Genomic DNA, 55,865 nt, shown 5'->3' with positions numbered 1-55,865 from the left:
GCCGATGCCCGCGGCGTATCGCTGGCGCCGCATGGTAAAACGACAATGACGCCATGGATATTTCAGGCGCAGCAGCGAGCGGGAGCGTGGGGGATCGGCGTGGGCAGCGCCTGGCAGGCCAGCGCGGCGATGGCCAGCGGCATCCAGCGCGTCCTGATGGTCAATCAGCTGGTCGGTAAGGCCAATATGCAGGTGGTCGCGCAGCTAAAAGCCCACTACCGGGCAGTGGATTTTATCTGCTGTGTCGATAGCGAGGCCAACGTGCGCGCCCTCTCCGCGTTCTTCGCCGCCCAGGGGCAAACGCTGGATGTGCTGATTGAACTTGGCGTGCCGGGCGGGCGCTGCGGCTGTCGTAGCGTGGATGACGCGCTGGCATTGGCGCAGCGGGTCAGCGACCTGCCGGGGCTACGGCTACGCGGTCTGGAATTGTATGAAGGGGTCCTGCACGGCGACGATCCGCAACCGCAGGTGGAAGCGCTATTACAACAGGCTGCAGCGCTAGCCTGCCGCATGGAGCCGCTGGTTGACGGCGAATTTATTCTCACCGGCGCGGGCACCGTCTGGTATGACGTGGTGTGCAACATCTGGCTGGCGGCGGCAAAACCGCGCCGCTGCCGTATCGTCATTCGCCCTGGCTGTTATATCACCCACGATCGCGGGATCTACGATCTCGCCCAACAAGCGCTGATCGCCCGCGATCCGATTGCCTGCGATCTCGCCGGCGATCTCACTTCAGCGCTGGAGCTGATGGCAATGGTGCAATCGGTGCCGGAGGCAGATCGTGCGGTGGTGAATTTCGGCAAGCGCGACTGCGCTTTCGACGCCGGGCTGCCGCAGCCGATCGCCCATTATCGTCACGGCAGGGAGTTAGCGCTGCGCGCTGAGTCGATCGTCAGCATCGGCATCATGGATCAGCACTGTATGCTGCGCCTGGCGCCGGGCAGCGATGTGCAGGTCGGCGATATTCTGCTGTTCGGCACCTCGCATCCGTGTCTGACCTTTGATAAGTGGAAGACGTTGCTGCTGGTCGATGACGACTACAACGTGCTGGACGAGCTCGAGACGCTGTTTTGACAGGCATCCCGGGTGACGGCGCTCCGCGCCTTACCCGGGCTACACAACCCGCGACGTTCGGTAGCCCGGCTAAGCGTAGCGCAAGCCGGGGGATGCCCCGGTGACGGCGCTCCGCGCCTTACCCGGGCTACACAACCCGCGACGTTCGGTAGCCCGGCTAAGCGTAGCGCAAGCCGGGGGATGTCCCGGGGGACGGCGATTCGCGCCTTACCCGCCCTGGCGCAAGGCGCAAATCTCATCATGCAATGAATGGCTGATGGCGACCCCCTGCCGCTCACTCTGCTGGCGGCAGGCGAAACGCCGCTCGCCCGGCAGCCGCGCGCCCTGATCCTGCATCGCATTGAACAGGGTTTCGGCGCGCGCCAGCTGCTCCTGTGCCTGCGCGCCGAGAAAACGCTGCGGATCCAGCGCCAGAATCAGTTCTCCGCCGTAGGGTAAACCGCCCGCGCCGTTATCCCACGCCAGCGATTCGGCGCTGGTCATATCGCCGATAAGCGGCCCGGCCAGCAGCTCAACCATTGCCGCCAGCGCCGAGCCCTTATGGCCGCCGAAGGTTAACATCGCGCCGTTCAGTACCTCTGTGGCATCGGTAGTCGGCTGCCCCTGGCTGTCGATTCCCCATCCTTCCGGTAGCGCTTTGCCAGCGCGCTGATGCAGCTGGATCTCGCCGCGCGCCGCGGCGCTGGTCGCCATATCCACAATAAACGGCGGTTCCTCCCGCCGCGGCCAGCCAAAGGCGATAGGGTTGGTGCCGAACAGCGGACGGGTGCCGCCCGCCGGGGCGACCCAGGCATGGCTTGGCGTACAGGCCAGCCCCACCAGCCCTGCCTCAGTCAACGGTTCAATATCGGCAAACAACGCGGAAAAATGGACGCAGCGGTTAATCGCCAGCGCCGCAATACCGCTATGCCGCGCTTTCTCCAGCAGCAGCGGCAGCGCGCGTTCGTAGGCCAGCAGCGAAAAGGCGCCCCCGGCATCCGCCCGCACAATCGCCGGCGCCTGGTCGTGGATCTGCGGCTCGGCATCAGGCGAAACCTTACCTTTACGCAAGGTATCGACAATGCCCAACAGCCGCCACAGGCCGTGGGAAGCGCAGCCGTCGCGCTCCCCGGCAGCCACGTTACGGGCGATGGCCGCCGCGTGGTCGGCGCTGAATCCATTGGCGCTGAGCACCGCCAGCGCCAGGTCATAAGCTTCTGGTAACGATAGAGTTACCGACCCCATACTGTTCTCCTTTACTCTTCTTCGTCTCCGCTAAAATTAGCCTGCGGCAGACAGCTGCGCGCGCCCCAGTAATAAATCCCCAGCGACATCGCCGCCACCAGCACCGTATCCCAGGGGTGACCAATAACATTAAGCCCGCCGAAGCTGCCCAGCCAGGAAAAGAGGATAATCAACGCATAAAAAGCGATCAGCCACAGCGAAGACTTCACCTGCTGCGCCAGGCTCACGGTATGTTCCGGCACCTTGCCTTTGCACATCACATACACCACAAACATCACGATCTGCAGCCCCAGCAGCCACGAGAGCGTATTCCAGCCGGACCAGTAGACGATCAGCGCCGAGACCATAAACGACACCGGGCCGATGATGCCGAAGGCGCGCACGCGGAACGGCCGCGGCAGATCCGGGGCGTTGCGGCGCAGCCCGGCGGCGGTCACCGGGGCGATGGCGTAGCTCAGCACCAGGGCCGCCGACACCACGCTTATCAGCTGTTCCCAGGAGGGGAACGGCAGCGTCCAGAAAATCGACAGCCCAAAGGTCAGCCACAGCGCCGGGCGCGGAATACCGGACGCTTTATCAATATGGGTAAAGGCTTTAAAGAAAGTACCCGCCTTCGCCCAGCCGTAGATCACCCGCGGCGTCGCGTTCATATAGATATTGCCGGTGCCGCTCGGGGAGATGATCGCATCGCTTATCACCATAAAGGCCAGCCAGCCCATGCCGAGGGTAATGGCGATATCGCGATACGGCAGCGAGAACTGTTTGCTCACTTCGGCCCAACCGCCGTTCAGCATCTCGGTGGGAATACTGCCAAGGAACGCCAACTGCAGCAGCACGTAGATAATCGTCGACAGCACCACTGATAAAATCAACGCGATAGGGATAGTCCGCTGTGGCTTTTGTACTTCGCTGGCCACCGAGATAATCGGCGTCAGTCCCAGATAGGCGAAGATAATTCCCCCGGCGCTGATCGCCGCTTCCACCCCGGACATACCAAACGGCGCAATGCCCTGAGCATGCAGGTTCTCAGGTTTAAAGAAGGCGAACAGCGTGACCACCACCAGCAGCGGCACCAGAAACTTGAGCACGCTGATGAAGTTGTTCGAGCGGGCGAAGGTCTTGACGCTGTAGTAGTTCAGCGCGAAGAAGAAACAGAGCAGCAGGAACTGCACCCCCCACCCCAGCAGCGTCGGCGAGCTGGAGCCCGGCTGGGTCAGCGCCGGAAACCAGGCCGCGGCATATTGCCGGGCGGCGACAATTTCTATCGAGATCAGGCTGGAGAAGGCGATCAGGGTGATGAACCCCAGCAGATAACCCATCAGCTCACCGTGGGAAAAGACCGGGTAACGAATAATGCCGCCGGCGCGCGGCAGCGCCGCCCCCAGCTCGCAGTAGACAATCCCCAGCAGCAGCACTGCAAAGCCGCCGATCACCCACGACGCGATACCGGCCGGACCGGCAATGGATGCCACATGGCTGGCGGCGAATAACCATCCGGAGCCGAAGATCGCCCCCAGGCCGATAAAGGTGAGGTCGGTCAGAGTCAGCTGTTTTTTAAACTTACCCGACTCCGCAACGCGTGTTTGACTGTTATGCGTAGTGTGAATGGTCATGGTGATGCCCTTGCGTCAATGAGAGGAGGAAATCGCTTCCCGGGTCCACTGGCCGTTGACCAGGCGCAGCAGGTTTAAAGGGTTCGCATCCTGCAGCGCCGGCGGTAACAGGGCGGCCGGCGCATTCTGCAGGCAGACCGGGCGCAGAAAACGCTCAATCGCCCGGCTGCCGACCGACGTCCCGCGCGCATCGGTCGTCGCCGGCCATGGGCCGCCGTGGACCATCGCATCGCACACTTCCACGCCGGTGGGATAACCGTTAAACAGCACCCGTCCGGCCTTCTCACACAGCAGCGGTAGCAGACTCGCCGCCAGCGGGCCGTCGTCCGCTTCCGCGTGCAGCGTCGCGGTGAGCTGTCCTTGCAGCGCTTTCACCACCGCCTGCAGCTGGGCCGCGTCGTCCACTTCCACCAGCAACGATAGCGGGCCGAAAACTTCGGTCTGCAGCAGCGTATCCTGCGCCAGCAGATCCTCGACCTGAGCCTGCCACAGCTGGGTTTGCGCCTCCCCGGCGCCGGCGGCGAGGCCGCTCGCCAGCCTCTCGATACGCGGATGCGCCGCCAGCGCCGCCACGCCCTGGCGGTAGTGCTGAAGGGTCGGCGCATTGAGCAACACCTGCGGCGCGCAGCCCGCTACCGCCGCGCACAGCGCCGACTTAAAGCGTTCCAGTCCGGCGCCGCACAGCGCCAGAATCAGCCCCGGACGGGTACAGAACTGGCCGCCGCCGAGGGTAAATGACGCCACCAGCGCGTTCGCCAGCGCCTCGGCCCGCGTCTGCAGCGCCTGCGGCAGAATAATCAGCGGGTTAATCGCCGACATTTCAGCAAACAGCGGGATTGGCTGCGGGCGCTGCTGCGCCAGCTGATATAGCGCCTTACCGCCAGCCAGCGAGCCGGTAAAGCCAACGGCCTGAATCGCTGGATGGCGGACTAATTCGGCGCCGATATCCGTCCCGAAAATCATATTGAATACGCCGCCGGGTAACCCACACCGCGCGACCGCCCGGACGATCGCGTCAGCGGTCAGCTCGGCGGTGGCCATATGGCCCGCATGGGCCTTCACCACCACCGGGCAGCCAGCCGCCAGCGCCGAGGCGGTATCGCCGCCAGCGGTGGAAAAGGCCAACGGAAAGTTGCTGGCGCCAAACACCGCCACCGGCCCTAACGCCTGCTGATATTGACGCAGGTCCGGGCGCGGCAGCGGCTGACGGTCGGCTAAGGCGGTATCAATACGGGCGGCGAAGGTATCCCCGCGCAGGATCACGCCAGCAAACATCCGCAACTGGCCGCTGGTTCGCGCCCGCTCGCCCTGCAGCCGCGCCAGCGGCAGCGCGGTCTCCTGTTCGGCGATAGCAAAAAACGCCTCCCCCAGCGCGTCCAGCTCATCGGCAATGGCGCAGAGAAAGTGCGCCCGCTGCTGCGGCGCGGTCTGTGAATAAATGGCAAACGCCTGCTGCGCCGCCTCCGCGGCCTGGGCGGCCTCCGCGTGGGAAGCCGGATAAAAGCGATGGCCGGTGGCCTCGCCATCCACCGCCCGCAGGCTCAATAGCGTCGCTTCGCCGCTGGCAACGCGGCGTCCGGCGATAAACTGCCGTCCCGCCGTGGTTTGAGATGCATTCATACTGACTCCTGTGCTCAGAGGCCAACGTCCGGCAGGGCAGGACGAGTCGCCAGCGCCTGTTCCACGATCGCCACCACCTGCTGGCGCGTTTCGCCTTCCAGCGCCAGACGCGGCGGACGGGTCACAGCGCTGCCGCGCCCGAGTAGCTCTTCGCACAGCTTGATGCACTGCACCAGATCCGGACGCGCATCGAGATGCAGCAGCGGCATGAACCAGCGGTACAGCGCCATCGCTTCTTCGTAACGCTGTTGGCGGGCGAGACGGAATAACGTTTCCCCTTCGCGCGGGAAGGCGTTGGACATTCCGGAGATCCACCCTTCCGCGCCGACGGCGATGCTTTCCACCACCACGTCATCCAGCCCGGCAAACAGCACGAAGCGGTCGCCAACGGTGTTACGCAGGTCGATAAAGCGGCGGGTATCGCCGGAGGAGTCTTTAAAGCAGACGATGTTGTCGCAATCGGTCAGGGTGGCGAGAATGTCCGGCGTCACGTCGTTTTTGTAAATCGGCGGGTTGTTGTAGACCATGATCGGCAGGTCGGTGGCGGTGGCCACACTGCGGAAGTGAGCGGCGGTTTCATGCGGTTTTGAGGAGTAGACCAGCGCCGGCATCACCATGATCCCGTCGACGCCGACGCGCTCCGCCTCTTTCGCCATCTTCTGGGCAAAGGCGGTGGTGAACTCGGCCACCCCGGCGATCACCGGAATTTTGCCGCCGGCGGCATCTTTCGCCACTTCGATAATCTGCAATTTTTCATCAGTGCTCAGGGAGGTGTTCTCCCCTACGCTGCCGCACACCACCAGCCCGGAAACGCCATCTTTGACCAGGTTTTTCATCACCGCGTGGGTGGCGTCTAAATCGAGGGAGTAATCGCTACGAAACTGCGTGCTAACCGCCGGGAATACGCCGCTCCAGTGAATCGCTTTATTGCTCATGCTCGGTTCCTTGTCGTCATTTTGTTAAGTCGAGGTGAATGATTGGTGAATATTCACTGACAGATTGACGCGTCGCGGAACCGGCGGCTTGTCGGTTTTCCCTTAATCCGATGACGAAATTAGCACAGTCGACAAAAGTGTGAGCCAGCCGTTATCCCTGCAGCGTCAGGCGAAAATCGCGCGGCGTCGAGCCGGTCATCGCTTTGAACTGGCGGCTGAAGGCGCTGTGATCGGTATAGCCGCACTGCAAAGCGATATCGGTAATCGGCGTGTCGCCGGCCAGCAATTCGGTGGCTTTTTCCAGACGCACTTTGTGGATCATCTGCCGCGGCGTGAGATGAAAGATCCGTTTGCAGTAGCGCTCGATCTGCGCAATCGACATCCCGCTCAAGGCGGTCAGCTCTTCCATGGCGATCGGCCGGTGATAGTGGCGGCGGATATGATCGTCGACGATCGCCAGCCGCTGCCACGCCGGATGGCGGGCGTGGGCCTCCTGCAGATCGTGAGAGATCCCGGCCATGCCGATCACCTGTCCGCGGACATCGCGCAGCGCCAGCTTCTGCGTCAGGCACCAGCCGCGTTCCCGGCCATTGTAGAGATGCATTTCCAGCTGGTCGCGCAGGGTCACGCCCTCCCGCAATACCCGAAGATCCTGTTCGGTGTAACCCTGACCCAGCGCGGAAGGAAAGACGTCGGCGGAGGTTTTCCCCAGCAGCGAGGAGACGGTTTTGAAACCGCAGCGGCGGGCCAGCGTCAGATTCGCCAGCAGATAACGCGCTTCGCTGTCTTTGATAAAAAAGACCACGTTGGGGATGGCATTGAGCAAGGGGGCGATCAGCGCCAGGGCATTGAGCAGCGCCGCCATATTCTCCGGCCGCTGGCGCGCCAGCCCTTCGCAGATCTGGCTCAGCTCATCGACCGCCAGCTCCGGTTGATTAACAGCGCGCGGCGGCGCCGCTTCAGACACACCGATCATAGGGCTTCCTCATGGTAAGTGACCGAAGGATATTTATTCACTTCCTGTTAACACCTCAAGCGGCAACCGCCGGTTTTGCGATCCTGGATCCGCTTTACGCCTTCCCCTGGTTTATCCACTGGCGCAATCGCCACTTTCGGTTTACCACGCCATTAACAGAATGATTAATAAGAAATAATTATGCACCATATGAACATCCCCCCAGCGCTATTATGCCGATTTCGTCATTATCTCTGCCGAAAGCGTTCAAGCCGCCCGTCACGGGTTGCGCCAGCATGATGAAACATGTTGTTAACTTTCGGAGAGCAGAATGACCGCGCCACGCCCCCCTATTGCGCTGAGAGCCATTGATTCACACACCGGCGGCGAACCCACCCGCCTGATCGTTGACGGCTTCCCCGACCTCGGCGGCGGCAGCATGGCGGAGCGTCGCGACCGTTTCGCCCGTGACTTCGATCGCTGGCGTCAGGCGGTGATTCTCGAACCGCGCGGCAGCGATGTGCTGGTCGGCGCGCTGCTTTGCAAACCGATCTCGGCGGCGGCCACCGCTGGCGTCATTTTCTTCAACAACGCCGGTTTTCTGAATATGTGCGGCCACGGCACCATCGGGCTTATCGCCTCGCTGGCGTGGCTTGGCCGTATCCAGCCAGGCGTCCATCTGATTGAAACCCCGGTCGGCGACGTAAGCGCCACGTTGCACGACGATGGCAGCGTATCGGTGCAAAACGTTCCGGCCCGCCGCTGGAAAAAGCAGGTCCGCGTGGAGACCGCGCGGGGTCCCGTCATCGGCGATATTGCCTGGGGCGGCAACTGGTTTTTCCTGATTAACGATCACCCGTTCGCCATTACCCCGGCGCACATTCCACAGCTCACCGACTACGCCTGGGCGGTGCGCGAGGGGCTGGAGGCTGCGGGGATCCGCGGCGACGACGGCGGCGTTATCGACCATATCGAGCTGTTCGCCGATGACGATGCCGCCGACAGCCGCAGCTTCGTACTCTGTCCGGGAAAGGCCTGGGATCGTTCGCCGTGCGGCACCGGCACCAGCGCCAAGCTGGCCTGCCTGGCGCAGGATGGCAAACTCCAGCCGGGAGCGATCTGGCGCCAGGCCAGCATCATCGGCAGCCAGTTTACCGCCAGCTACCAGCGCGCCGCCGCAGGCATCATTCCAACGATCCGCGGCGAAGCCTGGGTGTGCGGCGATAACCAGTTGATCCTCAACCCGGACGATCCCTTCTGCTGGGGGATCGCGCCGTGAAGCCGTGCGATGTCATCGTGATCGGCGCCGGGATCATCGGCGCCGCCTGCGCGTGGCAGCTGGCGAAGCGGGGGCAGAAAGTGACGCTTATCGATGACGGTCAACCCGGCGCCACGGCGGCGGGTATGGGCCATCTGGTGTGCATGGATGACGACCCCGCCGAACTGGCGCTGTCGGCGTGGTCGCTGGCGCGCTGGCGCGCCATCACCCCGCGGATGCCCGCCACTTGCGCCTGGCGCGGCTGCGGCACGCTGTGGCTGGCGGAAAGCGAAGAAGAGATGGCCGTCGCGGGTGAAAAACAGCGGCGGCTGGCTGGCTATCAGATCCACAGCGAACTGCAGACCCCACAGCAGATCGCCGGGCGCGAGCCGCTACTGCGCAGCGGGCTGGCCGGCGGGCTATGGGTACCCGGCGACAGCATCGTCTACGCGCCAAACGTCGCCCGCTGGCTGATGGCCGATGCCGGAGACCATCTCACCTGCCTGCACGACAGCGCGCAGGCGATTACCGAACCGGAGGTGCTGCTCGCCAGCGGCAAACGGCTACAGGCGCGGGCCATCGTGGTGGCCTGCGGCCTGGAGGCCAATACGCTGTTGGCGGAAAACTGGCTGCGGCCCAGGAAGGGTCAGCTGGCAATTACCGATCGCTACGGGCCGCGGGTGCATCACCAGCTGGTTGAGCTGGGCTACGGCGCCAGCGCCCACGGCGGCGGTACCTCGGTAGCGTTTAACCTGCAGCCGCGGCCCACTGGCCAGTTGCTGATTGGCTCTTCGCGCCAGTTCGATAATCGCGAGCGCCAGCTGGATCTCCCCTTGCTGGGGCAGATGCTCGACCGCGCCCGCCATTTTGTGCCGGCGTTGGCGACGCTGAATATCATCCGCTGCTGGAGCGGCCTGCGCGCCGCCTCGCAGGATGGCAATCCGCTGATCGGCCCGCACCCCACGCGCCGCGGTGTATGGCTGGCGCTGGGCCATGAAGGACTGGGGGTCACCACCGCCCCGGCGACGGCTGAGCTGCTGGCGGCGCAGATCCTCGGCGAACGCTGCCCGCTGGCGCCTGAGGCCTGGCTCCCGGCCCGTCTGTACCATCAGGAGGCGATCGCATGAATAGCACGCTCAATATCACTGTCGATGGCGAAGCGCTGACGGTGCCGGAAGGTATCAGCGTGGCGGCAGCGCTGGCGTTGACCGGCGATCCCACCACCCGCCAGGCGGTTAACGGCGACCCCCGCGCGCCGTTTTGCGGCATGGGGGTCTGCCAGGAGTGCCGGATCACCGTTGACGGCCGGCGGGTGCTGGCCTGCCAGACCCTGTGCCGGGCCGGTATGCAAATAGAAAGGAGCCGCTATGTACACGCTGCGCTGTGACATTTTAATCCTCGGCGCCGGCCCCGCCGGCATGGCGGCAGCCCTCGCTGCCACCGCCTGCGATAAACAGGTCATTATTCTCGACGATAACCCCGCCCCCGGAGGGCAAATCTGGCGCGCCGGCCCGCAGGCGACGCTGCCCGCCCTGGCCCGGCGCTACCGCGACGCCATCGCCGCGTCTGCCGCCATCCGGGTGGTGAACGGCGCGCGGCTGATTGCCCGCCCCTCCGCGCGCAGCGTGCTGTTTGAAACCGCCGACGGCGGTGGCGTGGTTTACTGGCAGAAACTGATCCTCTGCTGCGGCGCGCGCGAGCTGTCGCTGCCCTTTCCCGGCTGGACCTTACCCGGCGTGACCAGCGCGGGCGGCCTGCAGGCGCAGATCAAACATGGCCTGTCGCTGAAAGGCGAAAAAGTGGTGATTGCCGGCAGCGGCCCGCTGCTGCTGGCGGTGGCGGATACGGTGAACAAGGCCGGAGGCCAGGTAACGAATATCGTTGAGCAAGCGCCGCTCCCGGCGCTGCTGCGCTTCGCCAGCGGGCTGTGGCGCTGGCCGCAGAAGCTGCGCCAGTTAGCGACGCTGGCTCCGAAAGGCTATCTTAGCGGCGCCCAGGCGATCCGCGCCCACGGCGCAACGCGGCTGGAAGCCGTGACGCTGCGCCAGCGCGGCGTCGAGCGGACTGTCGCCTGCGATCGGCTGGCTATCGGCTACGGGCTGGTTCCCAATATCGAGACGGGGCTGCTGTTCGGTTGCGCCACGGCGCAGGAGGCGATCCAGGTTAACCGCTGGCAGCAGACCAGCCTCGCGGATATTTACGCCGCCGGGGAGTGCACCGGTTTCGGCGGGAGCGAGCTGGCGCTGGCGGAGGGCGAAATCGCCGGGTATGCCGCCGCCGGGGCCAGCCAGCAGGCCCAGGCGTTATTTGCCCGTCGCGCCCGCTGGCAGCGCTTCGCCACGGCCATCAACCGCACCTTCCGGCTGGCGGAGTCGTTGAAAAACGCGGCGACGCCGGAGAGCCTGCTGTGCCGTTGCGAAGATGTGCGCTGCGGCGATGTGGCAGCCGCCGACGACTGGCTACAGGCCAAGCTTACCCAGCGCTGCGGAATGGGCGCCTGTCAGGGGCGCACCTGCGCCGCCAGCGCCCGCTGGCTGTATGGCTGGCCGCTGCCGCAGCCGAGAGAGCCGCTGTCTCCCGCCCGTGCGGAAACGCTTATTGCCCTCGCCAGGCTGAGCGCCGAGCCGTAACCGCTACTCTTCTTCATCACCGCGCCCGGCAGGGACGCCAAGCGCAATAAACTCCTCCAGCAGCGAGGTCAGTTGCTGCAGCTTTTCCGTAGTGAACTGAGCCTCCAGCAGGCGATAGGTTTCTTCCACCTCCGCCTGGGCGCTTTCGTACAGCGCGGTTCCGGCAGGCGTCAGCGAGACGTACAGCTTGCGCTGATCGTTAACCGGCTTCAGCCGCAGCACCAGTCCATCCCGCTCCATGCGCGTCAAAATCCCGGTCAGACTGGGGCGCAGAATACAGGCGCGAAAAGCCAGATCGTGAAAGTCCATTGACGGACGTTCGGCGAGGATACGCACGATCCGCCACTGCTGTTCGGTGAGATTGTGTCGTTTGACGATCGGTCGAAAGTAGGCCATCGCCGCTTCACGCGCCTGCAACAAGGCAATGGTTAATGAATCATGCATAGTATCCCCTCAACGGCCTCATCTAAAACTTATTAACAACTTAATAATTAGCTTTAATCCTGCCATGTACAACCGGTTTCTGCACCTGAAAAGTACCAGCCTTTCCCAGAAAAATATTCAACTATTTGATTAATAACGAATAAGTTATTGATATGTAAATATTGTGTTAATCCGATCACAAAACATTCACTTCCAGTTGCTAAACCTCATCGCAAAGCATAAAAGATGATCATTAATATATTAACGAAATCCCTTTGAACCGAAATCAGTCCCAGAGGAGTGGTGAATGAAAGGTACCATCTTCGCCGTTGCGCTCAATCATCGCAGCCAGCTCGACGCCTGGCGCGAGGCGTTTCAACAGGCCCCCTACAAAACGCCGCCGAAAACCGCGGTCTGGTTTATCAAGCCGCGCAATACCGTGATTGGCGATGGCGAGGCGATCCCCTATCCGCAGGGCGAAACCGTGCAAAGCGGCGCCACCGTGGCGCTGATTGTCGGCAAAACCGCGCGCAAGGTGGCGGCGGAAGAGGCAGCGAACTATATCGCCGGCTACGCGCTGGCGAACGACGTCAGCCTGCCGGAAGAGAGTTTTTATCGCCCGGCGATCAAGGCCAAGTGCCGCGATGGTTTCTGCCCCGTCGGCGCGCTGTCGCCGGTGCGCAACGTTGATAACCTGACCATCATCACCGAAATCAACGGCCGCGAAGCGGACAGCTGGCATACCGGCGATCTGCAGCGTAACGCCGCGCAGCTGCTGAGCGCCTTGAGCGAGTTCGCCACCCTCAATCCCGGCGACGCGATCCTCATCGGTACGCCCCACTCCCGCGTTACGCTGCGTCCCGGCGATCGCGTACGCATTCTCGCCGAGGGCTTCCCGGCGCTGGAAAACCCGGTTGTCGCAGAAGGAGAGCTGGCATGAAACAGGCACGTATTGAATGGCAGGGACAGGTACGCGATGCGGTGGTCGATGAACGCGACCAGGTGCGCCTGGACGATGGCACGGTATTGAAAGAAGGTGAATTCCGCTGGCTGCCGCCCGCCGACGGCACGCTGTTCGCGCTGGGGCTGAACTACGCCGACCACGCCAGCGAGCTGGCGTTTAAGCCGCCAACCGAGCCGCTGGTGTTTATCAAAGCGCCAAACACCTTTACTGGCCACCAGCAGCAGTCGGTACGCCCGGATAACGTGGAATACATGCACTACGAAGCTGAGCTGGTGGTGGTGATCGGTAAAACCGCCCGCCGCGTCAGCGAAGCCGAGGCCATGGACTATGTCGCCGGCTATACCGTCTGCAACGACTACGCGATCCGCGACTATCTGGAAAACTACTACCGGCCAAACCTGCGGGTGAAAAGCCGCGATACCCTGACGCCGATCGGCCCGTGGATCGTCGGCAAAGAGGCGATCCCGGATCCGCATAATCTGGCCCTGCGCACTTGGGTCAATGGCGAGCTGCGCCAGCAGGGCACCACCGCCGATCTGATCTTCAGCATCCCGTTTCTCATCGCTTACTTAAGCGAATTTATGACCCTGCAACCGGGCGACATGATCGCCACCGGCACGCCGAAAGGGCTGTCCGACGTGGTGCCAGGCGACGAGGTGATCGTTGAAGTCGAGGGCGTGGGCCGCCTGGTCAACCATATCATCAGCCAGCAAGCGTATGAGGAGACACTGTCATGAAAAAGATTAACCATTGGATCAACGGTAAAAACGTTGCCGGCGCAGACTATTTTCATACCACCAACCCGGCCACCGGCGAAGTGCTGGCGGAAGTCGCCGCCGGCGGTGAAGCCGAAGTCCATCAGGCGGTAGCGGCGGCGAAAGAGGCCTTCCCGAAGTGGGCTAACCTGCCGATGAAAGAGCGCGCGCGCCTGATGCGCCGCCTCGGGGATCTGATCGATCAGAACGTCCCGGAGATCGCGGCGATGGAAACCGCCGATACCGGTCTGCCTATCCACCAGACCAAAAACGTGCTGATCCCGCGCGCCTCCCACAATTTCGAGTTTTTCGCCGAAGTGTGCCAGCAGATGAACGGTAAGACCTATCCGGTCGACGACAAGATGCTGAACTACACCCTGGTGCAGCCGGTGGGCGTCTGCGCGCTGGTGTCGCCGTGGAACGTGCCGTTTATGACCGCCACCTGGAAGGTGGCGCCGTGCCTGGCGTTGGGGAATACCGCGGTGCTGAAGATGTCCGAGCTGTCGCCGCTGACCGCCGACCGTCTGGGCGAACTGGCGCTGGAAGCGGGTATTCCGGCGGGGGTACTGAACGTGGTGCAGGGCTACGGCGCGACGGCGGGCGATGCGCTGGTACGCCACCATGACGTGCGCGCGGTATCGTTTACCGGCGGTACCGCCACCGGGCGCAACATCATGAAAAATGCCGGGCTGAAAAAGTACTCCATGGAGCTGGGCGGCAAATCGCCGGTGCTGATTTTCGAAGACGCCGATATTGAGCGCGCCCTCGACGCCGCGCTGTTCACCATCTTCTCGATCAACGGCGAACGCTGCACCGCCGGCTCGCGCATTTTCATTCAGCAGAGCATCTACCCCGAGTTCGTTAAGCGCTTCGCCGAGCGCGCTAACCGCCTGCGCGTCGGCGATCCAACCGACCCGAACACCCAGGTTGGCGCGCTGATTAGCCAGCAACATTGGGAGAAAGTCTCCGGCTATATCCGCCTCGGCATTGAAGAAGGGGCGACCCTGCTGGCCGGCGGCGCGGATAAACCGTCCGACCTGCCGGCGCATCTGAAAGCCGGCAATTTCCTGCGCCCGACAGTGCTGGCGGATGTCGACAACCGTATGCGCGTCGCGCAGGAAGAGATTTTTGGCCCGGTCGCCTGCCTGCTGCCGTTCAAAGACGAGGCGGAAGGGCTGCGCCTGGCGAACGATGTGGAATACGGCCTGGCGTCGTATATCTGGACCCAGGACGTCAGCAAAGTGCTGCGTCTGGCGCGCGGTATTGAAGCCGGGATGGTGTTCGTCAACACCCAGAACGTCCGCGACCTGCGTCAGCCGTTCGGCGGCGTGAAGGCCTCTGGCACCGGCCGCGAAGGCGGCGAGTACAGCTTTGAAGTGTTCGCCGAAATGAAAAACGTCTGCATCTCGATGGGCGACCATCCGATCCCGAAATGGGGAGTCTGATATGGGTAAGTTAGCGTTAGCAGCAAAAATCACTCACGTGCCGTCGATGTACCTGTCTGAGCTGCCGGGGAAAAACCACGGCTGCCGCCAGGGCGCTATCGACGGGCATAAAGAAATTGGCAAGCGCTGCCGGGAAATGGGCGTCGATACCATCATCGTGTTCGATACCCACTGGCTGGTCAACAGCGCCTACCACATCAACTGCGCCGACCATTTCCAGGGCGTCTACACCAGTAACGAACTGCCGCACTTTATTCGCGACATGACCTACGACTATGACGGCAACCCGGAGCTGGGTCAGCTCATCGCCGACGAGGCGGTGAAGCTTGGGGTGCGCGCCAAAGCGCACAATATTCCGAGCCTGAAGCTGGAGTACGGCACCCTGGTGCCGATGCGCTACATGAACAGCGATAAGCACTTCAAGGTGGTGTCCATTTCCGCCTTCTGTACCGTTCACGACTTTGCCGACAGCCGCAGGCTGGGCGAAGCGATCCTCAAAGCCATTGAGAAATATGACGGCACCGTGGCGGTGCTGGCCAGCGGCTCGCTGTCGCACCGCTTTATCGACGATCAGCGCGCCGAAGAGGGGATGAATAGCTACACCCGCGAGTTCGATCATCAGATGGATGAGCGGGTGGTGAAGCTGTGGCGCGAGGGCAAATTTAAAGAGTTCTGCACCATGCTGCCGGAGTACGCCGACTACTGCTACGGCGAAGGCAACATGCACGACACGGTGATGCTGCTTGGCCTGCTGGGCTGGGATAAATACGACGGCAAGGTGGAGTTTATCACCGAGCTGTTCGCCAGCTCCGGCACCGGCCAGGTTAACGCCGTGTTCCCGCTGCCGGCGCAGGCGTAAGGAGGCCCCATGCCGCATTTTATCGCCGAATGTACCGACAACATCCGCGAGCAGGCCGATCTGCCAGGTCTGTTCGCCAAAGTCAACGAGGCGCTGGCCGCTACCGGCATCTTTCCGATCGGCGGGATCCGCAGCCGTGCCCACTGGCTGGATACCTGGCAGATGGCCGACGGCAGGCAGGATTACGCCTTTGTCCATATGACGCTGAAGATCGGCTCCGGGCGCAGCCTGGAGAGCCGTCAGGACGTGGGAGATATGCTGTTCGCGCTGATCAAATCCCACTTCGCGGCGCTGATGGAGAGCCGCTACCTGGCGCTGTCGTTCGCCATGGAAGAGCTCGATCCGACGCTGAACTACAAACAGAACAACGTGCACGCCTTATTTAAATAACGTGCAAATTGCCCGGTGGCGCTGCGCTTACCGGGCCTACAGCGGCCATGAATTTGTAGGCCGGATAAGCGAAGCGCCATCCGGCAATACAATGCCACAGGAATCACTATGCTCGATAAACAGACCCGAACCCTGATTGCCCAGCGGCTGAATCAGGCCGAAAAACAGCGTGAACAGATCCGCGCGATCTCGCTGGATTATCCGTCGATCACCATTGAGGACGCCTACGCCGTCCAGCGCGAGTGGGTCGAGATGAAGATCGCCGAAGGCCGCGTACTCAAAGGCCACAAGATCGGCCTGACCTCAAAAGCCATGCAGGCCAGCTCGCAGATCAGCGAGCCGGACTACGGCGCACTGCTTGACGATATGTTCTTCCACGACGGCAGCGATATCCCCACCGACCGCTTTATCGTTCCGCGTATCGAAGTCGAGCTGGCGTTCGTGCTGGCCAAACCGCTGCGCGGCCCGAACTGCACCCTGTTTGATGTCTACAACGCCACTGACTACGTGATCCCGGCGCTGGAGCTGATTGACGCCCGCTGCCACAACATCGACCCGGAAACCCAGCGCCCGCGTAAAGTGTTCGACACCATTTCCGATAACGCCGCCAACGCCGGGGTGATCCTCGGCGGCCGCCCGATCAAGCCCGACGAGCTGGATCTGCGCTGGATCTCCGCCCTGCTGTATCGCAACGGCGTGATTGAGGAGACCGGCGTCGCCGCGGGGGTGCTCAATCACCCGGCCAACGGCGTGGCCTGGCTGGCCAACAAACTGGCGCCGTACGATGTCCAGCTCGAAGCCGGCCAAATTATCCTCGGCGGCTCCTTCACCCGTCCGGTCCCGGCGCGCAAGGGCGATACCTTCCACGTCGACTACGGCAACATGGGCGCCATCAGCTGCCGCTTTGTTTGAGGAGAGCAACATGAACAACGCTTTTAAAGCGGCGCTCAAGTCCGGGCGTCCGCAAATCGGCCTGTGGCTGGGGCTGTGCAGTAGCTACAGCGCCGAACTGCTGGCCGGCGCCGGCTTCGACTGGCTGCTGATCGACGGCGAACACGCGCCCAACAATGTGCAAACGGTGCTGACCCAGCTTCAGGCCATCGCCCCCTACCCCAGCCAGCCGGTGGTCCGCCCGTCGTGGAACGACCCGGTGCAGATCAAACAGCTGCTGGATATCGGCGCGCAAACCCTGCTGGTGCCCATGGTGCAGAACGCCGACGAAGCGAGGCTGGCGGTCAGAGCCACCCGCTACCCGCCCGCCGGCATTCGCGGCGTCGGCAGCGCGCTGGCCCGCGCCTCGCGCTGGAATCGGGTGCCGGATTATCTTCACCAGGCCAACGACGCGATGTGCGTCCTGGTACAGATTGAAACCCGCGAAGCGCTGAAAAATCTGCCGCAGATCCTCGATGTCGACGGGGTGGACGGCGTGTTTATCGGCCCGGCGGACCTCAGCGCCGATATGGGCCATGGCGGCAATCCGCAGCACCCGGAAGTGCAGGCCGCCATTGAACAGGCCATCCAGCAAATCCGTCAGGCCGGTAAGGCGCCGGGGATCCTGATGGCCAATGAAGCGCTGGCGAAGCGCTATCTCGAACTGGGCGCGCTGTTCGTCGCCGTCGGCGTCGATACCACCCTGCTGGCGCGCGGCGCAGAAGCGCTGGCGGCCCGTTTTACCCACACCGCAACGACCACAACCGATAACAATAAATCCGTCTATTGAACGGATAATGTGGAGCGCAACATGACTACCTCTACCCTGCAACACAATGATAATAAAGCCGTTGAAGTAGAAAACCGGGTGATCAAAAAGCTGTTCCGCCGCCTGATTACCTTCCTGTTTGTTCTCTTTGTTTTCTCATTTTTGGACCGCATTAATATCGGCTTCGCCGGCCTGACGATGGGCAAAGACCTCGGTCTGACCTCCACCATGTTCGGCCTGGCGGCGACGCTGTTCTACGTCACCTACGTGCTGTGCGGGATCCCCAGCAATATCATGCTGGCGAAAGTCGGCGCGCGCCGTTGGATCGCCGGAATTATGGTGGTCTGGGGGATCGCCTCGACCTGCACCATGTTCGCCACCAGCCCGCATACGCTGTACATCCTGCGCATGCTGGTCGGCATCGCCGAGGCTGGTTTTCTACCGGGGATCCTCGTCTATCTGACCTGGTGGTTCCCGGCCTACCATCGCGCCCGCGCCAACGCCCTGTTTATGATCGCCATGCCGGTGACCATGATGCTCGGCTCGATACTTTCCGGCTATATTCTGGCGCTCGACGGCCTGTGGAACCTGAAGGGCTGGCAGTGGCTGTTTCTGCTGGAAGGCCTGCCGTCGGTGGTGCTCGGCGTCGTCACCTGGTTCTTCCTCAACGACACGCCGGATAAAGCCAACTGGCTCGATAGCGAAGAAAAACAGGCGCTGAAGGCGATGATCGATCGTGAACGGGAAAATGCGGCGGTCGTTCCGGCTTCGCCGCGTTCCACGCTGCGCGAAGTCCTGACGCCAGCGGTGCTGATGTATACCCTGGCCTACTTCTGCCTGACCAATACCCTGAGCGCCATTAATATCTGGACGCCGCAGATCCTGCAGAGCTTCAACACCGGCAGTAGCAACATCATGATTGGCCTGCTGGCGGCGATCCCGCAGTTCTGCACTATTTTCGGCATGATCTGGTGGAGCCGCCGCTCCGACCGGCGCAAAGAGCGCAAGATGCATACCATCCTGCCCTACCTGTTCGCCGCGGCGGGTTGGCTGCTGGCTTCGGCCACTCACCACAGCCTGATCCAGCTGATCGGCATTATTATGGCTTCGGTGGGATCCTTTACCGCGATGGCCATTTTCTGGACCACCCCGGATCGGGTGATCAGCCTGCAGTCGCGCGCGGTGGCGCTGGCGGTGATCAACGCCATCGGCAACGTCGGCTCTGCCGTCAGCCCGCTGTTGATCGGCATTTTGCGCGATACCACCGGCAGCTTTAGCTCCGGGCTATGGTTTGTCGCCGGGCTGCTGATTGTCGGCGCGCTGGTGCTCACCCGCATTCCAATGAGCCAGCGTGAGGACGCCGCCGCCGCGCCGGGCTTAGCGGCGCAGAAAGGCCACTAAGGAGCGAGTATGTGCCAGCATTCCATCGCCAATATCGATATCAATAAAGATTACGACGAGAGCCTGGGCACCGAGGAGGTGCACTATCAGTCGTTTTCCCGCATGGCGGCCTTTTTTGGCCGCGACATGCAGGCGCATCGCCACGACCGCTATTTCCAGATGCACTATCTTGATACCGGGCAGATTGAGCTGCAGCTTGATGACCATCGCTATTCGGTGCAGGCGCCATTGTTTGTGTTAACGCCGCCCTCGGTGCCGCACGCCTTTATTACCGAGTCCGATAGCGATGGCCATGTGCTGACGGTGCACGAAGAACTCATCTGGCCGCTGCTGGAGGTGCTCTATCCCGGCACGCGGGAGACCTTCGGCCTGCCGGGGATCTGCCTGTCGCTGGCGGATAAACCCGACGAGCTGGCGGCGCTGGCCCACTACTGGCAGCTGATCCGCCGGGAATCCACCGCCCAGTTGCCGGGGCGCGAGCACACCCTGGCGCTGCTGGCGCAGGCGGTCTTTACCCTGCTATTGCGTAACGCAAAGCTCGACGATCACGCCGCCAGCGGCATGCGCGGCGAGCTGAAGCTATTCCAGCGCTTTAACCAGATGATCGACAGCCACTACCATCAGCACTGGACGGTACCGGATTACGCCAGGGAGCTGCACCTGACCGAATCGCGGCTGACCGATATCTGTCGCCGCTTTGCCAACCGTTCGCCCAAACGGCTGATATTCGACCGCCAGCTGCGCGAGGCGAAGCGCCTGCTGCTGTTCTCCGATAGCGCCGTCAATGAGATAGCCTGGCAGCTGGGGTTTAAAGACCCCGCTTATTTTGCGCGCTTTTTTAGCCGCCAGGTCGGCTGCTCGCCCAGCAGCTACCGGGCGCAAAAAGTACCGGTATCGTAATTCCCCGCTGGCGCTGCGCCTGCCGGGCGATGGTCCACAGGTCGGTTCAGCGCCGCGCCAGCCGACAAACGCTGCAGAGATCACAAAATTCACTCCCGCCTGAAAAGTACCCGTCGTTGTCGCAAACGTCCCTTCACGACAAGCGCAATAACCGCTTCAATTGAACAACAAAAACAAAACATATATTTAACATCATTTTCCGATAAATACTGAAGAGGCCCCTATGAAACCTGAAGATTTCCGCGCCGACGCGAAACGCCCGTTAACTGGCGAAGAGTATTTAAAAAGCCTGCAGGATGGCCGCGAAATTTATATCTATGGCGAGCGCGTGAAGGATGTCACTACCCACCCGGCCTTCCGTAACGCCGCGGCCTCCGTCGCTCAACTGTACGATGCGCTGCACAAACCGGAGATGCAGGATTCCCTGTGCTGGGGCACCGATACCGGCAGCGGCGGCTACACCCATAAATTCTTCCGCGTGGCGAAAAGCGCCGACGATCTGCGCCAGCAGCGCGACGCCATCGCCGAGTGGTCGCGCTTAAGCTACGGCTGGATGGGCCGCACCCCGGACTACAAAGCCGCCTTCGGCTGCGCGCTGGGCGCCAACCCGGCGTTTTACGGCCAGTTCGAGCAGAACGCCCGCAACTGGTACACCCGCATTCAGGAAACCGGCCTGTACTTTAACCATGCGATCGTCAACCCGCCGATCGACCGCCACAAGCCGGCCGATGAAGTGAAGGATGTCTACATCAAGCTGGAAAAAGAGACCGATGCCGGGATCATCGTCAGCGGCGCGAAAGTGGTCGCCACCAACTCGGCGCTGACCCACTACAACATGATCGGCTTCGGCTCCGCGCAGGTGATGGGCGAAAACCCGGACTTCGCGCTGATGTTCGTCGCGCCGATGGACGCCGAAGGCGTCAAGCTGATCTCCCGCGCCTCCTATGAGATGGTCGCCGGCGCGACCGGCTCCCCGTACGACTATCCGCTCTCCAGCCGTTTCGACGAGAACGACGCGATTCTGGTAATGGATAAGGTGCTGATCCCATGGGAGAACGTGCTGATTTATCGCGACTTCGACCGCTGCCGCCGCTGGACCATGGAAGGGGGTTTCGCCCGCATGTACCCGCTGCAGGCCTGCGTACGTCTGGCGGTAAAACTGGACTTTATCACCGCCCTGCTGAAGCGCTCGCTGGAATGTACCGGCACCCTCGAGTTCCGCGGCGTGCAGGCCGACCTCGGCGAAGTGGTGGCATGGCGCAACATGTTCTGGGCGCTGAGCGATTCCATGTGCTCGGAAGCGACGCCGTGGGTCAACGGCGCATGGCTGCCGGATCACGCCGCGCTGCAGACCTATCGCGTGATGGCCCCGATGGCCTACGCCAAGATCAAGAACATCATCGAGCGCAACGTCACCAGCGGCCTGATTTATCTGCCGTCCAGCGCCCGCGATCTGAACAACCCGCAGATTGACCAGTATCTGGCGAAGTATGTGCGCGGCTCCAACGGTATGGATCACGTTGAACGTATCAAGATCCTCAAACTGATGTGGGACGCCATCGGCAGCGAGTTCGGCGGCCGCCACGAGCTGTATGAAATCAACTACTCCGGTAGCCAGGATGAGATTCGCCTGCAGTGTCTGCGCCAGGCGCAGAGCTCCGGCAATATGGACAAGATGATGGCGATGGTCGACCGCTGCCTGTCCGAGTACGACCAGAACGGCTGGACGGTGCCGCATCTGCACAATAACGCTGATATCAACATGTTGGATAAGCTGCTGAAGTAATTCGCAGCGGGAGGTCATAATGCAATTAGATGAACAACGCCTGCGTTTTCGCGATGCCATGGCCAGCCTGTCGGCGGCGGTTAACGTGGTCACCACCGCAGGCGAAGCCGGCCGCTGCGGGATTACCGCCACGGCGGTGTGCTCGGTGACGGATACGCCGCCCTCGGTGATGGTGTGTATCAACGCCAACAGCGCGATGAACCCGGTGTTTCAGGGCAACGGCAAGTTGTGCATCAACGTGCTGAACCATGAACAGGAAATCATGGCCCGTCATTTCGCCGGGATGACCGGGGTGACGATGGAAGAGCGTTTTGCCCTCAGCGGCTGGCAGCAGGGCGCACTCGGGCAGCCGGTGCTGAAGGGGTCGCTGGCCAGTCTCGAGGGGGAGATTAGCCAGGTACAAACCATCGGCACCCACCTGGTCTATCTGGTAGAAATCAGGAATATAACCCTGAGCCAGCAGGGCCACGGGCTGATCTACTTTAAGCGCCGCTTCCACCCGGTAATGATGGAAATGGAAGTCGCAGTGTAATCGCCTTGTCTGCTCCTCCCCGGTTGGGGAGGAGCGTTAACCCACAGCGTCGCAGGCCACAATCTCCTGTGATCACAATCACATAATCCCGCCCTGTTCACTTCGTAGCCAACCGCTTACCCCTTCCAGTAACCGCTTAACCTCCTATACAACCACTCACCCATTTACTCATCTTTACGCGCGCGCCGGTCTGGCAAGATCGGAGGCAGCCTAGCTAATCAATACCTCCATCAACTCTTACTTAAAACCAGACGGCTTCGGCCAATTATTCATCTCATTAACGCCAGGTTTTACTATGGATACCAAAAAACTATTCAAGCACATACCCTGGGTGATTCTCGGGATCATCGGGGCATTTTGCCTCTCAGTCGTCGCCCTGCGCCGCGGTGAGCACGTCAGTGCCCTGTGGATCGTGGTGGCGTCGGTTTCCGTGTACCTCGTCGCCTACCGGTATTACAGCCTGTATATCGCGCAGAAGGTGATGAAGCTTGACCCGACGCGCTCCACGCCAGCAGTCATTAATAACGATGGCCTGAACTATGTGCCGACCAACCGCTACGTGCTGTTTGGCCACCACTTTGCCGCGATTGCGGGTGCCGGTCCGCTGGTGGGCCCGGTGCTCGCCGCGCAGATGGGCTACCTGCCGGGCACCCTGTGGCTGCTGGCGGGCGTCGTGCTGGCAGGCGCGGTACAGGACTTTATGGTGCTGTTTATCTCCTCACGGCGTAACGGCGCCTCGCTGGGCGAGATGATCAAACAGGAGATGGGTCCCGTACCGGGCTCCATCGCGCTGTTCGGCTGCTTCCTGATAATGATCATCATCCTCGCGGTGCTGGCGCTGATCGTGGTGAAAGCGCTGGCGGAAAGCCCGTGGGGCGTCTTCACCGTCTGCTCGACGGTGCCAATTGCCCTGTTCATGGGGATCTACATGCGCTTCCTGCGCCCGGGCCGCGTAGGCGAAGTATCGGTCATCGGTATCGTCCTGCTGGTGGCGTCTATTTACTTCGGCGGCGTGATTGCCCACGACCCGTACTGGGGCCCGGCGCTGACCTTTAAAGACACCACCATCACCTTTACCCTGATTGGCTACGCGTTTATCTCGGCTCTGCTGCCGGTATGGCTGATTCTGGCGCCGCGCGACTACCTGGCGACCTTCCTGAAAATCGGCGTCATCGTTGGCCTGGCGCTGGGTATCGTGATCCTTAACCCGGACCTGAAAATGCCGGCGGTGACCCAGTACATTGACGGTACCGGTCCGCTGTGGAAAGGCGCCCTGTTCCCGTTCCTGTTTATCACTATTGCCTGCGGCGCGGTCTCCGGCTTCCACGCCCTGATCGCCTCCGGCACCACGCCGAAGCTGCTGGCCAACGAAACCGACGCCCGCTTTATCGGCTACGGCGCAATGCTGATGGAGTCCTTCGTGGCGGTGATGGCGCTGGTGGCGGCATCGATTATCGAACCGGGCCTCTACTTCGCGATGAACACCCCGCCGGCGGGTCTGGGTATCACCATGCCGAACCTGCACGAAATGGGCGGTGAAAACGCGGCGCTGATTGCCGCCCAGCTGAGGGATGTCACCGCTCACGCGGCAGCGACCGTCAGCTCCTGGGGCTTCGTGATCTCACCTGAGCAAATCCTGCAAACCGCGAAAGATATCGGCGAACCTTCCGTACTGAACCGCGCAGGCGGCGCGCCGACGCTGGCCGTGGGTATCGCTCATGTGTTCCACAAAATCATCCCGATGGCGGATATGGGCTTCTGGTACCACTTCGGTATCCTGTTTGAAGCGCTGTTTATCCTCACCGCGCTGGATGCGGGGACCCGCGCAGGCCGCTTTATGCTGCAGGATCTGCTGGGTAACTTCGTGCCGTTCCTGAAAAAAACCGACTCGCTGGTCGCCGGGATTATCGGTACCGCCGGCTGCGTCGGGCTGTGGGGCTACCTGCTGTATCAGGGCGTGGTCGACCCGCTGGGCGGCGTGAAGAGCCTGTGGCCGCTGTTCGGTATCTCTAACCAGATGCTGGCCGCGGTGGCGCTGGTGCTTGGCACCGTGGTGCTGGTCAAAATGCAGCGCACCAAATATATCTGGGTCACCGTGATCCCGGCTGCGTGGCTGCTGCTGTGCACCACCTGGGCGCTGGGCCTGAAGCTGTTCAGCACCAACCCGCAGATGGAAGGCTTCTTCTTTATGGCTCAGCAGTATAAAGAGAAGATCGCTTCCGGCGGCGAACTGACCGCACAGCAGATTGCCAACATGAACCATATCGTGGTCAACAACTACACCAACGCCGGCCTGAGCATCCTGTTCCTGGTGGTGGTGTACAGCATCATCTTCTACGGCATCAAAACCTGGCTCACTGTCCGCAACAATAAAGTGCGTACCGACAAAGAGACCCCGTACGTGCCGGTACCGGAAGGCGGCGTGAAGACCTCGTCACATCATTAACCCCGATGCCGGATGGCGCTACGCTTATCCGGCCTACAAAAAAGCGCATCAATGTAGGCCGGAGAAGGCGCTAGCCGCCATCCGGCTTTATTCGTTATCTGGAACTTACAATGTTTGGTAACTTAGGTCAGGCAAAAAAATATCTCGGTCAGGCGGCGAAAATGCTGATTGGCATTCCGGATTACGACAACTACGTCACCCATATGCAAACCAACCATCCGGATCAGCCGTACATGACTTATGAAGAATTCTTCCGCGAACGCCAGCAGGCCCGCTACGGCGGCGACGGCAAAGGCGGCGTCCGCTGCTGTTAATGGAGGCAATAATGGCACCGATTGCAGTCACCCTACTCACCGGTTTTCTCGGCGCAGGTAAAACCACCCTGTTGCGCCATATTCTCAACGAACAGCACGGCTTTAAAATCGCCGTGATTGAAAATGAATTTGGCGAAGTCGCCGTTGACGATCAGCTGATCGGCGACCGCGCCACGCAGATTAAAACCCTGACCAACGGCTGCATCTGCTGTACGCGCTCCAACGAACTGGAAGACGCCCTGCTCGATCTGCTCGACAGCCGCGACCGCGGTGAAATCGAGTTCGACCGGCTGGTGATTGAATGCACCGGCATGGCCGACCCGGGGCCGATTATCCAGACCTTTTTCTCCCACGAGGTGCTTTGCGAGCGCTATCTGCTGGATGGCGTGATCGCCCTGGTGGATGCGGTCCATGCCGACCAGCAGATGGATCAGTTCACCATCGCCCAGTCGCAGGTAGGCTATGCAGACCGCATTTTGCTGACCAAAACTGATGTTGCCGGCGACACCGAAAAATTGCGCGAACGGCTGGCGCGCATTAATGCCCGGGCGCCGATTTATACCGTCATTCACGGCGATATCGATCTTAGCCAGTTGTTTAACACCAGCGGCTTTATGCTGGAAGAGAACGTCGTAAACAGCAAACCGCGTTTCCACTTTATGGCAGAGAAGCAAAACGACGTGTCATCAATCGTGGTTGAGATGGATTACCCGGTGGATATCAGCGAAGTGTCGCGTGTAATGGAAAATCTGCTGCTCTCCTTCGCCGAGCAATTGATGCGCTATAAAGGGATGCTGTGGATCGACGGCGAGCCAAATCGCCTGCTGTTCCAGGGCGTGCAGCGCCTCTACAGCGCCGACTGGGATCGCCCGTGGGGCGATGAAACGCCGCACAGCACGCTGGTGTTTATCGGCATTCAGTTGCCGGAAGAGGAGATTCGCGCGGCATTTGCCGGGCTACGACGCTAATTTGCCCGCCTGCGCGCTAAGGCGCAGGCCCCCTTCTCTCCCCGTACATCGTCAAAGACAGGGATAAAACGTCGTCATCGCGTCGAAAAATGTAAATCAACGTTTTTATAAGTAACAGCAGAAACACTTTTGCAAATAATAAGAAATTCAATGAATAGGATGCTTAATAATTAATGCCCGCCCTGTTCAGTTTCTGTTTAGCCCACCCATTAAACTGTGGCTAAACAGACCAAATTTGATGATTGACCTCGCCGTAACCCAACGTCATTACAACATTTTCAAAACACCTTCCTGACAAATACAGCATAAAAAATCGACGTAAGTCACATTTGCAGAGGTAAACATCGATTGTTAAGGTGCCCTCAGACAAATTTAATGACGAGGAGCAAACCATGAAAAAGCTTAACATCCTGATTGTTGCTGCCCTGACCGCGGTCTCTGGTTCCGCCATGGCAATGGGGTTTACCGTTGAACAAGGTAAGAATTTTACCAACCTGAATATGGAAATGGGTAAATCCTCTTCCGGCCTGTATGCCGAAAGCCACTGGCTGAAGAATACCGATGATGGTAGCCAGACCGGCGGCGTTGGCGCGGGTTACAATCTGGAAGTTGGCCCGGTGATGCTCAACGCTGGCGCGAAAGCTATCTACCTCGGGCCGAAAAAAGGCGATAACGGCGTCGCGTTTCCGGTCGGCGGCGGGGTGAACGTGGCCCTGACCGACAGCATCCACGTGTTTGGCGAAGGGTATGTCGCGCCCGACGGCCTGAACAACAGCGTGAAAAACTATGTTGAGGCGAACGGCGGCGTGAGCTGGTCCCCGGTTGGTCCACTGACCCTGAAGGTCGGTTACCGTCACGTGAGCGTTGACGGCAAAGAGGGCCGCCCAAACCACACCCTGATTGATGGCGCCTACGTGGGCGGCGGGATTACCTTCTGATGAAATCACGTCTCGCCGCGCTCTCTGCGCTGAGCCTGGCGTTGCTGCTCACCGGCTGCACTCAGTATACCTGGGTGAAGCCGGGTTTAAGCGATGCCGACATGCATAAAAAGCTCACCGAATGTGAAGCGCAGGCCCTGGTCGATCTCCCTCCAGATAACGTGGTGACCGGGTCCAGTTCAGAAAAAAGCGACAAAAAGCATAAGAAACAGGATGTTGAAACAAGTTATACGGTAGAAGACGCGAATGAATATCAGCGGGAGACCTTAGTCGACAGCTGTATGTTCAAAAGCGGCTGGGATAAAGTCGAAGTGCAATAAATCTATTATAAAAAAAACCTGCCGGATGGCAGGTTTTTTTATGGTCGGGCTTAGCGGCGAACCACCACCAGCTTTTGGTTCACAAACTCTTTGATGCCGAGATCGGAGAGCTCCCGGCCATAACCGGAACGCTTCACGCCGCCAAACGGCAGTTCAGGCGCGGTATCGGTCAGCCAGTTGATATAGACCATCCCGGTTTCAATGGCGGATGCCATCCGTTTAGCGCGTTCGATATCCTGACTGAACACCGCGCCGCCCAGGCCATAGTGAGAATCGTTGGCAAGCGCAATCGCCTCCTCATCGTTTTTCACCACGTAGATCTGCGCCACCGGGCCAAAGAACTCTTCGAAGTACGCCGGATTGTCGCGGGTAATACCGGTCAGGATAGTGGGTTCAAAGAAGTTGCCGTCTCGCGCCACGGGCTTGCCGCCCAGATGCAGCGTGGCGCCGTGTTTGACCGCCTCGTCAACCTGCTTGCTTAAGGTTTCCAGCGCATCTTTAGAGGAGAGCGGCCCCAGCGTGGTGCTTTCATCCAGCGGATCGCCTATTTTTACCTGGCGAAACGCCTCGCTAAATTTCGTCAGAAACGACTCAGCGATGTTCTCATGCAGGATAAACCGCTTGGCGGCAGTACACACCTGGCCGGCGTTGTTCAGCCGTGCCTGGACGCCGATTTTCACCGCGCGATCGAGGTCGGCATCGTCGAGCACCACAAACACATCGTTGCCGCCGAGTTCCAGGGTCGATTTTTTAATATGCTTCGCCGCCTGCGCCGCCACCACGCTGCCAGCTTTTTCCGACCCGGTCAGCGCCGCGCCCTGCACACGATCGTCGGCGATAATCTTCGCCACCTGATCCTGGGAGATAAACAGATTGGTCCACACCCCATCTGGTGCGCCGGCCTCGCGCACCAGATGAGCAAAGGTCTCCGCGCAGTGCGGCACAATGCTGGCGTGTTTGGCGATAACCGGGTTCCCGGCCGCCAGGTTTGGCGCCAGGACGCGCATCAGCTGGTAATAGGGGAAGTTCCACGGTTCCACCGCCACTAATACGCCGATGGGATGGTGTTCAACCCAGGCGTCGCCGAGTTCGGTGGGATATTTCACCGGCGCCAGCATCGATTTGGCGTTATCGGCGTAATAGCGGGCGATTTGCGCGCACAGTTTTACTTCGCCGCGGCTCTGCTTAATGAGTTTCCCCATCTCCTCGCTGGCGATTTTCGCCAGATCTTCCGCCCGGCTGTCGATCAGATCCGCCAGCTTATGCAGCACCGCCAGACGCGGTTCAATATCGCCTTTCGCCCAGGCAGAATGATAGAGCGCATCCGCCTGCCGCAGCGCCGCCTCCACGTCCGCATCGCTGTGCGCCGGGTACGTTTTAATAAGCTGATTGTTCGCAGGATTCACCGTCTGATAGGCCATATCGCATGTCTCCTTGTTATCGCTATTAAGGCAGTCAAAAATGCCGTTAAGGATATTAAGGGTAGTCGAGATGGCTGGCGATGCGGGTAAAGTTAGGTATATCCGGAATATTCCATAACGGTGGCTAACCGGGGCGACCGTGAGGCCGTCCCGGCGTTATCAATGCGCCAGCGCGGCGATCTCGTCGGCGGTCAGGCCGGTGATTTTCACCACCGTCTCGCGGGCAATGCCGTCGGCCAGCATCCTCTGGGCAATGCGCAGCGCCTCGGCATGCTGTCCTTCACGCTTGCCTTTTCTGCGCCACACTTCCTGTAATCGTTCGGCGATGGTCATCAATCTCTCCCTGTGCTGAGGAACCCGTTGCGCCACTTCCTGGATAAACCGGCCAAAGCGACGCGCGTTGCCAGTCTGCAGTAGATAATTAAACAGCGTTTTTATCTGCCTGTCATTAGCGTCACCGCTAAGTAAAATCGTCGTCAGCTGCTCAACAATCGCCATTAAATCGCGCTGGCGAATATGCTTCTGTATCAGCTCGAGTAATGCCACCCGCCGGTGACGAACGATCTCATCGTCGGGGATCACCGTGATATCCACCAGCGGAAAGGGCGAGGCATAAAGCTCCCTCGCCAGCTGTGGATCGGCAAAGCAGTCCAGCCAGCTGAGCGACCACGGGTATGGCGTGGTCGCTCCGTGATAGAACAGCATCGGCACCACCAGCGGCAGTCTGGTATGACCGCTATCCAGATGGCGCTGCATCGCGGCGATGGCGTAGCGCATCAGGCGGAAGGCCATTTGCACGTCCGGTGAGCTCTGATGTTCGATAACCACATAAATGTATCCCTTGCCAGACGCGGTTTTGAGTGACCACAGCACATCGGAGTACCAGGCCCGCAGGCTCTCCTCGATAAAGCTTGCCGACTCCAGCTGTAAGGTATCGAGGTCGCAGCGCTGACGTAGCGCAGGCGGTAGATGGATCGCCAGGAAATCACGCGCGATGTCGGCCTGAGTGAGAAACTGTTTAAACACCGCATCATGCGGCGTCGAGGTGGTGCCCTTTGCCATCGACTCATCCCTGCCTGCTTATCCTGCAGGGACTCTACCTCCCATGAATGTCGCTGACACCCCGGAAACCGGGATTTTACATTCCGCGACGAAAACATATTTCCCCGGACTGCAAGCGTGACATCCTTTTTCGACGCGGTACGCAAATCCCGGCGGGCGACAGCCTCGGCGCAGCATGCTATAAACGATTTATCCCCTCAGCAAAGGTCGATGCGGTGAACCATACCCGAGATATTCCCCAAACCTTCTGGCGAGACGATCGCCTGCCGTGGCTGGAGCTGCGCAGCACCTGGGGCAGCCGTCAGGCCTATAAGCGCCACCGCCACCCGCAGCTCTCGGTGGGGGCGATTATCGACGGTGAAACGCGCTGCCTGTGCAATGGTCAGGAATATCTCCTGCAGCCCGGGGATCTGATCGTGATCCCGCCGCACGCGCCGCATAGCTGTAATCCGCTGCGTGACCGGCCGCGCAGCTATCATATGCTGTACCTGGAGGCGGCATGGTGCCATGCGCAGCGTCCAGATATTCCCCCTGGCGCCAGTATCACCTCGCCGCAGCCGCTGCTGCGCGACAGCCCTCTCTTTGCCTGCTTTCAGCAGATTGTCGCCCTGATGAGCCGCGGCCGCATTGAGCAACTGCCCGCCCGGCTGGCGCAGCTCCTGCACGCGCTGCCGCTGTGCGCCGCCGCGCCGCAGGCGCCACATCACGCCAGCGCCCTGCTGTTTCAGCGCCTGGCGACAGATCTGCCGGCGCCGCCATCGCTGGATAAGCTGGCCCACGACAGCGCGCTACGTAAAGAGACCGTTATCCGCGCCGTGAAACAGGATACCGGCCTGACGCCCGCCAGTTTGATCAATATGGCGCGCATTGAATATGCGAAAACGCGCTTACGTGCCGGGGACCCTATTGCCGACGTCGGCTATCAGGCCGGCTTTGCCGATCAGAGCCATTTCCATAAAACCTTCGTCAGTTATACCGCCGCCACGCCGCGGCAGTATGCGCAAAGCCGATCAATTTCCGACAATAAGTAATTTTCCACCTGGCGTAGGGTGGCCTCAGCACCATTATCGAGGCCACTATGAATACCTTATCGACTCTCTTCCCCGCCGCCTTTCCGGCGTTAGCCCTGTCCCACTTTGTCGCTCTGCTCAGCCCGGGCCCCGATTTTTTTCTGCTGGTCGGTTACGCTGTACGCTACCGGATCCGCGGCAGCCTCGGACTGTGTCTCGGCATCGCCGCCGGGAATGCGCTGTATATTGTCCTGGCCATCGTTGGCTGGGGGCTTCTGCGCCAGGCGCCGCTGCTGTTTTTGCTCATCGAGCTGCTGGGCGCAGGCTATTTACTGTGGATTGGCAGCCTGCTGATTCGCAGCCGTCCCGCGGCGCTGGCGGTGGAGAGCGTTCGCGCATCGTGTCCGGGGTTCGGCAAGCAGCTGCTGCTGGGGCTGGGGTCATCGCTGCTCAACCCGAAGAACGCGCTGTTTTATCTGGCGCTGATGACCTCCCTGCTGGGGCCGGCGGTTACCTTGCTGCAGCAAACGGTAAGTGGCCTGTGGATGGTCAGCGTGGTGTTCTTCTGGGATTTACTGCTGGTGAGCGCGATTGCGCTGCCGCAGGTGCAGCACCGCCTGAGCGCCATCGTCTGGCGGGTCGAGCGGGCGGCGGGGGCGATCCTGATGATGTTCGGTCTGTGGATTATCTGGCGATTTTTGCACGACCTCGCCGTCAGGTTATATGCTTAAGTTTATGGAAAAACTCGCTGAACTGAAACGCGCCAAACTGCTGGCGCTGTCGCTGCTGCTGATCGCCGCCGCGCTATTTATCACCACCCTGCTGCTGCCGCCGACGCCATGGGTCAGCGCGCTGAAGGCCATTTCCGAAGCGGCGATGGTCGGGGCGCTGGCCGACTGGTTTGCGGTGGTGGCCCTGTTTCGTCGTATTCCGCTGCCCTTTGTCGCCCGCCATACCGCGATTATCCCGCGCAACAAAGATCGCATCGCCGACAACCTCGGCCGCTTTGTGGAAGAGAAGTTCCTCGATACCCCGTCGCTGGTGGCGCTGATCCGCCGCTATCAACCAGCTCTGATGCTCGGCAACTGGTTCAGCCAGCCGGAGAACGCCCGGCGGGTCGGCCAGCACCTGCTGCAGGTGATGAGCGGTTTTCTCGAACTGACCGATGACGCCCGCATTCAGCGCCTGCTGCGGCGCGCGGTGCATAAGGCGATCGATAAGGTCGACCTGACGCAGACCAGCGCCATGATGCTGGAGGGGCTGACCCGCGACAACCGCCATCAAAAGCTGCTGGATTCGCTGATAAATCAGCTGATCGCCCTGCTGCAGCGCGACAGCTCCCGCGCCTTTATCGCCCGCGGCATCGTACGCTGGCTGGAGACCGAACACCCGCTGAAGGCCAGGCTATTACCCACCGAGTGGCTCGGCGAGCACAGCGCCGAGATGGTCACCGACGCCGTGAATACCCTGCTGGACGAGGTCACTCACGATCGCACCCACCAGATCCGCCAGACCTTTGACCGCGCGACGCAAAAGCTAATCGATAACCTGAAATCCGACCCGGAACTGGCGCAGAAGGCCGATAACATCAAAGCCTGGCTGAAAAATGATGAGACCTTCAACCGCTATCTTGGCGAAGTGTGGGGCGACCTGCGCGGTTGGGTAAAAAACGATATCAGCAGCGACGACTCGCGTATCAAGCAGCGCATCGCCGAGGCTGGCCAGTGGTTCGGTGAAACCTTACTCCGCGACGACGCGCTGCGCGAATCGCTTAACGAACACCTGGAGCAGGCGGCGCACCGGGTGGCCCCGGAGTTCGCCGCCTTCCTCACTCGGCATATCAGCGACACGGTGAAGAGCTGGGACGCCCGCGATATGTCGCGGCAGATCGAGCTTAATATCGGTAAAGATCTGCAGTTCATCCGCATCAACGGCACCCTGGTGGGGGGAACCATCGGCCTGTTGTTGTGGCTGCTCTCGCAGATCCCGTCGCTGCTGCATCTGCATATTGGTTAGCAATGATACTATCTGAACAATCGCGCTGAAAAATATTCCACAGGGAGGGCGAGATGATGCACCGGATGACCCGCTGGCTAACCCGGCACGCCGCCGCGCTGTTCTTCCCGGCGGCGCTCATTCTGTATGATTTTTCCGCCTATCTCACCACCGACCTGATCCAGCCGGGGATCCTGCACGTGGTGCGGGATTTCAACGCCGATGTGGCGCTGGCTCCAGCCTCGGTGAGCCTGTATATGGCCGGCGGCATGGCGCTGCAGTGGCTGCTGGGGCCGCTCTCTGACCGGATCGGACGGCGTCCGGTACTGCTGACCGGCGCGCTGATTTTCACCCTCGCCTGCCTGGCGACGCTGTTCACCACCTCCATGACCCAGTTCCTGATCGCCCGCTTCGTGCAGGGCACCAGCATCTGCTTTATCGCCACCGTCGGCTACGTCACCGTACAGGAAGCCTTTGAGGAAAAAAGGTCGATCAGGCTGATGGCGGTGATCACCTCCGTCGTGCTGGTGGCGCCGATCGTCGGCCCGCTCTCCGGCGCGGCGCTGATGCATTTTATCCACTGGAAAGCGCTGTTCGGCATTATCGCCGCCATGGGGCTGGTGGCCTGGCTGGGGCTGCTGTTGACCATGCCGGAGACGGTGCGCCGCGGCGATGTGCCGTTCAGCCCCCTGGGCGTGCTGCGCGATTTTCGCAACGTCTTTCGCAACCGCATCTTTTTGCTCGGCGCCGCCACGCTGTCGCTGAGCTATATTCCGCTGATGAGCTGGGTGGCGGTATCGCCGGTGATTTTAATGGACGCCGGCGGGCTGACCACCAGCGAGTTCGCCTGGAGCCAGGTGCCGGTCTTCAGCGCCGTCATCATTGCCAACCTGTCGGTGGCGCGCTGGGTAAAAGATCCCACCCGTCCGCGCTTTGTGCTGAGCGCGGTGCCGGTACAGATGCTCGGCCTGGCCATCCTGATCGTCGGGAATCTGGCCTGGCCGCACGTCTGGCTGTGGTCGGTGCTCGGCACCTGCTTCTACGCCTTCGGCATCGGGCTGATTTTCCCGACGCTGTTCCGCTTTACCCTCTTTTCCAACGACCTGCCGAAAGGCACGGTCTCCGCCTCGCTGAATATCGTGATCCTCAGCGTCAGCGCCTTATCGATTGAAGGCGCGCGCTGGCTGTGGTTCCATGGCGGGAGACTGCCCTTCCACCTGTTGGCGGTGGTCGCGGGGCTCGCCGCCGCCTGCTGCCTCGCCGGACTGTTACGCCACCAGCGTCAGTGTGCGCAAGCGGTCATTGAAGCCCGGCAGTCGTGACCCCTTTTACGGAGAAAGCCCCATCATGAGTGAGATTGAACTCAGCCCGGCGCAGCGCGACCTGCTGCGCGACAGGCTCAGCAAGTACTGCGAAGAGACATTTAACCTCGAACTGGAGCAGTTTGACGCTGAATTTTTTGTCGACTTTATCGCCCAGGAGCTGGGGCCGCTGTTTTACAACGCCGGTATCGAAGAGGCCATCCGCACCCATCTGGCATGGAGCGAGCGGATCCAGGAAGAGATGGATTTAAAGAAGGTCTATTAACGCCGCGCGCAGACGCAGGAGATCAATAAAAGCATACAAATAACAGGGTTATAATGGTGACTCTTTCAGCATCTCCCGTGTACGGGGAAGGAAAACCATGTCGCTTATCACCGATCTACCCGCCATTTTTGACCAGTTCTCGGAAGCTCGCCAGAAGGGCTTTCTCACCGTCATGGATCTTAAAGAACAGAACGTGCCGCTGGTGGGCACCTACTGCACCTTTATGCCTCAGGAGATCGCCATGGCGGCGGGGGCCGTGGTGGTCTCGCTGTGCTCTACCTCCGATGAAACCATCGAGGAAGCGGAAAAAGATCTGCCGCGCAACCTCTGTCCGTTAATCAAAAGCAGCTACGGCTTCGGCAAAACCGATAAATGCCCCTACTTCTATTTCTCTGACCTGGTGGTTGGGGAAACCACCTGCGACGGCAAAAAGAAAATGTACGAGTACATGGCCGAGTTCAAAGCGGTCCACGTGATGCAGTTGCCGAACAGCGCCAGCGACGCGGCCTCCCGCGCCCTGTGGAAAGCGGAGATCCTGCGCCTGCAGCAGGTGATTGAGGCGCAGTTTGGCGCGCCGATTAGCGAGGCGGCGCTGCGCGAGGCCATCGTGCTGAAAAACCGCGAACGCCGGGCGCTGGCCCACTTTTATCGTCTCGGGCAGCTCAATCCGCCGGCGCTCAGCGGCGGCGACATCCTGAAAGTGGTGTATGGCGCCACCTTCCGCTTCGACAAAACCGCGCTGATTGACGAGCTCAACGCCATGGCGGAGCGCATCCGTCAGGAGTGGCGGCAGGGTAAACGACTGGCCTCACGCCCGCGCATTCTGATCACCGGCTGCCCGATCGGCGGGGCGGCGGAGAAAGTGGTTCGCGCCATCGAAGAAAACGGCGGCTGGGTGGTGGGCTATGAAAACTGCACCGGCGCGAAGGCTACCGAGCGCTGCGTGGCGGAAGAGGGCGACGTCTACGACGCCTTAACCGATAAATATCTCGCCATCGGCTGCTCCTGTATTTCCCCTAACGATCAGCGCCTGCAGCTGCTGAGCCAGATGGTGGAGGAGTACCAGGCCGACGGGGTAATCGACGTCATCCTGCAGGCCTGCCATACCTATGCCGTGGAATCGCTGGCCATTAAACGCCATCTGCGCCAGCAGCACGACCTTCCTTATATGGCGATTGAAACCGACTATTCGACAGCGGACCTCGGCCAGCTCAGCACCCGCGTCGCCGCCTTTATCGAAATGCTGTAAGGAGCAGGCGTGATCTACACGGTTGGTATTGATTCCGGCTCCACCGCCACGAAAGGCATCCTGCTGGCGGACGGGGTGATTACGCGTCGTTTCCTCTGCCCGACCCCCTTTCGCCCCGCCGACGCCATCCATGAGGCCTGGGAGACGCTGCGCGCTGGCCTCGCGGAAACGCCCTTTTTAACCCTCACCGGCTATGGCCGCCAGCTGGTGGATTTTGCCGATAAACAGGTGACGGAGATTTCCTGTCATGGCCTCGGCGCCCGCCTGCTGGCGCCGGACACCCGCACGGTGATTGATATCGGCGGCCAGGACAGCAAGGTTATCCAGCTGGATGCCGGGGGCAACCTCAGCGACTTTCTGATGAATGACAAATGCGCCGCCGGCACCGGCCGTTTTCTGGAGGTCATTTCACGAACCCTCGGCGCCAGCGTCGAACAGCTGGACGTCATTACCGACGGCGTGGAACCGCACGCCATCACCAGCATGTGTACGGTATTCGCCGAATCGGAAGTCATCAGCCTGCGGTCGGCCGGGGTCGCGCCGGAGGCGATTCTGGCGGGGGTGATTAACGCCATGGCCCGGCGCAGCGCGAACTTTATCGGCCGCTTATCGGCGCAGGGACCGCTGCTGTTTACCGGCGGCGTCAGCCACTGCGCCGCCTTTGCCCGCATGCTGGAAAGCCATGTCGGCATGGCGGTGACAACCCATCCCGACGCCCAGTATGCCGGGGCGATCGGCGCGGCGCTGATCGGCCAGCGTCAGCGGAGGCGCGGATGACAACCTTTCTGTTTTTATTTCATTCCACGGTGGGAGTGGTGCGCACGCGCAAAGCCCTGCAGGCGGCGGGAATGACCTTCGAGGTCAAAGATATTCCCCGCCAGCTGCGCAGCGGCTGCGGGCTGTGCATCCTGCTGGAGGGGACGGAAGCCGATGCGCGAAGCTGGATCCTGCCGGAGCTGACGGCGGCGTTGTATCAGCAGGACGGGGAAGCGTGGCGCTGTCTCGCCACCTTCCCATCGGCAGGTTAATCGCTTACCACAAAGCGCGTCGCCGCGAAGCAGTTCAGCAGGCGGTGCATCAGAAAGACCAGGGTCAGCGTCACCACCAGCGAGACCGTCACCGAGGTGATGCGGTACAGATCGCTGAATACCAGATCCTGATAGGGATGCAGATTCTGGCCAAACATAATGCCGATGGTGGTGATGCTGGCGAAGCCCACCCCGGCGCCCACTTTCTCCATCACGTGCAGACGGGCGCTGAAGGCCAGCCCGAGGCCAATCAGCGGCATCATCAGGACCATGTGGTTGCTGAAGTCATAGATAATCAACTGCACCACCAGAATATAGAGACAGGCCAGCACCACCCCCGCCACGCGCCAGATCGAGCTGATCACCGCCCCGCGATAGTGCATCGGGAACAGGATCAGGATCCCGGCCATCAGCGCTGACAGCGAGTCGCTGAGATCGCAGATCTGAAACACCACGAAGATGATCGTCGCCACCGTGCCGGAGAGCAGCGACTCGTGGCGGATGCGGGCGGCGTCTTTTTCAAGGCGCGGCGGCGGCTTGCGCGGCTCGACGTCCGGGATCAGGTAATGCAGCAGCGCGCTTAGCGCCACCGCCAGCACGCACGCTTCCATGTTGGAGAACATCAGGGTGTGCCAGTTGCTGGTCGGGTAGCTCATAAAGTTGAGCATCGTGCTCTGACACACCACCCCCATCGACCCCAGCAGAAACAGCGGCCCCTGGCTCATAAAGCGAAAACGCATCACGTACAGGGCAAACACCACCAGCGTCATGATCACCGGCCACTGCGACAGATAGCCAACGATCAATACCATTTCGACGCAGTTCACCGCCGCGCTGAATACAAACTGGCGGGCGACATGGCGGTTGAACACCGGCACCAGCGACATCAGCATCAGCGGATAAACCACAAAAAATACGCCGTACTGCACGTCGTAGAAGGTGGAGATGCTGAGGGCAATGGTCCCGGCCACGGCGATACGCACCGTCTGGCGAAAATCATTCGCCGTGTAGACGATATTGCCGTGCGGGGTAAAGACGTGCGCCAGGGTATTAATAGACATAGTGCAACCAGCTCACCAGATGGATCTGCAGGCCGGCGAAGGTGCGGGCGAAAGGTCCCTCGCTATTGTACAGCTGCACCGTGGCGCGGGCGCCGGTCGGCAGCGGTTTCTCCAGCGGCTGATCCAGCGCGACGTGAATGCGCATTCGCTGGGCGTCGCGCACCCAGCGGGTGGACTGTTCCGGCTGCGACAGCTGACCGTTAACCGCCTCCTGCCCCGCCAGAATCCCGGCATCGCTGCTGGTGACATGCGCCGGGAAAACTTCCCCCGGCAGGGCGTCAAAGACCACCGCCGCATCGGTGTTTACCGCGGTGTGGCGCAGGCTCTTCTCACGGAAGTCAGCGACGATATCGGTATTGTTGTTGACCAGCGCCAGCACGGCCGTCGCCGCGGTGGCGTAGATCCCCGGGTTAAGCTGCAGGTTGCTGACCATGCCGTCAGTTTCCGCACGCACTTTGGTCCAGGCCAGGTTCAGCTGCGCCTCCTCCAGCGCGTTGCGGTATTTCTGCAGGGTGACGTTGCGCTTATCGTCGCGCTCGCCGCGCTGGATCAGCAGGTTCTGGATCTGCGCGTTCAGCGCCGAGACCGACTGCTCGCTGGTCTGCCAGGTGGTCCGCACCTTGTCGAGATCGGACTGCGAGACGTTCTGCATGGTGCTCAGGCGCTGATAGCGATCGAGCGTGACCTTATCGTTACGGGCGGTGTACTGCGCGGTGCGCAGGTTGGCGCGGGCGGCGGCGATTTGCGCGTCCAGCTGCTGGTTGCTCAGCTTCGCCTGTTCAAGGGCGATCTGTGCCGCTTCAACTTTATTAATGAATGGCGTTGGGTCGAGCTCATATAGCAGGTCACCCTTTCTCACCTGGCTATTGTTATGCACGTAGACGTGCGAGACATAGCCGGAGACCCGCGACGAAACCGGGGTCACCACGCGCATGACGGTGGAGTCCGGCGTCAGCGGGATCCAGATATCGGCAACGATAAACCAGGCGAATATTCCCAGAAAAGCGGCAATACTCACCCGTACCCAGCGGGCAAATTTTTGTTCAGGCGTCATCATAGTGTGTTAGATCTTGTTATCTTCTTCGCGGATAGTCCGCAAACGGCAGGCGATTTGATTTAACGTGGCGCTGAAGGTGGCGAGGTCGGCCTCCGTGATGGTCTGGGTTACGCGCTCCTGATAGGTCTCGATCACGCGGCTCAGTTTTTCCAGAATAGCCCGCCCCTCGGCGGTCAGCGTCAGCAGGCGAATGCGTTTGTCATATGGCGATGTGGAACGCAACAGATAGCCCTGCTTTTCCAGTAATGAGAGGGTGCGCGTCAGCGGCGGCAGTTCAATCCCCTGCACCTCCGCCAGTTCGCTGACCGAGACGTTGTCTCCCAGCTGATGCAGCTGCATCAGCACCGTCCAGCTGGACTGGGTGAGTCCCGTATCGGTGATAGCGGAGTCAATAATCGCGCGCCACTGGCGCACCACCATGGCCATCCGCATCCCCAGCGGGCGGCGGGCAAACAGTTCGTCTTCAGTCACAGCTTTTCCTCTCATTGTTGAGAAGAAAATAATACTTATCAGGGTAAGTATCAAGAAACGGAAGGTCGCGTCGCATCAATTGATAAATTTCGTGAATGTTTCCCCGGCGTCGCCAGCGCTTACCGGGGCAAAGAAGAAATGATGTCTGAAAAAAACCGCACTTTTTAATTGATCTGATCCCGACGCAGGCCGATATCTTTCAGCTGTTCGTCGCTCATTTTCTGCAAAGCTCTGCGCGTTTGCTCCTGAAGCCACCATTTTTTGACAAATCGCGCCAGCAGTACGAAACCGATAAATGGCTGTCTTGCCCTGTTCTCGTGAAATTCCATCCTCTACCTCCTCACCTTGCCAGAGGCTTTATCTTCACGGATTTGGGGGTAAGGAATACAGATTCACAAAACACTTTTCTTTAACATACAGATTAGCTAAAACGTACAGCAGACCCCACTTTTTACGGCCATCTGTACTGGTTATTCCATCTGTATGGCGGCAATTAAGGATACACATGACCCGCTATCAACATCTCGCGACGCTGCTGGCCGAACGCATTGAACAGGGCCTGTATCGCCACGGCGAAAAGCTGCCGTCGGTGCGCAGCCTGAGCCAGGAGCACGGCGTCAGCATCAGCACCGTCCAGCAGGCCTATCAGCTGCTTGAGCAGCAGCAGATGATTGTGCCGCAGCCGCGATCGGGCTATTTCGTCGCCCCCCGCAAGGCCCAGCCGCCGGTGCCGCCGATGTCGCGCCCGGTGCAGCGCCCGGTGGAGATCACCCAGTGGGATCAGGTGCTGACCATGCTCGACGCCCGCTACGATAAAACGATCATCCCCTTCGGCGGCGGCTCGCCGGACGTGACGCAGCCAAGCCTGAAGCCCATCTGGCGCGAACTGAGCCGGGCGATCCAGCACAACCTCACTGAGGTGTTGAACTATGACGAACTGGCCGGGCGCCGCGAGCTGCGGGAGCAGATCGCCCGCCTGATGCTCGACGGCGGATCGGTGGTGACTGCCGACGATCTGGTGCTCACCAGCGGCTGCCACAGCGCGATGTCGCTGGCCCTGCTGTCGGTGTGCCAGCCTGGGGACATCATCGCCGTGGAATCCCCCTGCTACTACGGCACCATGCAGATGCTGCGCGGACTGGGATTAAAGACGATTGAGATCCCCACCGATCCGGAAACCGGGATCAGCATCGAGGCCCTGGAGCTGGCGCTGGATCAGTGGCCGATCAAAGGGGTGATCCTGGTGCCGAACTGCAACAACCCGCTGGGCTTTATCATGCCGGACGCTCGCAAGCGCGCAGTGCTGAACCTGGCCCAGCGCCACGATATCGTTATTTTCGAGGATGATATCTACGGCGAGCTGGCTACCGAGTACCCGCGCCCGCGCACGATTCATTCCTGGGATATCGACGGTCGGGTGATGCTCTGCAGCTCCTTTACCAAAACCATTGCCCCCGGCCTGCGCATCGGCTGGATCGCCCCCGGTCGCTACTACGACAAGCTGCTGCAGATGAAGTACGCCGCCAGCGGCACTAACGTCCCTTCAACCCAGCTGGCGGCCTGCAATTTTATTCGCGAAGGCCACTACCACCGTCACGTGCGGCGGATGCGGCAGATCTATCAGCGCAATATGGAGATCTACACCTGCTGGCTGCGGGAGTTTTTCCCGTGCGGGATCTGCGTCACCCGGCCGAAGGGCGGTTTTATGCTGTGGGTAGAGCTCCCGGAGCAGGTGGATATGGTCTGCGTCGCCAAACAGCTGTGCCGGCTGAAGATCCAGGTCGCGCCGGGCTCGCTGTTTTCCGCGGCGGGCAAGTATCGCAACTGCGTCAGGATCAACTGCGCCCTGCCGCCGACCGAGAAACATAAAGCGGTAATGGTGAAGCTGGGAGAAGCGGTGAAGGTGGCGATGGAGTGAGGTTTAGCCTGTTCTCCCCGGTGGCGCTGCGCTTACCGGGGCTACGGATGATCCCGCGTCAGCAAAGCGCTTCACTGGTCAAAAAACACCATCCCCTTATACGGCTGTTCGCGGCAGGCGGCCAGACGCTGGGCGAGGCTGCCGACGTGCAGCTCCAGCTTATGGCCGTCGGGGTCGAGGAAGTAGTGCGAGGCGCCTTCGCTGCGGTTCAGCTTCCACACCGCCACGCCGGCAACCTCAAGGCGAGCGGTGAAGCAGGCGAAATCGGCTTCGCTGATGCTAAACGCATAATGGGTGTAATCGCTCTCCTCCGGCGGAGTGATGCGCCGCTGCGGATCCAGCGACAGGCATAGCCACAGATCGCCGCAGGAGAGATAGGCGCCGCTCTCCCAGCGGGCGTGCAGCGTCATACCCAGCAGCTGCTGATAAAACGCCACGCTCGGCGCCAGCTGGCTGACCGCCAGGGTCAGGTGATTCAGTCCGCTCAGCATGTCTGTTCCTCCAGTGAATTCACAATGAACTGGCGCAGCCACTGATGCGCCGGGTCGCGGTGCCAGCGCTCGTGCCACAGCATCAGCATCTCAAAGCCGGCGACCGCCAGCGGCGGCTCGACGACCGCCAGCCCGCTCTGCCCGCGCACCAGCCGCTCCGGCAGCATCGCCACCAAATCGCTGTTGCGCAGGGTCTCCAGCATAAACAGGAAATGTGGCACGGAAAGGACAACCCGCCGCGCCAGGCCAAGATTCGCCAGCGCGGTATCGGTCGCCGCGCTGAAGCCGCCCCCGTCCGGGGAGACGATCGCTTGCTCCAGCTGACAGAACGTTTCCAGACTCAACCCTTGCCGCAGCGCCGGATGCCCGGCCCGACCCGCCAGCACGTAGCGCTCGCGAAACAGCAGGCGCTGATGCAGCCCCGGCGGCGCGCCCTCGCGGGTATGGAAGCAGAGATCCACTTCATCGCTGGCCGCCTGCTGCTCCAGGCGCGCCGGCTGGAGCTCAAATACCGCCAGCCGACTGCCGGGAGAGGCCAGGCGTAGCCTGCCCAGCATCGGCAGGAGGATCGCCGAGGCCATATAGTCCGTCGCTGCCACCCGCCAGGTCTCCGCCGCCGTCGCCGGATCAAAAGGGCTGACCGGCGCCACCGCCTGCTCCAGCGCGGCTAACGCGGCGCGCAGCGGCTGGCGAAGCTCATCGGCGCGGGCGGTGGGCTGCATGCCGCGCGGGCCCGGCATCAGCAGCGGGTCGGCAAACATCTCCCGTAACCTGGCGAGCTGAATACTCACCGACGGCTGCGACAGATTCAGTCGCTGCGCCGCCCGGGTGACGTTGTTTTCACTGAGCAGCACGTCGAGCGTGCGCAGCAGATTGAGATCCAGACGATGTAAATTAATCACAGCTATATCTGGGATTGAAGTAATTAATTTCTACTATAGCGCCAGCTTTCCTACTCTGCAGATCTTCCCACTTCAGAGGTGATGTTATGAAAGTACTGCTGATTTACGCCCATCCGGAACCGCGCTCCCTCAATGGCGGACTCAAAGATTTCGCCATCCGTCATCTGCAGCAGGCCGGTCATGAAGTCCAGGTGTCCGATCTCTACGCCATGCGCTGGAAGGCCGGGTATGACGCCGACGACAGCGGCGCGCCGCCGGTCGGCGAGTTCTGGCGTCCTACCCTTGATTCAAAACAGGCCTTTTCGCAAGGAACTCAAAGCGCGGATATCGCAGCCGAGCAGGAAAAGCTGCTGTGGGCCGATACGGTGATTTTTCAGTTCCCGCTGTGGTGGTTCTCGATGCCGGCGATCATGAAAGGCTGGATCGATCGGGTATACGCCTGGGGTTTTGCCTATGGCGTCGGCGAGCACAGCGACCGCCACTGGGGCGATCGCTATGGGGAAGGCACCTTCGTCGGCAAGCGGGCAATGCTGATCGTCACCGCCGGCGGCTGGGCGGAACACTATTCACCTCGCGGGATCAATGGCCCCATCGACGACATCCTGTTCCCCATTCAGCACGGTATGCTGTTCTACCCCGGCTTCGAGGTGCTTCCGCCGCTGGTGTTCTACCGCACGGACAAAACCGATGCCGCGCAGTTCGCCGACCAGTGCGCCACCCTGGCCGGGCGGCTGGACACGCTGTGGCAAACTGAGCCCATTCCATTTCGCCGGCAAAATCATGGCGACTATCTGATCCCGTCGCTGACGCTGCGCCCGGAGCTGGCGCCGGGGCAAAGCGGCCTGGCGGTGCATTTGCGTAGCGAGTAGCAGACAAACGCTGCCCGTCTTCGCCACCGAGGATGGGTAGTTTATCCGACTCTCTCCAGCCCCAGCATGCCTCGCGCCTGGATAAAGCACAGCAGCAATACACCCCACAGCGCCATCGTCAGATAGGGACTGATACCGAGGATATTGAACCCACTCTCAATAATCTGCAGCAGAAACAGCGCTAGCACCATCCCGACGATGCGCCCGCTGCCGCCATCCGGATTCACGCCGCCAAGCACCGCCGCGAGGATCGACACCAACAGATACGATTCTCCATAAGACGCTTTGGCTGAGTTCAGCTTCGACATCATCAGAAACGCGGCCACAGCGCAGAGCAGGGCCGAGATGACATATACCCACATCAACACCCGTCGGGTATTGATCCCGGAATAATGGGTCGCCCGCTCGTTGGATCCGATCAACATGATCGCCCGACCCAGCGGGCTTTTCTCCAGCAGCACCCACAGCCCGATCGCCACCACCGCAAAAAGCCACATTGGTAGCGGAATACCAAACCACTGGGCATGATTCAGCCACAGCACCCACTGAGGATAGTTAGCGATGGCGCTGCCGCCGGTGATCAAAATATTTATCCCTTTGAGCAGGGTCATCATACCGAGGGTAGCCAGGATCGGCGAAACACGGATCCCGGCGATCAGTATCCCGTTGCACAGGCCAATGATCATCGCCGCCCCTCCGCCGGCCAGCAGCGTCGCCAGCGCAGTGGCGGCACCCGGTGGATAGCTTGTCGCTACCCAGGCCATCACCAGCGAGCAGGCATTGGCGGTCGCGATAATTGACAGATTAATGCCGCCGCAAAGCATGGTCATTGCCATCGCCAGCGCCAGGATCCCCAACACCGGCATTTGCGAGGCAATCGACTGGAAATTAGTGACAGACCAGAAGATGTTTGGCATGGCAATGCTAAAGGCGATAACCGTCAGCAGCAGCAGGCCGATCAGGTAAAACTCAACGTTATTGCGCCATGATTTTTTCATAACAAGCTCCGGTTCTGATGCTGGCTCCAGGCCGTTACGCTGATACTGACGACGATGATCGCCCCGGTAATCAGGGTCTGCCAGTAGGAGGAGACCCCCAGCAGGTTCAGGCCGTTCTGCATCACCGCCAGTAAAATCACCCCCAGCAGCGTACCGGTTAGGGATCCGCGCCCGCCAATCAGGCTGGTACCGCCCAGCACCACCGCGGCCAGCACCGTCAGCTCATAGCCCAGCAATGCATCCGGCGCGACAGTCATCACTGTCCATGCCTGCACGACACCTGCGGCCCCCGACATCAGCCCCATGTAGCCATAAACGAACAACTGCAGGCGGAGCACACTGAAGCCGACGCGGCTGGCGGATTCCCGGTTGCCGCCCATGGCATAGATCTTGCGGCCAACGGTGGTGAAATTCATGATAAAGGCGGTCAACAACACCACCGCTATCATCGTCAGCAGCGGCAGCCCCAGGCCGTAATCGTAACCATCGGCATCGGTGTATTTGAACAGCATGACCCCCTTTTCAAACCACGGGGGGAAGTCATAGAGCCAGACACCTTTGCTTAACCACAGCAGCAAACCGTAGAAAATATTGAGCGTGGAAATGGTGATAATGATCGAGGGGACCCGCAGACGATTGACCAACAGCGCGTTAACCAGCCCCAGTAGCACGCCGATACCGCCGGCAAGCACAAAGGCCACCGCGAAGTTGCCGCCCACTTTTTGCAGCATCACTACCATGCCGTACTGGGCGATAATGGTCATGGCCGGGAAGGAGATATCAATCCCGCCGGCGATCAGCACCACGAACAGGCCACAGGCGAGGATAGTCAGCATCGCGTAGTTATTAGCGAGGTCGTAAATATTACCGAAAGTGAAAAATTCCTCACTGCGCCAGCCCAGCATCAGGCACAGCGCGATAATAAACATACCTAACCAGAATTCATGTTGTTTCAACAGATTAGCCATTAACCACCTCCGCTATCTGCTGTTGGTTACTGCTGTCCGGCAGGAAGCTATGTGTCAATTCGCCCCGCTTCATCACCAGGATGCGATGACTCTGGTACCACGCCTCTTCGATCTCGTCACAAATCATCAGCACGGCGATGCCATGGGCAGCCAAATCGCTGATGATATGATAGATCCCGGCTTTGTTTGCGATATCCACCCCCACCGTCGGGCTATCAAGGATCAGCAGCTTAGGGGCGATCGCCAGCCATTTGGCGATAGAGACGCGTTGGGCATTGCCGCCGGAGAGGGTATTCACCGGCAAATGCGTATCTGACGCTTTAATGGTCAACGCGTTGACCATTCTCGTGACCAGTTGCTGAGCTTTACTGTCACTCAATAGTCCGCAAGTGCCTTTCACTTTATGAAACACCGTGCTGATGATGTTATTTTCAATCGACTGACTCATCACCAGGCCGCGTGACATACGGTCCTCAGAGACATAGCCGATACCGTGGCGGATAGCGTCCTGATTGCTACGCAACCGCACCGGTTGGCCATTTATCAGGATCTCGCCGCTGTCGGGGCGGGTCATGCCGAAAAGGCTCAGGCACAACTCTGTTCGCCCCGCACCCAGCAGGCCGACTATCGACACCACTTCTCCGGCTTCGACCTTCAGAGAGACGTTGTGATATTCCCCCTTGCGGCTGAGATTGCGCACTTCCAGTACCGGCGTGCTGCCCTTCCCTTGCCACAGGTCGCGCACCTGATAATCAAACTCCTGGCCCGTCATCAGAAAACCGAGTCGCCGAGTAGTCACCTCTGCCGCCGGTAAGGTACCGACCAGATTGCCATCCTTCAGCACGCTGATGCGATCCGATACGGCCATGACCTCTTCCAGACGGTGGCTAACAAAGACGATGCAGATCCCCCTCTCACGTAGCTGGCGCACGACATTCAGTAGCCCTTCCACTTCCTGATGGGTCAATGAGGCCGTGGGTTCATCCATAATGATAAGCTGGGCGTCCTGCGCCAGCGCGCGGCAGATCGCCACCAGCTGGCAGCGGGCGATGGAGAGCGACTCAACGGTGGCATCAAGCGGCAGCGAGACGTTAATACTCCGCATCGCCTGCTCCGCACTGCGCCGCAGTTCGCTGCGCTTTACCAGCACGCCGCGGTGATAGTGGTTGATGGCAATGTTCTCCCACACGCTGAGATTGGGAAACAGCGACAGATCCTGATAAATCACCTGGATCCCATGGGCGACAGAGGCCGCAGGCGTCAGTCTGGGCCACGTCTTGCCGCCCAGCTCCATCGCCGCGCCCTCATCCGGGCGATAGACGCCGGAGATAATTTTGATCAACGTCGACTTCCCGCAACCGTTCTGCCCGGCTAGGCAGTGTACTTCCCCGGGCATAAAATCGATGCTGATATCATTGAGCGCGCGGTTGGCGTGGAAGGTTTTGCTGACGTGACGAAGGGAAAGGAAAGGTTCCATAACATCCCCTGGCAGGTTAAGCCGGGGCGCCAGGCGCCCCGGAAGATGGATTAGTAGAGCGAATCAATATTGTCTTTATTTACCAGCAGCACTTTATGGAAGCGGATAATATGCTTGTCGCTATCGACATCCGCTTTACCGAGCTCTTTCAGTTCAAATCCTGGCTCAATGGATTTGCCGTTCAGCAGGGTGCTGGCGACGGCCGCGAGGGCATAGCCGGCTGTCGCCGGATCGTAGGTAATGCCTTCTGTAATATCACCACTCTTAATGAGGGAGGCCGCCTGCGATGGGATCATCATCCCGTAGACCGCAACTTTGTTTTTCGCACGCTTCTCTTTCACCGCGCGCCCCGCGCCAATCGGACCATTCGAACCAAAAGAGACCACCGCTTTCAAATCCGGGTAAGTTTTCATTAGATCGAGCGTGGTACGGCGGGAATCATCAACACTTTCCGCTACCGGCATGCGGCGGGTGACTTCATGCATGTCCGGATAATGCTCTTTTTGGTATTTCACCAGCAGATCGGCCCACAGGTTGTGCTGCGGTACCGTAAGACTACCTACATAGATAACGTAGCCGCCTTTGCCACCCATCCGCTTGGCCATATGCTCCACATATTCAGCGGCGAACTTCTCGTTATCGATGATCTCCACATCCCAGTTGGCGCTCGGCTGCCCGGGCGATTCGTTGGTCAGCACGACGATGCCGGCGTCACGGGCTTTTTTGAATACCGGCTCCAGCACGTTGGCATCGTTAGGCACGATAGTGATGGCATCCACTTTACGTGCAATCAGGTCCTCAATAATTTTCACCTGCTGCGGCGCGTCGGTGCTGGACGGCCCAACCTGAGAGGCGTTGAGGTTAAACTCTTTCCCAGCCTGGACTACCCCTTCACCCATCCGGTTAAACCATGGCATGCCATCTACTTTTGAAATATTGACTACCGTTTTTTCCGCCGCATATACCGGCGCGGAAATAAGCGCAGCCCCCAACAGCAAGGATGAAAAAATATTAACGACCAGACGTTTATGCATAATAATTAGCCTCAATACGTTGTAGTCAGACAGGGGTATGACGCAAAATGGAAAAAAGATATAAATAGTAATAATGTTAATAATTTAGAAGAGAATAAACACAAGCTGTAACAGCAGACAGGTAATATCCAGCTATAAATATGGATAATAATACTATAATCCTGTGACGTGAGCCTTTTCACAAAAAGCCTGCAACATACTTTATTGTTCCATAATAATTATCAGGTCTATGAGAAAACCTATTTTCCCGTCTGGTCATTTACCGCAAAACAACAAAAAAATAATACCAGAAAAATCATATGGTTTTTGATTGCGCTCTTGGCCTATTCCGTGGCAGGATAAAAAGATGAACAGAAACGCGATCGTAACCTATCCCCGCCGTTGGTGGCTGCCTGCATAACAGGCGGCACGATACACGTTTCCATTTTCAAAGCCGCCGGAAGGCGGCTTTGGTGTTTTCAGGACGTCTTTCGGCTGAACAGTCTGATAAGGAGTCCCTGATGAACCATCCGCAAACCATCCTCACTGGCGACCGCCCCACCGGCCAGCTACATCTTGGCCACTACGTCGGCTCGCTGCGCCAGCGCGTCGCGCTGCAGCACGACCACCAGCAGTTTATCCTTATCGCCGACCTGCAAGGGCTCACGGACAACGGCAGCAACCCGCAAAAAATAAGCCATCATATTCTCGAAGTGATGGCCGATTATCTGGCCGTCGGCATTGACCCCAGGCTCACCACGCTCTGCCTGCAGTCCGCCCTGCCCGCGCTGGCGGAGCTCAGCGCGCTGTATATGAATATCGTCACCGTCGCCCGCGTGGAACGTAATCCGACGGTCAAAAATGAGATTGCCCAGAAGGGATTCGCCCGTTCGCTGCCGGTGGGCTTTCTCGCCTATCCGATTAGCCAGGCGGCCGATATCACCGCCTTCAAAGCCGAACTGGTGCCAGTGGGCGACGATCAGCTACCGATGATTGAGCAGACCAACGAGATCGTCCACAAGATGAATAGCCTCACCGGCGAACCGGTGCTGCGCCACTGCAAGGCGCTACTCAGCGAAGTGAGCCGCCTGCCGGGCGTCGACGGCAACGCCAAAATGTCGAAATCGCTGGGCAATACGCTGACGTTATCGGCCAGTGAAGAGGAGATCCACCGCGCGGTCAGCGCGATGTATACCGACCCGACGCACCTGAGAGTCAGCGATCCGGGGCATGTCGACGGCAACGTGGTGTTTACCTATCTCGACGCTTTCCATAGCGATAAGGCACTGGTGGCTGAGATGAAAGCCCACTATCAGCGCGGCGGGCTGGGGGATCGCCAGTGTAAAAATGAACTGGAAACCTGCCTGCAGGCGCTCCTGGCGCCGATCCGCGAACGGCGGGCCACCTTTATTCAGGATAAAGGGATGTTGCTGGAATTGTTGCGTCAGGGCAGCGAGCGCGCCCACCAGTTGACGCAGCAGACGCTGCATGAGGTGAAACGAGGTCTGGGGCTGCCGGTCCTGTTCTGAGGTGGTGAAAGGTTTCCGGTAGTGGATATTTTGTTAACGCGTCGACAAGACCCTGCCTTTCATGTGGACAACACCGCCGCGGATGTTACTATCACGTTAACGGTAGCTCTCACTATGCGTGTTTCATTAAGGCCAGGATCGCTGATGATGACCACATAAGTAGTACAGCGTTCGGCTGCGCATCGACGCGGTAGAGCGCTGCGTCAGCGGCCCTTCCCCACTCATTCGTCCTTCGCAAGGAGGACGCTCCGCCCGTCGGAGAAGACACGCGTATCACTTCGCACAGGGAATCAAGCGAGTCGCGTATGGACAAAATAAAGAAACGTTGGACAGGGTATTTTGTCGGCTTACTGGTGGTACTCGCCGCCGCAGCATGGTGGCTGCTGCGCCCGCCGGACCTCCCGGAGGGTTTTGCCAGTAGCAACGGACGAATCGAAGCCACCGAGGTGGATATTGCCAGCAAAATCGCCGGGCGTATCGACACCATTCTGGTCAAAGAGGGTCAGTTCGTGCACCAGGGAGAGGTGCTGGCGAGAATGGATACCCGGGTACTGAACGAGCAGCGTCTTGAAGCCGCCGCGCAAATCAAGGAAGCGGAAAGCGCGGTCCTGGCCGCCAGAGCCTTGCTCGATCAGCGGCAAAGTGAAATGCGCGCCAGCGAAGCGGTAGTGAAGCAGCGTCAGGCGGAGCTCGACTCCACGGCGAAACGTCACGTCCGCTCGCACACTCTCTCCCAGCGCGGCGCCGTCTCCGCTCAGCAACTGGATGACGATCGCGCGGCGGCGGAGAGCGCTCGCGCGGCGCTTGAGTCGGCGAAAGCCCAGGTCTCTGCCGCCCGCGCCGCCATCGAGGCCGCCCGCACCAGCATTATTCAGGCGCAAACCCGCGTCGAAGCCGCCCAGGCGACCGAGCGGCGGATCCTCGCCGATATTGACGATAGCGAGCTGAAAGCCCCCCGCGACGGCCGCGTTCAGTATCGCGTCGCCGAGCCCGGCGAAGTGCTGGCCGCCGGTGGCCGGGTGCTGAACATGGTCGATCTCGCCGACGTCTATATGACTTTCTTTCTGCCCACCGAACAGGCAGGCCTGCTGGCGCTCGGCAGCGAAGCGCGCTTGATCCTCGATGCCGCTCCGGATCTGGTGATCCCGGCCAATATCAGCTTTGTCGCCAGCGTCGCCCAGTTCACGCCGAAAACGGTGGAGACCCGCGACGAGCGTCTCAAACTGATGTTCCGCGTCAAAGCGCGTATCCCGCCGGAGCTGCTGGCGCAGCACCTGGAGTATGTCAAAACCGGTCTGCCCGGCATGGCTTACGTGCGGCTGGATAACCAGCAGTCCTGGCCTGAAGCCCTGACGGTGAGGTTGCCGCAATGATACTGACGCCACAGGATACCTCGCCCCCCGTCGCCCGGCTGGACAACGTTGGCCAGCGCTTCGGCATCACCGTGGCGCTGCGGGATATCAGTCTGGCGATCCCGGCGCGGCGCATGGTCGGCCTGATTGGCCCGGACGGCGTCGGCAAATCGAGCCTGCTCTCTCTCATCGCCGGGGCGCGGGCCATTGAGCAGGGTAACGTGATGGTGCTCGGCGGGGATATGCGCGACGTTCATCACCGCCGCGAGGTGTGCCCGAAGATTGCCTGGATGCCGCAGGGGCTGGGGAAAAACCTCTATCACACCCTTTCGGTGTATGAAAACGTCGACTTCTTCGCCCGCCTGTTTGGCCACGATAAAGCCGAACGCGAATCTCGTATCAACGAGCTGCTGCAGAGCACCGGGCTGGCGCCGTTTCGCGATCGCCCGGCGGGTAAGCTCTCCGGCGGGATGAAGCAAAAGCTGGGGCTCTGTTGCGCCCTTATCCACGACCCGCAGCTGCTGATCCTCGATGAACCCACCACCGGCGTCGACCCGCTTTCCCGGGCGCAGTTCTGGGAGCTTATCGACAGCATTCGTCAGCGCCAGCCGGAGATGAGCGTACTGGTGGCTACCGCCTACATGGAAGAGGCTGAGCGCTTTGACTGGCTGGTGGCGATGAACGCCGGCGAGGTGCTGGCGACCGGTACCGCTGCGGAGCTGAAAGCGCAGACCGGCAGTCAGACGCTGGAGCAGGCGTTTATCGCCCTGCTGCCGGAAGCGCAGCGCCAGGCGCATAAGGCAGTGGTAATCCCGCCGCGCGACGACCGCGAGGAAGAGATCGCCATCGAAGCCCGTGGGCTGACCATGCGCTTTGGCGACTTCGTCGCCGTCGACCACGTTAACTTCCGCATCGCCCGCGGTGAAATCTTCGGCTTCCTCGGCTCCAACGGCTGCGGCAAATCCACCACCATGAAGATGCTCACCGGCCTGCTGCCCGCCAGCGAAGGCGAAGCCTGGCTGTTCGGCCAGCCGGTCGACCCGAAAGATATCGCCACCCGCCAGCGGGTGGGCTATATGTCGCAGGCTTTCTCGCTCTATAGCGAACTGACCGTCCGGCAAAACCTCGAACTGCACGCCCGCCTGTTTCATATTCCGGACGGCGAGATCCCCGGTCGGGTGGCGGAAATGAGCGAGCGCTTCATGCTCAGCGAGGTGGAAGACGCCCTGCCCACCGCCCTGCCGTTGGGCATCCGTCAGCGTCTGTCGCTGGCGGTGGCGGTCATCCATCGCCCGGAAATGCTGATCCTCGACGAACCCACCTCCGGGGTCGATCCGGTGGCACGGGATATGTTCTGGCAGCTGATGGTCGACCTCGCGCGTCAGGATCGGGTGACCATTTTTATCTCCACCCACTTTATGAATGAGGCAGAACGCTGCGACCGCATCTCGCTGATGCACGCCGGCAAGGTGCTGGCCAGCGATACGCCGCAGGCGCTGGTCGAGCAGCGCGGTGCCGCCAGCCTCGAAGAGGCGTTTATCGCCTGGCTCCAGGAGGCGCAGCCAACCGCCGCAGCTCCTGAGGAACCTGCGCCTGCTGCAGCATCCCATCCAGAACGCGCGGCCCCGCGCCAGGCCTTCAGTCTGCAACGGCTGTTCAGCTACAGCCGCCGCGAGGCGCTTGAGCTGCGCCGCGATCCGGTGCGCTCGACGCTGGCGCTGCTGGGAACGGTGATCCTGATGTTTATCATGGGCTACGGGATCAGCATGGACGTCGAGGATCTGCGCTTTGCGGTACTCGACCGCGATCAAACCCTCAGCAGTCAGGGCTGGTCGCAGAATATCGCTGGCTCACGTTACTTTATTGAACAGGCGCCGCTGCGCAGTTACGATGAGCTCGACCGGCGGATGCGCGACGGCGAGCTGGCGGTGGCGATAGAGATCCCGCCGAACTTTGGCCGCGATATCGCCCGCGGCACGCCGGTGCAAATCGGCGTCTGGGTGGATGGCGCAATGCCAAACCGCGCGGAAACGGTGCGCGGCTACGTGCAGGCCTTGCATCTGGCCTGGCTGCAGGAGATGGCCGCCCGGCAGAGCAGTCCGCAGCGCGCTACCTCTCTCATCTCCATTGAGACCCGCTATCGCTATAATCCGGACGTGAAGAGCCTGCCGGCCATCGTCCCGGCGGTGATCCCGCTGCTGCTGATGATGATCCCGGCGATGCTCAGCGCCCTGAGCGTGGTACGCGAGAAGGAGCTCGGGTCGATCATCAACCTGTACGTGACGCCGACCACCCGCAGCGAATTCCTGCTCGGCAAGCAGGTGCCTTACATCGTACTGGGAATGTTTAACTTCTTTTTGCTGTGCGCGCTGTCGGTCTTCGTCTTTGGCGTATCACATAAGGGCAGCTTCCTGACGCTGAGCCTGGCGGCGCTGCTCTATGTCACCATCGCCACCGGACTGGGACTGCTGATCTCAACCTTTATGAAGAGCCAAATCGCCGCCATCTTCGGCACCGCCATCATTACGCTCATCCCGGCGACCCAGTTCTCCGGGATGATCGATCCGGTGGCGTCGCTGGAAGGCCCCGGGCGCTGGATTGGACAAATCTACCCGACCAGCCACTTCCTGACTATCGCCCGCGGCACCTTCTCCAAGGCGCTGAATCTCAGCGATTTGTGGGGCTCCTTTATTCCCCTACTGATTGCGGTGCCGCTGGTGCTCGGGCTGAGCGTGTTGCTGCTGAAGAAACAGGAGGGGTGATGCGCGGATTACGTAATATTTATAACCTCGGCGTTAAAGAGCTGCGCAGCCTGCTGGGTGATAAAGCGATGCTGGCGCTGATCGTGTTTGCTTTTACCGTGTCGGTGTACTCCTCAGCTACGGTGATGCCCGGCTCGCTGCACCTGGCGCCGATTGCGGTTGCCGATATGGATAAGTCGCAGCTCTCTTCACGCATCATTAACGCTTTCTACCGCCCCTGGTTTCTCGAACCGGAGCTGATCACCGCCGATGAGATGGACGCCGGCCTGGATGCCGGGCGCTACACTTTCGCCATCAATATTCCGCCAAATTTCCAGCGCGATGTGCTGGCCGGCCGCCAGCCGGAAGTGCAGGTCAACGTCGACGCCACGCGCATGAGCCAGGCCTTTACCGGCAACGGCTATATCCAGAATATTATTAACGGCGAAGTAAACGGCTTCATTGCCCGCTACCGGGAGAACAGCGTGCTGCCGGTAGAGCTGGCGGTAAGAATGCGCTTTAACCCTAACCTGGAACAGGAGCGCTTTGGCGCGGTGATGGCGATCATCAACAACATCACCATGCTGGCTATTGTCCTCACCGGCTCGGCGCTGATCCGCGAGCGCGAGCACGGTACCATCGAGCACCTGCTGGTGATGCCGGTTACGCCGTTTGAGATCATGATGGCCAAGATCTGGTCGATGGGGCTGGTGGTGCTGGTGGTCTCCGGGCTGTCGCTGCTGCTGATGGTTCAGGGGATTTTGCAGGTGCCCATTGAGGGGTCGATTCCTCTGTTTATGCTGGGGGTGGCGCTCAGCCTGTTCGCCACCACCTCGATCGGCATTTTTATGGGCACCCTCGCCCGCTCGATGCCGCAGCTGGGGCTGCTGATGATCCTGGTGCTGCTGCCGCTGCAGATGCTCTCTGGCGGCTCCACGCCGCGGGAAAGTATGCCGCAGCTGGTTCAGGATATCATGTTGACCATGCCGACCACCCACTTCGTCAGTCTGGCGCAGGCGATTCTGTACCGCGGCGCCAGCTTCAGTATCGTCTGGCCGCAGTTCTTAACCTTGCTGGCTATCGGAGCGGTGTTCTTTACTATCGCCCTGCTGCGTTTTCGCAAAACGATTGGTCAGATGGCGTAAGGGCTTAAGAAGGGCCGTCGACTCCCGGCGGCCCGAATGGTTTATTTGTGGCGATTCATAAAGTGGCGAAGACCCCAGGTGAAGGCCATCGCCATGCTGAAGAGAATGAACAGCAGCACCACCCAGCTGATGGAGATGCGCAGCAGCGTGCCGGGGGTCATAAACGGCTGCAGATAGACAGTGAAGGACTGGGCGGGTGATTTCCCCAGCAGTTCATACAGGTTATCCGTCAGCCACACGCCGACCCGGCAGAACAGCCAGATTATCGCTGGCCAGCAGAGCAGCACCAGAAAGGTAAAGCGCTCCTGAAGGTAGGTGAAGAGCCGGCGCAACGGCGACCAGTTAAGCAGGATTTTCATTTCTATTCTCATATTGCCAGCCGATAACCAGTGCAGATAGCGCAAGGTACGTCGGACAGCATCCATACAGGCAATCATCCCTCTTTGTATATCAAATTTGCTGTCATATAAACCAGATCAAGTTAACAAAGTGTTAATGATATAGCGCATCAAGCCCAAAAACCGGCAAGATGCATACCCATTGTTGCAATAAATGGGGAATGAAGACCTCAGCGGCGGAAATAATTTCGTAATTTCGCTAACGCGTTAATATCCCGAAAGAAGAAGCAGCGCTATTATTTCGCAGAGCGCAAGATAATAGCGCTGAAATAGAGAGAGATATTTAACCGTAGCTACTGATAATTATTTTTCGACTCGTATCATTGGATAAATTCACGGTACGAGCGACCACACCACGCGCGTAATTCTCAGTATTTTACGAGGCAAAAAGATAGGTATTTTTCCCGCAGCGTTGCAGAGGTTGTTTATTCACCATACCCGTGTTGCAGGTTTCTGACACCACCCGCCCGGAGAGCGTCAGCCTGGCGGGTTAGCGAAGCAGTAGCAGGACTTCAGGCGATATTTTTCCCTGACTTGTCCGCGCCATAGGAGGGGCGTAGCCCCATGTTGAATCCGTAGCCCCGGTAAGCGCAGCGCCACCGGGGAGGCGTACCCCACACAGCAAAAAACCCCGCACCTTTCGGGACGGGGTTCTTTTTAAACGCAAAAACAAG

55 protein-coding genes and 1 pseudogene (1 of these 56 running past the window's edge) are annotated in these 55,865 nt (G+C 60.3%); 36 read left to right on the top strand and 20 right to left on the bottom strand.

What is annotated here, in order from left to right; all coding sequences use genetic code 11:
* On the top strand, positions 1-1,074 hold the 3' portion of the coding sequence (locus ACOI6Z_RS22430) for an amino acid deaminase (protein ID WP_032454775.1). 147 nt of this gene lie to the left of the window's left edge; 1,074 of the gene's 1,221 nt are visible here — the last part of the coding sequence; its start codon lies off the left edge, out of view; the stop codon is at positions 1,072-1,074.
* A gap of 207 nt (positions 1,075-1,281) precedes the next feature.
* Here ACOI6Z_RS22430 and ACOI6Z_RS22425 read toward each other — a convergent pair whose 3' ends face one another.
* The 5 genes from ACOI6Z_RS22425 to ACOI6Z_RS22405 form a co-directional block, all read right to left on the bottom strand.
* Positions 1,282-2,298 carry an Ldh family oxidoreductase gene (locus ACOI6Z_RS22425; protein ID WP_101995888.1) on the bottom strand — a complete coding sequence of 339 codons (1,017 nt, stop codon included), beginning with the start codon at positions 2,296-2,298 and terminating at the stop codon, positions 1,282-1,284.
* 11 nt (positions 2,299-2,309) lie between these two features.
* Entirely contained in the window at positions 2,310-3,911 is a 1,602-nt protein-coding gene (locus tag ACOI6Z_RS22420; RefSeq protein ID WP_044525289.1) for an APC family permease, read from the bottom strand.
* Between the two features lie 15 nt (positions 3,912-3,926).
* Positions 3,927-5,531, bottom strand: a complete 1,605-nt coding sequence (locus ACOI6Z_RS22415) for an aldehyde dehydrogenase (NADP(+)) (protein ID WP_065812850.1) — start codon at positions 5,529-5,531, stop codon at positions 3,927-3,929.
* Positions 5,532-5,545: 14 nt separating this feature from the next.
* Positions 5,546-6,466 carry a dihydrodipicolinate synthase family protein gene (locus ACOI6Z_RS22410; protein WP_004204197.1) on the bottom strand — a complete coding sequence of 307 codons (921 nt, stop codon included), beginning with the start codon at positions 6,464-6,466 and terminating at the stop codon, positions 5,546-5,548.
* A gap of 151 nt (positions 6,467-6,617) precedes the next feature.
* A complete protein-coding gene (locus ACOI6Z_RS22405; protein WP_032455015.1) occupies positions 6,618-7,442 on the bottom strand; it encodes an AraC family transcriptional regulator in 825 nt (274 codons plus the stop codon).
* Between the two features lie 310 nt (positions 7,443-7,752).
* Between ACOI6Z_RS22405 and ACOI6Z_RS22400 the strand changes: the two genes are divergently transcribed.
* The 4 genes from ACOI6Z_RS22400 to ACOI6Z_RS22385 are packed head-to-tail and all read left to right on the top strand — an operon-like array spanning position 7,753 to position 11,309.
* Positions 7,753-8,700, top strand: coding sequence for a 4-hydroxyproline epimerase (locus ACOI6Z_RS22400; RefSeq protein WP_065812849.1), 948 nt, complete (start codon positions 7,753-7,755; stop codon positions 8,698-8,700).
* Positions 8,697-9,806, top strand: coding sequence for an NAD(P)/FAD-dependent oxidoreductase (locus ACOI6Z_RS22395; RefSeq protein WP_064158448.1), 1,110 nt, complete (start codon positions 8,697-8,699; stop codon positions 9,804-9,806). The genes ACOI6Z_RS22400 and ACOI6Z_RS22395 overlap by 4 nt, the downstream gene beginning before the upstream one ends.
* Complete coding sequence (locus ACOI6Z_RS22390) at positions 9,803-10,066, top strand: (2Fe-2S)-binding protein (RefSeq protein WP_032455020.1); 264 nt, start codon at positions 9,803-9,805, stop codon at positions 10,064-10,066. The genes ACOI6Z_RS22395 and ACOI6Z_RS22390 overlap by 4 nt, the downstream gene beginning before the upstream one ends.
* Entirely contained in the window at positions 10,047-11,309 is a 1,263-nt protein-coding gene (locus ACOI6Z_RS22385; protein ID WP_072422430.1) for an FAD-dependent oxidoreductase, read from the top strand. The genes ACOI6Z_RS22390 and ACOI6Z_RS22385 overlap by 20 nt, the downstream gene beginning before the upstream one ends.
* Positions 11,310-11,312: 3 nt before the next feature.
* On the opposite strand, the gene hpaR is transcribed toward ACOI6Z_RS22385, so the two are convergent.
* Complete coding sequence (gene hpaR, locus ACOI6Z_RS22380; RefSeq protein WP_002887503.1) at positions 11,313-11,753, bottom strand: homoprotocatechuate degradation operon regulator HpaR; 441 nt, start codon at positions 11,751-11,753, stop codon at positions 11,313-11,315.
* A gap of 64 nt (positions 11,754-11,817) precedes the next feature.
* Here hpaR and ACOI6Z_RS22375 point away from each other — a divergent pair.
* From ACOI6Z_RS22375 to ACOI6Z_RS22295, 17 genes and pseudogenes are all read left to right on the top strand, one after another.
* Positions 11,818-11,982: pseudogene (locus ACOI6Z_RS22375) on the top strand (hypothetical protein).
* 57 nt (positions 11,983-12,039) lie between these two features.
* Positions 12,040-12,672: a fumarylacetoacetate hydrolase family protein gene (locus tag ACOI6Z_RS22370; protein ID WP_049014166.1), complete on the top strand. Its 633-nt coding sequence runs from the start codon at positions 12,040-12,042 to the stop codon at positions 12,670-12,672.
* Entirely contained in the window at positions 12,669-13,433 is a 765-nt protein-coding gene (locus tag ACOI6Z_RS22365) for a fumarylacetoacetate hydrolase family protein (protein WP_044525284.1), read from the top strand. Before ACOI6Z_RS22370 ends, ACOI6Z_RS22365 begins: the two co-directional genes overlap by 4 nt.
* Entirely contained in the window at positions 13,430-14,896 is a 1,467-nt protein-coding gene (gene hpaE, locus ACOI6Z_RS22360; protein WP_023291851.1) for a 5-carboxymethyl-2-hydroxymuconate semialdehyde dehydrogenase, read from the top strand. The genes ACOI6Z_RS22365 and hpaE overlap by 4 nt, the downstream gene beginning before the upstream one ends.
* Position 14,897: 1 nt before the next feature.
* Entirely contained in the window at positions 14,898-15,755 is an 858-nt protein-coding gene (gene hpaD / locus ACOI6Z_RS22355; RefSeq protein ID WP_002887492.1) for a 3,4-dihydroxyphenylacetate 2,3-dioxygenase, read from the top strand.
* Between the two features lie 9 nt (positions 15,756-15,764).
* Positions 15,765-16,145, top strand: a complete 381-nt coding sequence (locus ACOI6Z_RS22350) for a 5-carboxymethyl-2-hydroxymuconate Delta-isomerase (protein ID WP_064158449.1) — start codon at positions 15,765-15,767, stop codon at positions 16,143-16,145.
* Positions 16,146-16,253: 108 nt separating this feature from the next.
* Positions 16,254-17,057 (top strand): 2-oxo-hept-4-ene-1,7-dioate hydratase, encoded by an 804-nt coding sequence (gene hpaH, locus ACOI6Z_RS22345; RefSeq protein ID WP_002887487.1) that lies wholly within the window; start codon positions 16,254-16,256, stop codon positions 17,055-17,057.
* A gap of 10 nt (positions 17,058-17,067) precedes the next feature.
* Positions 17,068-17,865 (top strand): 4-hydroxy-2-oxoheptanedioate aldolase, encoded by a 798-nt coding sequence (gene hpaI, locus ACOI6Z_RS22340; RefSeq protein ID WP_064158450.1) that lies wholly within the window; start codon positions 17,068-17,070, stop codon positions 17,863-17,865.
* 21 nt (positions 17,866-17,886) lie between these two features.
* A complete protein-coding gene (hpaX, locus tag ACOI6Z_RS22335; protein ID WP_023291848.1) occupies positions 17,887-19,245 on the top strand; it encodes a 4-hydroxyphenylacetate permease in 1,359 nt (452 codons plus the stop codon).
* A gap of 9 nt (positions 19,246-19,254) precedes the next feature.
* Positions 19,255-20,145 (top strand): 4-hydroxyphenylacetate catabolism regulatory protein HpaA, encoded by an 891-nt coding sequence (gene hpaA / locus ACOI6Z_RS22330; RefSeq protein WP_023291847.1) that lies wholly within the window; start codon positions 19,255-19,257, stop codon positions 20,143-20,145.
* 223 nt (positions 20,146-20,368) lie between these two features.
* Positions 20,369-21,931 (top strand): 4-hydroxyphenylacetate 3-monooxygenase, oxygenase component, encoded by a 1,563-nt coding sequence (gene hpaB / locus ACOI6Z_RS22325; RefSeq protein WP_002887473.1) that lies wholly within the window; start codon positions 20,369-20,371, stop codon positions 21,929-21,931.
* 19 nt (positions 21,932-21,950) lie between these two features.
* Positions 21,951-22,463 carry a 4-hydroxyphenylacetate 3-monooxygenase reductase subunit gene (locus ACOI6Z_RS22320; RefSeq protein ID WP_023291846.1) on the top strand — a complete coding sequence of 171 codons (513 nt, stop codon included), beginning with the start codon at positions 21,951-21,953 and terminating at the stop codon, positions 22,461-22,463.
* 295 nt (positions 22,464-22,758) lie between these two features.
* On the top strand, positions 22,759-24,909 hold the full coding sequence (gene btsT / locus ACOI6Z_RS22315; RefSeq protein ID WP_044525281.1) for a pyruvate/proton symporter BtsT: 2,151 nt from the start codon (positions 22,759-22,761) through the stop codon (positions 24,907-24,909).
* A 110-nt stretch (positions 24,910-25,019) separates the two neighbouring features.
* Positions 25,020-25,223, top strand: coding sequence for a YbdD/YjiX family protein (locus tag ACOI6Z_RS22310; protein ID WP_002887451.1), 204 nt, complete (start codon positions 25,020-25,022; stop codon positions 25,221-25,223).
* A gap of 11 nt (positions 25,224-25,234) precedes the next feature.
* Entirely contained in the window at positions 25,235-26,191 is a 957-nt protein-coding gene (yjiA, locus tag ACOI6Z_RS22305) for a GTPase (protein WP_023291844.1), read from the top strand.
* 392 nt (positions 26,192-26,583) lie between these two features.
* The gene (locus tag ACOI6Z_RS22300) at positions 26,584-27,129 is read left to right on the top strand and encodes a YfaZ family outer membrane protein (protein WP_023291843.1); all 546 of its coding nucleotides are present in this window, start codon (positions 26,584-26,586) and stop codon (positions 27,127-27,129) included.
* Entirely contained in the window at positions 27,129-27,449 is a 321-nt protein-coding gene (locus ACOI6Z_RS22295) for a hypothetical protein (protein ID WP_032454756.1), read from the top strand. Before ACOI6Z_RS22300 ends, ACOI6Z_RS22295 begins: the two co-directional genes overlap by 1 nt.
* Before the next feature lie 50 nt (positions 27,450-27,499).
* On the opposite strand, the gene ACOI6Z_RS22290 is transcribed toward ACOI6Z_RS22295, so the two are convergent.
* Together ACOI6Z_RS22290 and ACOI6Z_RS22285 are read right to left on the bottom strand one after the other, a co-directional pair.
* Positions 27,500-28,870 carry an NAD-dependent succinate-semialdehyde dehydrogenase gene (locus ACOI6Z_RS22290; RefSeq protein ID WP_065812846.1) on the bottom strand — a complete coding sequence of 457 codons (1,371 nt, stop codon included), beginning with the start codon at positions 28,868-28,870 and terminating at the stop codon, positions 27,500-27,502.
* A 159-nt stretch (positions 28,871-29,029) separates the two neighbouring features.
* The gene (locus ACOI6Z_RS22285; protein ID WP_065812845.1) at positions 29,030-29,932 is read right to left on the bottom strand and encodes an Rpn family recombination-promoting nuclease/putative transposase; all 903 of its coding nucleotides are present in this window, start codon (positions 29,930-29,932) and stop codon (positions 29,030-29,032) included.
* 215 nt (positions 29,933-30,147) lie between these two features.
* Here ACOI6Z_RS22285 and ACOI6Z_RS22280 point away from each other — a divergent pair, with 215 nt between their 5' ends.
* The 8 genes from ACOI6Z_RS22280 to ACOI6Z_RS22245 all read left to right on the top strand — a co-directional run bounded on the left by ACOI6Z_RS22280 (position 30,148) and on the right by ACOI6Z_RS22245 (position 36,801).
* Positions 30,148-30,963: an AraC family transcriptional regulator gene (locus tag ACOI6Z_RS22280; protein ID WP_060591534.1), complete on the top strand. Its 816-nt coding sequence runs from the start codon at positions 30,148-30,150 to the stop codon at positions 30,961-30,963.
* Between the two features lie 47 nt (positions 30,964-31,010).
* Positions 31,011-31,673 carry a LysE family translocator gene (locus tag ACOI6Z_RS22275; protein WP_023291838.1) on the top strand — a complete coding sequence of 221 codons (663 nt, stop codon included), beginning with the start codon at positions 31,011-31,013 and terminating at the stop codon, positions 31,671-31,673.
* Positions 31,666-32,958 (top strand): DUF445 domain-containing protein, encoded by a 1,293-nt coding sequence (locus tag ACOI6Z_RS22270; RefSeq protein ID WP_023291837.1) that lies wholly within the window; start codon positions 31,666-31,668, stop codon positions 32,956-32,958. The genes ACOI6Z_RS22275 and ACOI6Z_RS22270 overlap by 8 nt, the downstream gene beginning before the upstream one ends.
* 53 nt (positions 32,959-33,011) lie before the next feature.
* Positions 33,012-34,259 carry a multidrug efflux MFS transporter MdtM gene (gene mdtM, locus ACOI6Z_RS22265; protein WP_023291836.1) on the top strand — a complete coding sequence of 416 codons (1,248 nt, stop codon included), beginning with the start codon at positions 33,012-33,014 and terminating at the stop codon, positions 34,257-34,259.
* A gap of 25 nt (positions 34,260-34,284) precedes the next feature.
* Positions 34,285-34,524, top strand: a complete 240-nt coding sequence (locus tag ACOI6Z_RS22260) for a DUF2164 domain-containing protein (RefSeq protein ID WP_004204157.1) — start codon at positions 34,285-34,287, stop codon at positions 34,522-34,524.
* Between the two features lie 97 nt (positions 34,525-34,621).
* Entirely contained in the window at positions 34,622-35,773 is a 1,152-nt protein-coding gene (locus ACOI6Z_RS22255) for a double-cubane-cluster-containing anaerobic reductase (protein ID WP_032454751.1), read from the top strand.
* A 9-nt stretch (positions 35,774-35,782) separates the two neighbouring features.
* On the top strand, positions 35,783-36,550 hold the full coding sequence (gene yjiL / locus ACOI6Z_RS22250; protein ID WP_023291834.1) for a putative 2-hydroxyacyl-CoA dehydratase activator YjiL: 768 nt from the start codon (positions 35,783-35,785) through the stop codon (positions 36,548-36,550).
* Entirely contained in the window at positions 36,547-36,801 is a 255-nt protein-coding gene (locus tag ACOI6Z_RS22245; RefSeq protein WP_044525274.1) for a DUF3343 domain-containing protein, read from the top strand. The genes yjiL and ACOI6Z_RS22245 overlap by 4 nt, the downstream gene beginning before the upstream one ends.
* Here the strand turns inward: ACOI6Z_RS22245 and ACOI6Z_RS22240 are convergent.
* The 4 genes from ACOI6Z_RS22240 to ACOI6Z_RS22225 form a co-directional block, all read right to left on the bottom strand.
* Entirely contained in the window at positions 36,798-37,862 is a 1,065-nt protein-coding gene (locus ACOI6Z_RS22240; RefSeq protein ID WP_023291832.1) for a DUF2955 domain-containing protein, read from the bottom strand. The genes ACOI6Z_RS22245 and ACOI6Z_RS22240 overlap by 4 nt on opposite strands.
* Positions 37,852-38,919: an HlyD family secretion protein gene (locus tag ACOI6Z_RS22235; RefSeq protein ID WP_117129203.1), complete on the bottom strand. Its 1,068-nt coding sequence runs from the start codon at positions 38,917-38,919 to the stop codon at positions 37,852-37,854. Before ACOI6Z_RS22235 ends, ACOI6Z_RS22240 begins: the two co-directional genes overlap by 11 nt.
* A 6-nt stretch (positions 38,920-38,925) precedes the next feature.
* Positions 38,926-39,390, bottom strand: a complete 465-nt coding sequence (locus ACOI6Z_RS22230) for a MarR family winged helix-turn-helix transcriptional regulator (RefSeq protein WP_117129202.1) — start codon at positions 39,388-39,390, stop codon at positions 38,926-38,928.
* 164 nt (positions 39,391-39,554) lie between these two features.
* Positions 39,555-39,719, bottom strand: a complete 165-nt coding sequence (locus tag ACOI6Z_RS22225) for a DUF1127 domain-containing protein (protein WP_004204150.1) — start codon at positions 39,717-39,719, stop codon at positions 39,555-39,557.
* 176 nt (positions 39,720-39,895) lie between these two features.
* Here ACOI6Z_RS22225 and ACOI6Z_RS22220 point away from each other — a divergent pair, with 176 nt between their 5' ends.
* A complete protein-coding gene (locus ACOI6Z_RS22220) occupies positions 39,896-41,308 on the top strand; it encodes a PLP-dependent aminotransferase family protein (protein ID WP_117129201.1) in 1,413 nt (470 codons plus the stop codon).
* Between the two features lie 71 nt (positions 41,309-41,379).
* Here the strand turns inward: ACOI6Z_RS22220 and fosA are convergent, their stop codons facing one another.
* Positions 41,380-41,799 carry a FosA5 family fosfomycin resistance glutathione transferase gene (gene fosA, locus ACOI6Z_RS22215; protein ID WP_101866098.1) on the bottom strand — a complete coding sequence of 140 codons (420 nt, stop codon included), beginning with the start codon at positions 41,797-41,799 and terminating at the stop codon, positions 41,380-41,382.
* Positions 41,793-42,701 carry a LysR family transcriptional regulator gene (locus ACOI6Z_RS22210; protein WP_117129200.1) on the bottom strand — a complete coding sequence of 303 codons (909 nt, stop codon included), beginning with the start codon at positions 42,699-42,701 and terminating at the stop codon, positions 41,793-41,795. The genes fosA and ACOI6Z_RS22210 overlap by 7 nt, the downstream gene beginning before the upstream one ends.
* 86 nt (positions 42,702-42,787) lie before the next feature.
* On the opposite strand from ACOI6Z_RS22210, the gene ACOI6Z_RS22205 reads away from it, so the two are divergent.
* On the top strand, positions 42,788-43,570 hold the full coding sequence (locus ACOI6Z_RS22205) for an NAD(P)H-dependent oxidoreductase (RefSeq protein ID WP_048336338.1): 783 nt from the start codon (positions 42,788-42,790) through the stop codon (positions 43,568-43,570).
* A gap of 41 nt (positions 43,571-43,611) precedes the next feature.
* On the opposite strand, the gene ACOI6Z_RS22200 is transcribed toward ACOI6Z_RS22205, so the two are convergent.
* Genes ACOI6Z_RS22200 through ACOI6Z_RS22185 form a run of 4 tightly spaced genes read right to left on the bottom strand, consistent with a single transcriptional unit; the run spans position 43,612 to position 48,047 of the window.
* Entirely contained in the window at positions 43,612-44,568 is a 957-nt protein-coding gene (locus ACOI6Z_RS22200; protein ID WP_023291825.1) for an ABC transporter permease, read from the bottom strand.
* A complete protein-coding gene (locus ACOI6Z_RS22195; RefSeq protein WP_102006292.1) occupies positions 44,565-45,536 on the bottom strand; it encodes an ABC transporter permease in 972 nt (323 codons plus the stop codon). The genes ACOI6Z_RS22200 and ACOI6Z_RS22195 overlap by 4 nt, the downstream gene beginning before the upstream one ends.
* Positions 45,529-47,013: a sugar ABC transporter ATP-binding protein gene (locus ACOI6Z_RS22190; RefSeq protein ID WP_142763571.1), complete on the bottom strand. Its 1,485-nt coding sequence runs from the start codon at positions 47,011-47,013 to the stop codon at positions 45,529-45,531. The genes ACOI6Z_RS22195 and ACOI6Z_RS22190 overlap by 8 nt, the downstream gene beginning before the upstream one ends.
* Positions 47,014-47,063: 50 nt before the next feature.
* On the bottom strand, positions 47,064-48,047 hold the full coding sequence (locus ACOI6Z_RS22185; protein WP_023291822.1) for an autoinducer 2 ABC transporter substrate-binding protein: 984 nt from the start codon (positions 48,045-48,047) through the stop codon (positions 47,064-47,066).
* A gap of 500 nt (positions 48,048-48,547) precedes the next feature.
* Here ACOI6Z_RS22185 and trpS point away from each other — a divergent pair, with 500 nt between their 5' ends.
* The 4 genes from trpS (at position 48,548) to ACOI6Z_RS22165 (ending at position 54,793) form a co-directional block, all read left to right on the top strand.
* Positions 48,548-49,555, top strand: a complete 1,008-nt coding sequence (gene trpS / locus ACOI6Z_RS22180; protein WP_072421090.1) for a tryptophan--tRNA ligase — start codon at positions 48,548-48,550, stop codon at positions 49,553-49,555.
* A gap of 305 nt (positions 49,556-49,860) precedes the next feature.
* Complete coding sequence (locus tag ACOI6Z_RS22175) at positions 49,861-50,928, top strand: HlyD family secretion protein (RefSeq protein WP_117129198.1); 1,068 nt, start codon at positions 49,861-49,863, stop codon at positions 50,926-50,928.
* Positions 50,925-53,669, top strand: coding sequence for a ribosome-associated ATPase/putative transporter RbbA (gene rbbA / locus ACOI6Z_RS22170; protein ID WP_420687518.1), 2,745 nt, complete (start codon positions 50,925-50,927; stop codon positions 53,667-53,669). Before ACOI6Z_RS22175 ends, rbbA begins: the two co-directional genes overlap by 4 nt.
* Positions 53,669-54,793, top strand: coding sequence for an ABC transporter permease (locus ACOI6Z_RS22165; RefSeq protein ID WP_048336335.1), 1,125 nt, complete (start codon positions 53,669-53,671; stop codon positions 54,791-54,793). Before rbbA ends, ACOI6Z_RS22165 begins: the two co-directional genes overlap by 1 nt.
* Positions 54,794-54,834: 41 nt before the next feature.
* On the opposite strand, the gene ACOI6Z_RS22160 is transcribed toward ACOI6Z_RS22165, so the two are convergent.
* Positions 54,835-55,152, bottom strand: a complete 318-nt coding sequence (locus tag ACOI6Z_RS22160) for a hypothetical protein (protein ID WP_004204117.1) — start codon at positions 55,150-55,152, stop codon at positions 54,835-54,837.
* A 415-nt stretch (positions 55,153-55,567) separates the two neighbouring features.
* On the bottom strand, positions 55,568-55,672 hold the full coding sequence (locus tag ACOI6Z_RS22155; protein WP_139229447.1) for a DUF2574 family protein: 105 nt from the start codon (positions 55,670-55,672) through the stop codon (positions 55,568-55,570).
* Positions 55,673-55,865 lie beyond the last annotated feature (193 nt).

Origin of the sequence: Klebsiella sp. C239 (assembly GCF_048822715.1) — a bacterium.
Classification (GTDB): Bacteria; Pseudomonadota; Gammaproteobacteria; order Enterobacterales; family Enterobacteriaceae; genus Klebsiella; species Klebsiella quasipneumoniae.
The sequence above is the reverse complement of the archived record's forward strand: the minus strand, read 5'-3'. Positions and strand labels throughout refer to the sequence as shown.

Excerpts from the sequence above, each read along its gene's own strand:
- ACOI6Z_RS22295 (WP_032454756.1), top strand. The coding sequence starts at position 27,129 with ATGAAATCACGTCTCGCCGCGCTCTCTGCGCTGAGCCTGGCGTTGCTG.
- ACOI6Z_RS22300 (WP_023291843.1), top strand. The coding sequence starts at position 26,584 with ATGAAAAAGCTTAACATCCTGATTGTTGCTGCCCTGACCGCGGTCTCT.
- ACOI6Z_RS22195 (WP_102006292.1), bottom strand. The coding sequence starts at position 45,536 with ATGGCTAATCTGTTGAAACAACATGAATTCTGGTTAGGTATGTTTATT.
- ACOI6Z_RS22160 (WP_004204117.1), bottom strand. The coding sequence starts at position 55,152 with ATGAAAATCCTGCTTAACTGGTCGCCGTTGCGCCGGCTCTTCACCTAC.
- ACOI6Z_RS22320 (WP_023291846.1), top strand. The coding sequence starts at position 21,951 with ATGCAATTAGATGAACAACGCCTGCGTTTTCGCGATGCCATGGCCAGC.
- ACOI6Z_RS22255 (WP_032454751.1), top strand. The coding sequence starts at position 34,622 with ATGTCGCTTATCACCGATCTACCCGCCATTTTTGACCAGTTCTCGGAA.
- ACOI6Z_RS22400 (WP_065812849.1), top strand. The coding sequence starts at position 7,753 with ATGACCGCGCCACGCCCCCCTATTGCGCTGAGAGCCATTGATTCACAC.
- yjiA (WP_023291844.1), top strand. The coding sequence starts at position 25,235 with ATGGCACCGATTGCAGTCACCCTACTCACCGGTTTTCTCGGCGCAGGT.
- ACOI6Z_RS22290 (WP_065812846.1), bottom strand. The coding sequence starts at position 28,870 with ATGGCCTATCAGACGGTGAATCCTGCGAACAATCAGCTTATTAAAACG.
- mdtM (WP_023291836.1), top strand. The coding sequence starts at position 33,012 with ATGATGCACCGGATGACCCGCTGGCTAACCCGGCACGCCGCCGCGCTG.
- ACOI6Z_RS22235 (WP_117129203.1), bottom strand. The coding sequence starts at position 38,919 with ATGATGACGCCTGAACAAAAATTTGCCCGCTGGGTACGGGTGAGTATT.
- ACOI6Z_RS22220 (WP_117129201.1), top strand. The coding sequence starts at position 39,896 with ATGACCCGCTATCAACATCTCGCGACGCTGCTGGCCGAACGCATTGAA.
- ACOI6Z_RS22190 (WP_142763571.1), bottom strand. The coding sequence starts at position 47,013 with ATGGAACCTTTCCTTTCCCTTCGTCACGTCAGCAAAACCTTCCACGCC.
- ACOI6Z_RS22370 (WP_049014166.1), top strand. The coding sequence starts at position 12,040 with ATGAAAGGTACCATCTTCGCCGTTGCGCTCAATCATCGCAGCCAGCTC.
- ACOI6Z_RS22310 (WP_002887451.1), top strand. The coding sequence starts at position 25,020 with ATGTTTGGTAACTTAGGTCAGGCAAAAAAATATCTCGGTCAGGCGGCG.
- hpaR (WP_002887503.1), bottom strand. The coding sequence starts at position 11,753 with ATGCATGATTCATTAACCATTGCCTTGTTGCAGGCGCGTGAAGCGGCG.
- hpaA (WP_023291847.1), top strand. The coding sequence starts at position 19,255 with ATGTGCCAGCATTCCATCGCCAATATCGATATCAATAAAGATTACGAC.
- ACOI6Z_RS22205 (WP_048336338.1), top strand. The coding sequence starts at position 42,788 with ATGAAAGTACTGCTGATTTACGCCCATCCGGAACCGCGCTCCCTCAAT.
- ACOI6Z_RS22405 (WP_032455015.1), bottom strand. The coding sequence starts at position 7,442 with ATGATCGGTGTGTCTGAAGCGGCGCCGCCGCGCGCTGTTAATCAACCG.
- ACOI6Z_RS22420 (WP_044525289.1), bottom strand. The coding sequence starts at position 3,911 with ATGACCATTCACACTACGCATAACAGTCAAACACGCGTTGCGGAGTCG.
- ACOI6Z_RS22200 (WP_023291825.1), bottom strand. The coding sequence starts at position 44,568 with ATGAAAAAATCATGGCGCAATAACGTTGAGTTTTACCTGATCGGCCTG.
- ACOI6Z_RS22390 (WP_032455020.1), top strand. The coding sequence starts at position 9,803 with ATGAATAGCACGCTCAATATCACTGTCGATGGCGAAGCGCTGACGGTG.
- btsT (WP_044525281.1), top strand. The coding sequence starts at position 22,759 with ATGGATACCAAAAAACTATTCAAGCACATACCCTGGGTGATTCTCGGG.
- ACOI6Z_RS22415 (WP_065812850.1), bottom strand. The coding sequence starts at position 5,531 with ATGAATGCATCTCAAACCACGGCGGGACGGCAGTTTATCGCCGGACGC.
- hpaI (WP_064158450.1), top strand. The coding sequence starts at position 17,068 with ATGAACAACGCTTTTAAAGCGGCGCTCAAGTCCGGGCGTCCGCAAATC.
- ACOI6Z_RS22245 (WP_044525274.1), top strand. The coding sequence starts at position 36,547 with ATGACAACCTTTCTGTTTTTATTTCATTCCACGGTGGGAGTGGTGCGC.
- hpaX (WP_023291848.1), top strand. The coding sequence starts at position 17,887 with ATGACTACCTCTACCCTGCAACACAATGATAATAAAGCCGTTGAAGTA.
- ACOI6Z_RS22350 (WP_064158449.1), top strand. The coding sequence starts at position 15,765 with ATGCCGCATTTTATCGCCGAATGTACCGACAACATCCGCGAGCAGGCC.
- ACOI6Z_RS22425 (WP_101995888.1), bottom strand. The coding sequence starts at position 2,298 with ATGGGGTCGGTAACTCTATCGTTACCAGAAGCTTATGACCTGGCGCTG.
- hpaH (WP_002887487.1), top strand. The coding sequence starts at position 16,254 with ATGCTCGATAAACAGACCCGAACCCTGATTGCCCAGCGGCTGAATCAG.
- ACOI6Z_RS22365 (WP_044525284.1), top strand. The coding sequence starts at position 12,669 with ATGAAACAGGCACGTATTGAATGGCAGGGACAGGTACGCGATGCGGTG.
- ACOI6Z_RS22175 (WP_117129198.1), top strand. The coding sequence starts at position 49,861 with ATGGACAAAATAAAGAAACGTTGGACAGGGTATTTTGTCGGCTTACTG.
- ACOI6Z_RS22270 (WP_023291837.1), top strand. The coding sequence starts at position 31,666 with ATGCTTAAGTTTATGGAAAAACTCGCTGAACTGAAACGCGCCAAACTG.
- fosA (WP_101866098.1), bottom strand. The coding sequence starts at position 41,799 with ATGCTGAGCGGACTGAATCACCTGACCCTGGCGGTCAGCCAGCTGGCG.
- ACOI6Z_RS22385 (WP_072422430.1), top strand. The coding sequence starts at position 10,047 with ATGTACACGCTGCGCTGTGACATTTTAATCCTCGGCGCCGGCCCCGCC.
- ACOI6Z_RS22285 (WP_065812845.1), bottom strand. The coding sequence starts at position 29,932 with ATGGCAAAGGGCACCACCTCGACGCCGCATGATGCGGTGTTTAAACAG.
- rbbA (WP_420687518.1), top strand. The coding sequence starts at position 50,925 with ATGATACTGACGCCACAGGATACCTCGCCCCCCGTCGCCCGGCTGGAC.
- ACOI6Z_RS22240 (WP_023291832.1), bottom strand. The coding sequence starts at position 37,862 with ATGTCTATTAATACCCTGGCGCACGTCTTTACCCCGCACGGCAATATC.
- hpaB (WP_002887473.1), top strand. The coding sequence starts at position 20,369 with ATGAAACCTGAAGATTTCCGCGCCGACGCGAAACGCCCGTTAACTGGC.
- ACOI6Z_RS22410 (WP_004204197.1), bottom strand. The coding sequence starts at position 6,466 with ATGAGCAATAAAGCGATTCACTGGAGCGGCGTATTCCCGGCGGTTAGC.
- ACOI6Z_RS22225 (WP_004204150.1), bottom strand. The coding sequence starts at position 39,719 with ATGGAATTTCACGAGAACAGGGCAAGACAGCCATTTATCGGTTTCGTA.
- hpaD (WP_002887492.1), top strand. The coding sequence starts at position 14,898 with ATGGGTAAGTTAGCGTTAGCAGCAAAAATCACTCACGTGCCGTCGATG.
- trpS (WP_072421090.1), top strand. The coding sequence starts at position 48,548 with ATGAACCATCCGCAAACCATCCTCACTGGCGACCGCCCCACCGGCCAG.
- ACOI6Z_RS22165 (WP_048336335.1), top strand. The coding sequence starts at position 53,669 with ATGCGCGGATTACGTAATATTTATAACCTCGGCGTTAAAGAGCTGCGC.
- hpaE (WP_023291851.1), top strand. The coding sequence starts at position 13,430 with ATGAAAAAGATTAACCATTGGATCAACGGTAAAAACGTTGCCGGCGCA.
- ACOI6Z_RS22185 (WP_023291822.1), bottom strand. The coding sequence starts at position 48,047 with ATGCATAAACGTCTGGTCGTTAATATTTTTTCATCCTTGCTGTTGGGG.
- ACOI6Z_RS22260 (WP_004204157.1), top strand. The coding sequence starts at position 34,285 with ATGAGTGAGATTGAACTCAGCCCGGCGCAGCGCGACCTGCTGCGCGAC.
- ACOI6Z_RS22275 (WP_023291838.1), top strand. The coding sequence starts at position 31,011 with ATGAATACCTTATCGACTCTCTTCCCCGCCGCCTTTCCGGCGTTAGCC.